Annotated in this window: 57 protein-coding genes and 2 pseudogenes (1 of these 59 running past the window's edge); 5 read left to right on the forward strand and 54 right to left on the reverse strand. The window is 39.9% G+C overall.

The window, feature by feature from the left end:
- The 6 genes and pseudogenes from L656_RS01000000122180 to ccmA form a co-directional block, all read right to left on the reverse strand.
- A pseudogene (locus L656_RS01000000122180) lies at nt 1–300 on the reverse strand (heme lyase NrfEFG subunit NrfE); the annotation flags it as partial.
- 2 nt (nt 301–302) lie between these two features.
- Nucleotides 303–782, reverse strand: coding sequence for a cytochrome c maturation protein CcmE (gene ccmE, locus L656_RS0110605; RefSeq protein WP_024599192.1), 480 nt, complete (start codon nt 780–782; stop codon nt 303–305).
- Complete coding sequence (gene ccmD, locus L656_RS0110610) at nt 779–982, reverse strand: heme exporter protein CcmD (protein WP_024599193.1); 204 nt, start codon at nt 980–982, stop codon at nt 779–781. The genes ccmE and ccmD overlap by 4 nt, the downstream gene beginning before the upstream one ends.
- Nucleotides 983–984: 2 nt before the next feature.
- Nucleotides 985–1,722 carry a heme ABC transporter permease gene (locus L656_RS0110615; protein ID WP_024599194.1) on the reverse strand — a complete coding sequence of 246 codons (738 nt, stop codon included), beginning with the start codon at nt 1,720–1,722 and terminating at the stop codon, nt 985–987.
- Complete coding sequence (gene ccmB, locus L656_RS0110620) at nt 1,722–2,408, reverse strand: heme exporter protein CcmB (protein ID WP_024599195.1); 687 nt, start codon at nt 2,406–2,408, stop codon at nt 1,722–1,724. Before ccmB ends, L656_RS0110615 begins: the two co-directional genes overlap by 1 nt.
- A complete protein-coding gene (ccmA, locus tag L656_RS0110625) occupies nt 2,408–3,028 on the reverse strand; it encodes a cytochrome c biogenesis heme-transporting ATPase CcmA (RefSeq protein WP_076915766.1) in 621 nt (206 codons plus the stop codon). The genes ccmB and ccmA overlap by 1 nt, the downstream gene beginning before the upstream one ends.
- Nucleotides 3,029–3,141: 113 nt before the next feature.
- On the opposite strand from ccmA, the gene fliK reads away from it, so the two are divergent.
- Together fliK and L656_RS0110635 are read left to right on the forward strand one after the other, a co-directional pair.
- Nucleotides 3,142–5,595, forward strand: coding sequence for a flagellar hook-length control protein FliK (gene fliK, locus L656_RS0110630; protein ID WP_024599197.1), 2,454 nt, complete (start codon nt 3,142–3,144; stop codon nt 5,593–5,595).
- 2 nt (nt 5,596–5,597) lie between these two features.
- Nucleotides 5,598–5,906, forward strand: coding sequence for an EscU/YscU/HrcU family type III secretion system export apparatus switch protein (locus L656_RS0110635; RefSeq protein WP_024599198.1), 309 nt, complete (start codon nt 5,598–5,600; stop codon nt 5,904–5,906).
- 31 nt (nt 5,907–5,937) lie between these two features.
- On the opposite strand, the gene L656_RS0110640 is transcribed toward L656_RS0110635, so the two are convergent.
- From L656_RS0110640 to L656_RS0110790, 31 genes are all read right to left on the reverse strand, one after another.
- Nucleotides 5,938–6,339, reverse strand: a complete 402-nt coding sequence (locus tag L656_RS0110640; RefSeq protein ID WP_024599199.1) for a DUF2802 domain-containing protein — start codon at nt 6,337–6,339, stop codon at nt 5,938–5,940.
- 17 nt (nt 6,340–6,356) lie between these two features.
- A complete protein-coding gene (locus L656_RS0110645; RefSeq protein WP_002959294.1) occupies nt 6,357–6,854 on the reverse strand; it encodes a chemotaxis protein CheW in 498 nt (165 codons plus the stop codon).
- Between the two features lie 24 nt (nt 6,855–6,878).
- Nucleotides 6,879–7,673 carry a chemotaxis protein CheW gene (locus tag L656_RS0110650; RefSeq protein ID WP_024599200.1) on the reverse strand — a complete coding sequence of 265 codons (795 nt, stop codon included), beginning with the start codon at nt 7,671–7,673 and terminating at the stop codon, nt 6,879–6,881.
- Nucleotides 7,674–7,676: 3 nt separating this feature from the next.
- Entirely contained in the window at nt 7,677–8,447 is a 771-nt protein-coding gene (locus L656_RS0110655) for a ParA family protein (RefSeq protein ID WP_024599201.1), read from the reverse strand.
- 12 nt (nt 8,448–8,459) lie between these two features.
- Nucleotides 8,460–9,419, reverse strand: coding sequence for a flagellar motor protein MotB (locus L656_RS0110660; protein ID WP_024599202.1), 960 nt, complete (start codon nt 9,417–9,419; stop codon nt 8,460–8,462).
- Nucleotide 9,420: 1 nt separating this feature from the next.
- A complete protein-coding gene (locus L656_RS0110665; RefSeq protein WP_024599203.1) occupies nt 9,421–10,185 on the reverse strand; it encodes a flagellar motor protein in 765 nt (254 codons plus the stop codon).
- Nucleotides 10,178–11,344: a protein-glutamate methylesterase/protein-glutamine glutaminase gene (locus L656_RS0110670; protein WP_024599204.1), complete on the reverse strand. Its 1,167-nt coding sequence runs from the start codon at nt 11,342–11,344 to the stop codon at nt 10,178–10,180. The genes L656_RS0110665 and L656_RS0110670 overlap by 8 nt, the downstream gene beginning before the upstream one ends.
- A gap of 58 nt (nt 11,345–11,402) precedes the next feature.
- Nucleotides 11,403–13,610 carry a chemotaxis protein CheA gene (locus L656_RS0110675; protein ID WP_024599205.1) on the reverse strand — a complete coding sequence of 736 codons (2,208 nt, stop codon included), beginning with the start codon at nt 13,608–13,610 and terminating at the stop codon, nt 11,403–11,405.
- Nucleotides 13,611–13,625: 15 nt separating this feature from the next.
- Complete coding sequence (locus L656_RS0110680; protein WP_024599206.1) at nt 13,626–14,399, reverse strand: protein phosphatase CheZ; 774 nt, start codon at nt 14,397–14,399, stop codon at nt 13,626–13,628.
- A gap of 17 nt (nt 14,400–14,416) precedes the next feature.
- Nucleotides 14,417–14,800, reverse strand: a complete 384-nt coding sequence (gene cheY, locus L656_RS0110685) for a chemotaxis response regulator CheY (protein ID WP_008132609.1) — start codon at nt 14,798–14,800, stop codon at nt 14,417–14,419.
- A 40-nt stretch (nt 14,801–14,840) separates the two neighbouring features.
- Complete coding sequence (locus L656_RS0110690; RefSeq protein WP_024599207.1) at nt 14,841–15,551, reverse strand: RNA polymerase sigma factor FliA; 711 nt, start codon at nt 15,549–15,551, stop codon at nt 14,841–14,843.
- Between the two features lie 26 nt (nt 15,552–15,577).
- A complete protein-coding gene (locus L656_RS0110695) occupies nt 15,578–16,438 on the reverse strand; it encodes a MinD/ParA family ATP-binding protein (protein WP_002959312.1) in 861 nt (286 codons plus the stop codon).
- The gene (flhF, locus tag L656_RS0110700) at nt 16,431–17,915 is read right to left on the reverse strand and encodes a flagellar biosynthesis protein FlhF (RefSeq protein WP_024599208.1); all 1,485 of its coding nucleotides are present in this window, start codon (nt 17,913–17,915) and stop codon (nt 16,431–16,433) included. The genes L656_RS0110695 and flhF overlap by 8 nt, the downstream gene beginning before the upstream one ends.
- A 21-nt stretch (nt 17,916–17,936) precedes the next feature.
- A complete protein-coding gene (gene flhA, locus L656_RS0110705) occupies nt 17,937–20,048 on the reverse strand; it encodes a flagellar biosynthesis protein FlhA (protein ID WP_024599209.1) in 2,112 nt (703 codons plus the stop codon).
- 72 nt (nt 20,049–20,120) lie between these two features.
- Entirely contained in the window at nt 20,121–21,251 is a 1,131-nt protein-coding gene (gene flhB / locus L656_RS0110710) for a flagellar biosynthesis protein FlhB (protein ID WP_010553902.1), read from the reverse strand.
- Between the two features lie 9 nt (nt 21,252–21,260).
- Nucleotides 21,261–22,040 carry a flagellar biosynthetic protein FliR gene (gene fliR / locus L656_RS0110715; protein WP_007585805.1) on the reverse strand — a complete coding sequence of 260 codons (780 nt, stop codon included), beginning with the start codon at nt 22,038–22,040 and terminating at the stop codon, nt 21,261–21,263.
- Between the two features lie 2 nt (nt 22,041–22,042).
- The gene (gene fliQ, locus L656_RS0110720) at nt 22,043–22,312 is read right to left on the reverse strand and encodes a flagellar biosynthesis protein FliQ (protein WP_002959325.1); all 270 of its coding nucleotides are present in this window, start codon (nt 22,310–22,312) and stop codon (nt 22,043–22,045) included.
- A 40-nt stretch (nt 22,313–22,352) separates the two neighbouring features.
- Nucleotides 22,353–23,093, reverse strand: coding sequence for a flagellar type III secretion system pore protein FliP (fliP, locus tag L656_RS0110725; protein WP_024599210.1), 741 nt, complete (start codon nt 23,091–23,093; stop codon nt 22,353–22,355).
- Between the two features lie 4 nt (nt 23,094–23,097).
- Nucleotides 23,098–23,481: a flagellar biosynthetic protein FliO gene (gene fliO, locus L656_RS0110730; protein WP_007377952.1), complete on the reverse strand. Its 384-nt coding sequence runs from the start codon at nt 23,479–23,481 to the stop codon at nt 23,098–23,100.
- Nucleotides 23,478–23,876, reverse strand: coding sequence for a flagellar motor switch protein FliN (gene fliN / locus L656_RS0110735; RefSeq protein ID WP_024599211.1), 399 nt, complete (start codon nt 23,874–23,876; stop codon nt 23,478–23,480). The genes fliO and fliN overlap by 4 nt, the downstream gene beginning before the upstream one ends.
- A gap of 20 nt (nt 23,877–23,896) precedes the next feature.
- A complete protein-coding gene (fliM, locus tag L656_RS0110740) occupies nt 23,897–24,988 on the reverse strand; it encodes a flagellar motor switch protein FliM (RefSeq protein ID WP_024599212.1) in 1,092 nt (363 codons plus the stop codon).
- A 9-nt stretch (nt 24,989–24,997) separates the two neighbouring features.
- Nucleotides 24,998–25,528, reverse strand: coding sequence for a flagellar basal body-associated protein FliL (gene fliL, locus L656_RS0110745; RefSeq protein WP_024599213.1), 531 nt, complete (start codon nt 25,526–25,528; stop codon nt 24,998–25,000).
- Between the two features lie 57 nt (nt 25,529–25,585).
- The gene (locus L656_RS0110750; RefSeq protein ID WP_029750751.1) at nt 25,586–27,700 is read right to left on the reverse strand and encodes a flagellar hook-length control protein FliK; all 2,115 of its coding nucleotides are present in this window, start codon (nt 27,698–27,700) and stop codon (nt 25,586–25,588) included.
- A gap of 89 nt (nt 27,701–27,789) precedes the next feature.
- Nucleotides 27,790–28,236, reverse strand: coding sequence for a flagellar export protein FliJ (fliJ, locus tag L656_RS0110755; protein ID WP_024589948.1), 447 nt, complete (start codon nt 28,234–28,236; stop codon nt 27,790–27,792).
- Nucleotides 28,236–29,570, reverse strand: coding sequence for a flagellar protein export ATPase FliI (gene fliI / locus L656_RS0110760; protein ID WP_024599215.1), 1,335 nt, complete (start codon nt 29,568–29,570; stop codon nt 28,236–28,238). Before fliI ends, fliJ begins: the two co-directional genes overlap by 1 nt.
- A gap of 18 nt (nt 29,571–29,588) precedes the next feature.
- Nucleotides 29,589–30,395, reverse strand: coding sequence for a flagellar assembly protein FliH (gene fliH / locus L656_RS0110765; RefSeq protein ID WP_024599216.1), 807 nt, complete (start codon nt 30,393–30,395; stop codon nt 29,589–29,591).
- Nucleotides 30,396–30,398: 3 nt separating this feature from the next.
- Complete coding sequence (gene fliG, locus L656_RS0110770; RefSeq protein ID WP_007581881.1) at nt 30,399–31,439, reverse strand: flagellar motor switch protein FliG; 1,041 nt, start codon at nt 31,437–31,439, stop codon at nt 30,399–30,401.
- Nucleotides 31,432–33,147, reverse strand: coding sequence for a flagellar basal-body MS-ring/collar protein FliF (gene fliF / locus L656_RS0110775; protein WP_024594884.1), 1,716 nt, complete (start codon nt 33,145–33,147; stop codon nt 31,432–31,434). The genes fliG and fliF overlap by 8 nt, the downstream gene beginning before the upstream one ends.
- A 20-nt stretch (nt 33,148–33,167) precedes the next feature.
- A complete protein-coding gene (gene fliE, locus L656_RS0110780) occupies nt 33,168–33,500 on the reverse strand; it encodes a flagellar hook-basal body complex protein FliE (RefSeq protein WP_008168784.1) in 333 nt (110 codons plus the stop codon).
- Nucleotides 33,501–33,656: 156 nt separating this feature from the next.
- Nucleotides 33,657–35,111 carry a sigma-54-dependent transcriptional regulator gene (locus L656_RS0110785; RefSeq protein ID WP_024599217.1) on the reverse strand — a complete coding sequence of 485 codons (1,455 nt, stop codon included), beginning with the start codon at nt 35,109–35,111 and terminating at the stop codon, nt 33,657–33,659.
- Nucleotides 35,108–36,220, reverse strand: a complete 1,113-nt coding sequence (locus L656_RS0110790; protein ID WP_024599218.1) for a sensor histidine kinase — start codon at nt 36,218–36,220, stop codon at nt 35,108–35,110. Before L656_RS0110790 ends, L656_RS0110785 begins: the two co-directional genes overlap by 4 nt.
- Nucleotides 36,221–36,352: 132 nt before the next feature.
- On the opposite strand from L656_RS0110790, the gene L656_RS0110795 reads away from it, so the two are divergent.
- Nucleotides 36,353–36,946 carry a DNA-3-methyladenine glycosylase I gene (locus L656_RS0110795; RefSeq protein WP_024599219.1) on the forward strand — a complete coding sequence of 198 codons (594 nt, stop codon included), beginning with the start codon at nt 36,353–36,355 and terminating at the stop codon, nt 36,944–36,946.
- Between the two features lie 350 nt (nt 36,947–37,296).
- Here L656_RS0110795 and L656_RS0110800 read toward each other — a convergent pair whose 3' ends face one another.
- Entirely contained in the window at nt 37,297–38,733 is a 1,437-nt protein-coding gene (locus L656_RS0110800; protein ID WP_024599220.1) for a sigma-54 dependent transcriptional regulator, read from the reverse strand.
- Between the two features lie 423 nt (nt 38,734–39,156).
- Here L656_RS0110800 and fliS point away from each other — a divergent pair, with 423 nt between their 5' ends.
- Complete coding sequence (gene fliS, locus L656_RS0110805) at nt 39,157–39,558, forward strand: flagellar export chaperone FliS (RefSeq protein ID WP_024599221.1); 402 nt, start codon at nt 39,157–39,159, stop codon at nt 39,556–39,558.
- Nucleotides 39,559–39,566: 8 nt separating this feature from the next.
- The gene (locus tag L656_RS0110810; RefSeq protein WP_024599222.1) at nt 39,567–39,881 is read left to right on the forward strand and encodes a hypothetical protein; all 315 of its coding nucleotides are present in this window, start codon (nt 39,567–39,569) and stop codon (nt 39,879–39,881) included.
- Between the two features lie 96 nt (nt 39,882–39,977).
- Here the strand turns inward: L656_RS0110810 and fliD are convergent, their stop codons facing one another.
- The 16 genes and pseudogenes from fliD to flgB all read right to left on the reverse strand — a co-directional run.
- Nucleotides 39,978–41,417, reverse strand: coding sequence for a flagellar filament capping protein FliD (gene fliD / locus L656_RS0110815; RefSeq protein WP_024599223.1), 1,440 nt, complete (start codon nt 41,415–41,417; stop codon nt 39,978–39,980).
- 67 nt (nt 41,418–41,484) lie between these two features.
- A complete protein-coding gene (locus L656_RS0110820) occupies nt 41,485–41,910 on the reverse strand; it encodes a flagellar protein FlaG (RefSeq protein WP_024599224.1) in 426 nt (141 codons plus the stop codon).
- A 155-nt stretch (nt 41,911–42,065) separates the two neighbouring features.
- Entirely contained in the window at nt 42,066–43,508 is a 1,443-nt protein-coding gene (locus tag L656_RS0110825) for a flagellin (protein WP_231616788.1), read from the reverse strand.
- 134 nt (nt 43,509–43,642) lie between these two features.
- Nucleotides 43,643–45,091 carry a tetratricopeptide repeat protein gene (locus tag L656_RS0110830; RefSeq protein ID WP_024599226.1) on the reverse strand — a complete coding sequence of 483 codons (1,449 nt, stop codon included), beginning with the start codon at nt 45,089–45,091 and terminating at the stop codon, nt 43,643–43,645.
- Nucleotides 45,092–45,160: 69 nt separating this feature from the next.
- On the reverse strand, nt 45,161–46,606 hold the full coding sequence (locus tag L656_RS1000000123615) for a flagellin (protein WP_024599227.1): 1,446 nt from the start codon (nt 46,604–46,606) through the stop codon (nt 45,161–45,163).
- Between the two features lie 277 nt (nt 46,607–46,883).
- Nucleotides 46,884–48,137 carry a flagellar hook-associated protein FlgL gene (gene flgL, locus L656_RS0110840; protein ID WP_024599228.1) on the reverse strand — a complete coding sequence of 418 codons (1,254 nt, stop codon included), beginning with the start codon at nt 48,135–48,137 and terminating at the stop codon, nt 46,884–46,886.
- A gap of 2 nt (nt 48,138–48,139) precedes the next feature.
- Complete coding sequence (flgK, locus tag L656_RS0110845) at nt 48,140–50,143, reverse strand: flagellar hook-associated protein FlgK (RefSeq protein ID WP_024599229.1); 2,004 nt, start codon at nt 50,141–50,143, stop codon at nt 48,140–48,142.
- 1 nt (nt 50,144) lies between these two features.
- On the reverse strand, nt 50,145–51,161 hold the full coding sequence (flgJ, locus tag L656_RS0110850; RefSeq protein ID WP_024599230.1) for a flagellar assembly peptidoglycan hydrolase FlgJ: 1,017 nt from the start codon (nt 51,159–51,161) through the stop codon (nt 50,145–50,147).
- Between the two features lie 172 nt (nt 51,162–51,333).
- Nucleotides 51,334–52,428 carry a flagellar basal body P-ring protein FlgI gene (locus tag L656_RS0110855; protein ID WP_024599231.1) on the reverse strand — a complete coding sequence of 365 codons (1,095 nt, stop codon included), beginning with the start codon at nt 52,426–52,428 and terminating at the stop codon, nt 51,334–51,336.
- Nucleotides 52,429–52,439: 11 nt separating this feature from the next.
- Nucleotides 52,440–53,123 carry a flagellar basal body L-ring protein FlgH gene (gene flgH, locus L656_RS0110860; protein ID WP_024599232.1) on the reverse strand — a complete coding sequence of 228 codons (684 nt, stop codon included), beginning with the start codon at nt 53,121–53,123 and terminating at the stop codon, nt 52,440–52,442.
- Between the two features lie 16 nt (nt 53,124–53,139).
- Complete coding sequence (gene flgG, locus L656_RS0110865; protein ID WP_002959420.1) at nt 53,140–53,928, reverse strand: flagellar basal-body rod protein FlgG; 789 nt, start codon at nt 53,926–53,928, stop codon at nt 53,140–53,142.
- Nucleotides 53,929–53,949: 21 nt separating this feature from the next.
- Nucleotides 53,950–54,693, reverse strand: a complete 744-nt coding sequence (locus L656_RS0110870; RefSeq protein WP_007581863.1) for a flagellar basal body rod protein FlgF — start codon at nt 54,691–54,693, stop codon at nt 53,950–53,952.
- Nucleotides 54,694–54,850: 157 nt separating this feature from the next.
- Complete coding sequence (flgE, locus tag L656_RS0110875; RefSeq protein WP_024599233.1) at nt 54,851–56,221, reverse strand: flagellar hook protein FlgE; 1,371 nt, start codon at nt 56,219–56,221, stop codon at nt 54,851–54,853.
- Between the two features lie 59 nt (nt 56,222–56,280).
- Nucleotides 56,281–56,954, reverse strand: a pseudogene (locus L656_RS01000000122185) (flagellar hook assembly protein FlgD).
- A gap of 13 nt (nt 56,955–56,967) precedes the next feature.
- A complete protein-coding gene (gene flgC / locus L656_RS0110885) occupies nt 56,968–57,399 on the reverse strand; it encodes a flagellar basal body rod protein FlgC (RefSeq protein WP_010553247.1) in 432 nt (143 codons plus the stop codon).
- A gap of 5 nt (nt 57,400–57,404) precedes the next feature.
- On the reverse strand, nt 57,405–57,671 hold the 3' portion of the coding sequence (gene flgB / locus L656_RS0110890) for a flagellar basal body rod protein FlgB (RefSeq protein ID WP_010553246.1). The gene runs 141 nt beyond the window's last position; 267 of the gene's 408 nt are visible here — the last part of the coding sequence; the start codon falls outside the window, past its right edge; it ends in the stop codon at nt 57,405–57,407.

The following is a 57,671-nucleotide window of genomic DNA, read 5'->3' on the forward strand; positions in this document are numbered from 1 at the left end:
TAGCCATAATAAAATAGCACCTTCATGACCGCCCCACGTAGAGGTGATTTTATAGTACCAAGGCAGCGTACTACTTGAATGATACGCTACGTAAGATACGGTAAAATCGTCAGTTAAACTCGCATAAATAAGTGCAGCAAAAGAGATTAGTACAAAGGCAAACTGTCCTATTGCTAAAGATGGAGCCGCACGCATTAATCGAAGATTACCGGTATGCGCGCCCCAAAGAGGAAAAATACACAGTAAAACGCTTAGCACCATGGCAAGCGTTAAAGAAAAATAACCAATTTCTGGGATCATAGCTAATTACCACTATCTAAGTTGTATTTTGGTTTTTCGTGTTTGATACCTTTAACTGCCTCTGCAACTTCTGCTGGCATGTATTCTTCGTCATGCTTTGCAAGTACTTCAAATGCTTCTATAACATTAGGTTCTATTAACACACCTTGCGCTACAATGCCTTGCCCCTCACGAAACAAGTCTGGCAATATGCCTTGATAACGCACGGTCACTAATGGACCTGTATCAATTAACTTAAAGCTTACTTGCAAGCTTTGTTCATTTCGCTCAACTGTACCAGGTACAACCATACCGCCAATACGTAACTTTTGGCCTATGTGTGGTTTTTCTTTGTTAGGACCTTTACCATCAATAAGCTCGCTTGGCGTATAAAATAAGTTTATATTTTCTTGAAGTGCATAAAGCACTAAACCAATCGATCCACCAATACCAAACAGTACGGCAATAATTACCAATAGGCGCTTTTTACGTCTTGGATTCATGATACTTGTTCCTGTTTAGCTTTTTTAATTCGCGCTTCACGTACTATTTGTTGCTCTACTGAAGCCATAATACGTTTAGTATCTCTCAAAGAGTTCACTAAAATACCAAGTAAAATAAGTGCGCATGTACCAAAAGAAAGCCATACATAAAACCCATAGCCTCCCATTGCAATAAAATCAGAAAAAGAGTCAAACTGCATAATTACCTCTTATTTAACAACGAGCGCACCCACGGTCGGTGCTTTTCGCGTTGCAATATTTCATTTTTAAGACGAATTAAAGTCACTGTGCCTACAAAAGCAGCAAAGGCTAAAATATTAACCATAAGAGGCCAAAACATACTTGGGTCTATTGCTTTGGTGTCTAGTTTTGTAATGCTTGCACCTTGGTGTAACGTATTCCACCACTCAACAGAGTAATGAATAATAGGTAAATTAATTACGCCAACAATCGCTAAAATAGAAGCCGCACGCCCTGCTGACTTTTTATCTTCAAACGCATGGTAAAGCGAAAGCACCCCAAGATATAAAAATAATAAAATAAGTTCAGACGTTAAACGTGCATCCCACACCCACCAAGCACCCCACATAGGTTTACCCCATGCAGCGCCAGTAATAAGAGCAATAGCAGTAATGCATGCACCAACAGGGGCTATAGCAATAACAGCAAGTTCAGCATTTCGTAGTTGCCATACAAGTGCAACAATGGCGGCAATTGCCATTGAGGAGTAAGCGCCCATAGATAAAATGGCAGAAGGAACATGAATAAAAATGATACGGTAGCTGTCTTTTTGTTGGTAATCGGCAGGTGCAAAACCAAGCCCCCATACCCATCCAACAATCATACTAACTACGGTAACTACGGCAAAATAAGGCAGTAACGTATTGCATAACTGATATGCACGCTCTGCTTTAGCATAGGGATGTAACCACTTCCACATTAACTTACACTCACTTTTAAAGCTGACGATATGGCAATTGGTGCACTAATAATAGCAATAAGCAACATTGCACCAAGGATGGCAAGCTGCCCACTATAATCCAGCGACATTGTGCTGGTATCGATAGCTGACGTTGCAAAAATCAAAACAGGAATATACAAAGGCAGTACGAGTAAACTCATCAAAATACCCCCTTTTTGTAGCCCCACAGTAAGCCCAGCGCCAATTGCGCCAATAAAGCTCAATAGTGGTGTGCCTAATAATAATGTTAAAACGGTCGCAGTTAGCGCCGTACTTTCTAGGTTTAATAGCAATGCAAACAGCGGCGTCATTAATACAAGCGGAAGGCCTGTTACTACCCAATGTGCAGTAACCTTTGCGAGTACGGTTAACGATAACGGATAAGACGATGCAATTAACTGCTCCAATGAGCCATCATTAAAATCATCTCTAAACAGCTTATCCAATCCCAACATGGTAGAAAGTAATGCGGCGACCCAAATAATACCTGGCGCCATTCTTGCCAATAGACCGGGCTCAGGCCCTATTGCTAACGGGAATAATGAAATTACAATTAAGAAAAACAAAATAGGATTTACAATTTCGGCGCGCTGGCGAAACGCAAGTTTTACATCTTTGGTAAATACCGCACTAAATAGCAACCAATAAGAATGTTGACGGGTCATTAGTGGCGATACTCCAATGTAACCGTTTGCAAGTTACTAAAATGGGTCGTTAAATCTTGGTGGGTCGTTAATAAAATAGCACCACCGCTTTGTAAGTGTTCAGTAAATCGCTGCTGTAAAAAAGCAACGCCGCTTTTATCAAGCGCGGTAAATGGCTCGTCAAGTACCCATAACTTAGCATCACTTAACCAAAGCCTTACCAAAGCTACACGTCGTTGTTGCCCAGCAGATAGCATCCTAACCGGTACATCTTCAAGCCCAACAAGGCCAAGTTGCGCTAGAATGGCATATAAGTCAGGCTCGTTTATGTAGCCATTAATTTGTAACCAATGGCGAACATTTTCAACTGCACTAAGCTGAGTATTTACACCTGTTTTATGGCCTATAAAGAGTAGTTCTCTGGCATACTCTTCGTAGTACTTAGATATAGGCTGTTCTTGAAATAAAACAGCCCCTTCATCAGGCACAGAGAAGCCTGCGATAATACGCAATAGCGATGTTTTACCAGCCCCATTAGGACCCGCTAATTGCATGATTTGACCGCTATTAAGGCTAAAATTAAGATCCGCAAACAAACAACGATCTTGCTTGATGCAGGTGACGGACTTAATGTGTAACAAGATGACGATTCTCTCTGCCAAAAATTAGGCGTTAGTCTACCATAATGATAGGGTAATACGAATATTGCTTTAAAATCGATTCACTTAAAATAGAGAAAACTTGATTTAAAATAATGAATACGCCAACGCAAATAACATTATCTAATTCATTGGTTATCAATCAGTCAACGACTCCCCAACCCAATGAGTTATCACAATTACCTAATGAGGTACTTGCGGCTAAAAACATTCAATTTTCGAAAGACTCGATTACGCTTGATGTATTGATTGATAAGCATTGGCAAACATTAAGGCTTGGCACTGCAAGCACACCTCAAAATTTACAAAAAATAGCCAGTGCTAACATACAGCTCAACCCCGATGGCAAACAGCTCAACATCACGCCAAACACTACTACCCTGACTTTAAATCAACCAGTACAATTACAGCGTTTATTAAATTATGTAAGCACGGGCACTGAGGTACAAAGCAAACCACTGGATGTACAAGTCGTTGTATCCCCAACTCCCAAATTAGTAATTGATAAACTCAACGCCAGTATTGCCATAAATAAAGACGTAGCGCAGTTACTTATAACCGAACAGCCTTTAAAAGTAGTTGTTAGCACCACCAATAAAGGCACACAGCTTAATGTTATTAATCGCTTTGCAGATACAGTTCATACGCAACCACTTAGCCAAACTAAACTTACTAAATTACTCGTGGCTTTATTACCTAGTGCGCAACTGCAAGCAACACCTAAGCTCGCTATTTTAACTCATCCTCAAAAGCCAGGTTCGTTTACAACGCCTATTACTAATCAACAAGTTAGTGAACTACCCAACACGCCTATTAAAGTAAATTTAATAAATCAGGCAGATAAATTACTTATTCAAACCGATGCTAACAATATAAAAGTGACGCTTAATAACTCATTTTCTAAACCATTTAACGAGTTACTTTTAGCGCAAAAAAGCAACGCACCGGCAGTGCCATCGTCTGTTTCTAATGTAAAAGTAAACCCATTATTGACCCCAGATAGTCCAATAAAATCGTGGCTACAAAATAGCTTTAGTGATTTAAAAACGCGAATTAATGATGCGGTTAAATACTTTGAAAATAAGCCCTTTGCAGCAGCAAATAAACCTGAGCTAACACCACCATTTGTATTGTCTGCAATACAAAGGCCAGGCTTAATTGTACAAGTAACAGAATCACCGCTAACTAGAGTTAACATTACCCAACATGTAAGTACTGCGTTGAATAGCAATACGAGTAATATTTTACCAGAGCACTTTTCAAGACTCCCACCACTTGTACAATTAACTCAGCAAATAAAAGGAAGTGTTAGTGTTTGGCAATCACCTTCAAACACAGCAACAACCAACACGCCAAAAACAAATAATATTACGCAAAGTGAAGTGGCGAGCGCTAAGCCAAGTAATCCAAACGCGAGTCAATTGAGTACTCTGAGTATTAGTACCAACAGTAAAGTTGATACGTTAATTAAGCCTACAAGTGAAATTGTTACTAAAGGGCAAACAACTTCTTCAGTGCAACAAGTAATAAATGGCAACAATCAAAACAGTGTAAACTCTGCCGCTATTAAAAACACGATCCCATTAGCAGAGCCGTTATCTAATATTGCCTCTCGTAGTCAAATGCTACAACCAATAGAAGCAAAGCTATTAAGCACATTATTAAAGCTTCCTGATACCACAATCCCTACGGATAGAGTGGCTGGTAACAAACAGCTTTTAAGTAGTCAAATTACTGACATTACAAATAGAACAACAAAAGATACGCCCGATTTAACTCGCTTAATTAACCAAGCATTTAATCGCATGGTCTCAAGTAATAATATTAACCCTGCGACCATACAGCGTGAAGTATTAGCCACCTTACAACCATCTCAATTAACGGGGGACATACTACAAAGTAGCTTCACTAAAGGACTTGAACAAGTTGCAGTGAGTATTTTAGCAGCCCCTATAATTAGCCAATCAGTAACACCAATAAGCTTTAATAACCAAACTGGCTTAGATGCACTTTTACAAGTTCTCATACCTACTTTTAAGACCGGTAACGCGGGAGCAAAAATACTTGAGCAACTGCAGCAAGCTCAAGTTCAAGCATTAGCTAGCGAAATCGTACACGTTAAAAACACACTTACCCAAGTAAGTGTTTCAACACCAAATCAGCAACCTGACACAAACCCGCTTGCACAATTTTTATTACCAATGAAATTGCCGCCGGAGACCGCCCAAACAGAAATAACACTGGGGCAATATAAAAAGCCAAGCACAGATAAATTAGAAGATAAAAATGTATGGTTTGTCAGGTTAAACTTTGATTATGCACAGATTGGGCAGTTACAAATTACCGCTGAGTTAATGGATAAAGCACTTGATTGCCAGCTATTAGCCTCGAGCCAAGAAATAAGCGCAATTGCTCACCCTCACTTAGATAATTTAAGATCCAAACTAGCTAAACATGGTTTACAAGTTGGAGAGCTCAACTTAAAGCGAGGCGATGCAAATAATCAGGCATTTTATAAATCTCATGCAATTATTAATATTAAGGTTTAGCTATGAGTGATACACCAATTAATAAGTCAGCCATTGGGCTTTTATATGAAGCTGGCAATACACCCACTGTAAGTGTAAAAGGGTTTGGTGATTTAGCTGACGAAATAATTGCGGCGGCAAAACTCAAAGGAATTATGATTCACGAAGATGCTGAGCTTGCTAAAACGTTGTCTCATTTGAGCTTAGGGGAGGAAATTCCTAAAGAACTTTATTATGTAATTGCAGAACTCATTGCGTTTTCATATGTATTAAGAGGTCAGTTTCCGCCAGGCTGGCAAGACTTTCAAGGTAAGTTAAATATTAAAGCATGAGCTTATTTATGCACTTGTAAACACAAAGGCGCTAAGCGCCTTTTTGCTTATGTAATGAAAATAGTAATTCAGCTTCTGCTCGCGGTAATTCGCATTCGCGTATCACCTCATTAAGATCGGCACCTAATTCAACCATTTTTACTGCACGAGAGTAAATTTTAGCATCAGGGTCATCGTATTTTTGCGCAGCTTGTTGTTGAACCAAATCTTGATTTTGTTGTTCAACCTCAAGCACTCGCTTACCAATACTTAAGAGCCCTGTTCTAAGCTCTGAAATCTCACTTCGCAAAATATGAGTTTGCTCTGAGCTATCTTTGAGCTGTTGCGACACTGCATTAACTTCATTCGCTTGTTTATTTTTTAATGCAATAACTAACGCCAGCGATATAAGTCCTATCGCTAACGCTGATATAGCTATACTAAGTAACAGCATAATTTATTTGGTAAAGCTTATATATCGCTTAACTCATCCCATTCGTCATCACTGAGTAACTTATTTAAATCAACCAAAATCAGTAATTCATTATCACGATTACAAACGCCTTGAATAAACTTAGCACTTTCTTCAGTACCAACATTTGGTGCACTATCGATTTCAGAGCTGCGTAAATAAACCACTTCAGATACGCTGTCAGCTAAGATGCCGATAACTTGCTCTTCAGCTTCAATAATTAAGATACGAGAATTATCGGTTGCATCAGCAGCTAACAAACCAAAACGTGCACGAGTATCTATAACCGTTACAACGTTACCGCGTAAGTTAATAATACCAATAACGTAAGAAGGTGCACCTGGTACAGGGGCTATCTCAGTGTAACGAAGTATTTCTTGTACTTGCATTACATTTACGCCGTAGGTTTCTTCTTCTAGCTTAAACGTAACCCACTGTAAAATTTCATCATTATTATCTGCGTTTTTATTTGCTGACAGTAATTTATCTTGATTCATGCTATTACCCCGTAATGGTCATTACTACTGACGGCTATCTAAGCCTTTCTCTAATAATATATTTAAATTATCTACGTCTATTAAAGCACACATTTTTTCTTTTATAACACCAGCAAGCCATGGGCGCTTACTTTTATTTGTACGCCATTTTACATCTTCTTTACTCAATGTAATGTTATTTATCAACTTTTCAGCTAATAAGCCCCACTGGCTATCACCTAAGGTAATTAAATACTGATAATCTAAAGACGCTTCTAATTTATCATCATACTTTTCTGGCATTACCCACCGAGCAGTATCAACAACATTAAGCTTTTCTTCTCTATTGAGCATAACGCCTTTAAACCACTTTGGCTTACCAAACAAATGATTAACTTCACCTAATTGATGTATACCGCCTAATGCTTTTAAGGGTACAGCCAATGTTAAACCAGCAACTTCAAAAAATAATGCCTGAAATTCACCATCAAAATAGTCAGATTGGCTAGTGGTTACAATCTGTGGCTCTGGTTCTTCAATAGTCGTACTTATTGGCTCTATTACTTCATCGTCAATGGCTTTATTAACTTTTTCGGCTTCAATAATCGGTTCAACTATTGGCTTAATTTCGGCATTAAGTAAATCTTGATCAAATATTTTTTCTGCCGCTTTTATCTGTTCTTTAGGTTTTAAATGAATATGTTCTTGCTGCGAGTCGTGCGGCATTTGCTCGAGTAATTTTGCAACTGGCTCAAGGTTATCTACAGGCTCGTCTTCACATAACAAAGCCCCTAGGTATTGTTTCATTACTTTTTCATTAGCAAATAATTGCTTACTCATTCATTAACCTTGTTCAATTAAATATTCTAGCAGTGCTTTATATGCGTATACACCACGCGAACGAGGGCAATACTCTACAGGCACTTTTTGCGCAAAGCTTGCATCTCTAAATTTAGTATCCACCGGTATTACACCTGGCCAGACTTTATCACCATACGTACTTTGTAATGCTTTATATGCTTCTAACGATGCTTTAGTACGTTTATCATACATAGTAGGGATTATAGTATATTGATAATCTTTCGCTTGAGAGGTTTGCATTAATTCCATAGTGCGCATCATTCTATCAAGCCCTTTAAGTGCTAAAAACTCCGTTTGCACTGGCACTAAAATTCGCTCACTTGCTGCAAGCGCATTAACCATTAACACCCCTAAAACGGGAGGGCAATCTAAAATTGCATAATCGTAATGTTCACTGATTTTTGCAAGTGCTTTTTTTAGTATTAATCCCATTCCTGTTTTATTACCCATACTTCTATCAAGCGTGGCTATTGCCATTGTTGCGGGTAAAATATCCAGGTTTTCAAGCGTTGATGGACATAGAGCTTGAAGTATCTCTTCACTTTGCATGCTTGTGCCACGAGCAAAAATATCGTACACACTCACTTCTAAATCTTCTGAGTCAATGCCAAAGTAATAAGTGAGTGATGCATGAGGGTCTGTATCTATAAGCAACACACGCTTACCCTGCAAAGCTAAAATACCGGCAAGGCTCACTGCAGTTGTTGTTTTCCCAACACCACCTTTTTGATTTGCGACAGTCCAAATCTTCACATTACATCCTAATTACTGTTCATTGCGCGTTGTTATGCGAATACCACCATGAGGCAAACGAATTATTTTTATTGTATCGTCATCTGAAGGGAGCTCAATTTCAGGCTTTGCCACTACTGGTTTATTAACTTGTTCATCACCTTTACTGTATTGTATTGGTGGTAAACCATACTTAGAAAGTGCAATAACAACTTTACGATTTTCTGCTCGCCCTTGTTCTGTATCGTTACTTACAAAAGGTGAATATTGACCATAACCTTCTATCGCCATTCTGGCAGAATTAATACCTAATGCTTCTAGTTCTACTAGGATAGACGTTGCTCTAGCAACCGAGAGTTCCCAATTTGAGCGAAATATCTCGTTGCGAATACTTTCATCATCAGTATAGCCACGCACCCTAATATAGTTATCTACTGGAGCAATAATATCTTTAACAATTTTGACGACTTGCTTTGCTCTCGAGTGTGCAACTGAGCTACCACTTGAAAATAACATACCTGAGCTGAGCTCTATAATCAGCCAATCTTGATTCAGCTCTAAGCTGGCTTCTCCGTCACGAATTTCATCAATAAGCGCTGACTGCAGCTTAGCAAGTAAGCTATCGAGTGGTTTTCCTAAATATTTCTGTTGTATGTTACTTGTATCACTTTGACCGTCGAGTAACTCTGGACCTTGTTCTTCTTTTAAAATACTTTCACCATAAAGAACTTCTTGTTCTGGGCTAACTCTATCAGTCAATATTCCATTACCATTGACGCCCTCACCTTGCTCGGAGTGCTGGCGGGCAGATTTATCAAAAACGTGTTCAAGGGAGTCTGACAATATTTGAAATTGTTCTTCTTTGTTAATCGCTATTGCATACAGCACCACAAAAAAAGCAAACATAATCGTCATGTAGTCGGCATACGATACAAGCCAACGTTCTGTATGCTGACTTTTAGGATCAGAGTGACGAAGTCGTCGGCGTAACATGTTATTCGTCCACTAAATTAGGACGCTCTACACGGTAGGCTTCAAGCTTTAATTCAATATTTACTGGGCTTTCGCCAACACTTATTGCAATCACGCCTTCGGCAAGCATTTCATGATAAAGCATTTTTTGCTCTACACGCTGTTTTAACTTATTTGCCATAGGTAAAAACAATAAATTAGCTAAACCAACACCATAAATTGTCGCAATAAATGCAGTAGCAACACCCGCACCAAGCATTTGCGGGTCGGTAATAAACGACATAGCCTGTATTAAACCAAGTACCGCACCTAAAATACCAATGGTAGGGCTGTAGCCTCCCATTGCTTCATAAACACGTGCGGCTTCAAGTAAACGATCACGCTCTAACAGTAAGTCAATTTCAAGAGTGTCACGTAGCTTTTGCTCTGAGCAACCATCTACAAGTAGACTTAAACCTTTTGCAGCATACGCATCTGGATGAGCTAGCGCCTCATTTTCAAGCGCTAAGTAACCTTCTTGACGCGCCTTATAAGACCATCGTTTAACTTGCTCTATTGCGTCTTCAATATCGTATTGTGGCGCAACAAAAACCCAAGAGCTCATATTTAGCATTTTTTTGAATGTGCTGGCCGATGTTTGTAACATAACAGCGCCAAGCGTGCCGCCTAATACAATAATAAGCGCAGGGCCATTAAATAGTGCAGAAACAACGCCGCCTTCTAAAGAGTAACCTAGACCTATTGCACCTAGTGCTACAAATAGTCCAAATATTGAGAGCTTATCCACAACCCACCTCTCTCTTTATGCGCGCTGCAACATCATTCAGTGCTAAGCTTTCACTCGAAAGTCCCGCATTAGCGATAGCTTGAGGCATTCCATAAACAACACAGCTTTTCTCATCTTGCGCCCAAATAGTTGCACCTGTTTGTTTTAACATTCTTGCACCGTCACGTCCATCAGCGCCCATACCTGTTAAAACAATAGCAAGCACATCGCCTTGATACGTTTTTGCTGCACTGGCAAAAGTTACATCCACACTCGGTTTATAGCTTATTCTCTCACTATGATCTTCAAATACCCGCAGTGTTCTATTTGCGCCACGCCCTTCTACCATCATCTGCTGTCCGCCGGGTGCTAAATAAGCTGTCCCAGGCTGTAAACGATCACCTTGTTGCGCTTCTTTCACTTTTATTTGGCACAGGCCATTTAAGCGTGCCGCAAATGCGGGTGTAAAAGCCGCAGGCATATGCTGAATAAGCAAAATAGGATGAGGAAAATTAGCTGGTAATTGAGTTAATATAGTTTGTAGTGCAACAGGACCACCTGTAGAAGTACCTATAGCCACAAGCTGGTATTGCTTTCCACTTGCTCGCATTGAGGCAATACTTGTACCTGACGGTGCTTTAGGTGCTGCTCTTTGAAAGCTTCTATCGGGTTGTTTTATCGAAGGAGTTAGTGTGCTTGTTCTTTGAGAAAGTGTACTTGTTGTTGGTTTGGCTGGAATTACTGACTTAGGTGGCGTTGCAGCTTTAAACGTTCGCGGTAAGCGTCTTCGCCCTATATCTTTCACTTTATTTTGCAAAAGCTTTATAGCGTCTTCATTATTGCGAGCGATGTCTTCAAATTTTTTCGGTAAGAAATCCATTGCTCCCGCATCTAGCGCATCAAACGTTGCTGTCGCGCCATCACGTGTTAAAGATGAAAACATTAAGATCGGCGTTGGATTACTCGCCATTATCTCTTTAACTGCGCTAATACCATCAAGCACAGGCATTTCTACATCCATAGTGATCATATCTGGACGTAGCTGAGCTGCCTTTTCAACAGCCTCTCTGCCATTAACAGCAAAGCCTATAACTTGTATGTCGCTGTCTTGCTCAAGAATTTCGCTTACTCTACGGCGAAAAAAGCTTGAATCATCAACAACTAAAACTTTAACGGCCATTTAGCTCTCTTATTAAATTTATGCGTAGGTATATATTAAATATATACCTACTTTATTATTAGCCTGCGTAATGTTTTAACATGTTTGGAACGTCTAAAATTAGTGCAATGCCACCATCTGAAGTAATTGTAGCACCTGCCATGCCTGGGGTACCTTGTAGTAACGCATCAAGTGGTTTAATGACAACTTCTTCTTGACCTATTAATGAGTCAACAACAAAACCAATTTGCTGAGTACCAATTTGCACGATAACGACGTGACCTTGTGATTTTCGCTTCGAACGATCTGACCCTTTAACTAACCAATGCTCGAGGTAAAATAACGGTATTGCCTTTTTACGCACAATAATTGTTAATTGCCCATCTACCACATTTGTTTTCGTTAAATCTAAGTTGAATATCTCACTAACACCAGCAAGTGGTAACGCAAATGTTTGTGCGCCAACAATGACCATTAAGGTTGGTAATATAGCTAAGGTAAGTGGTACTTTAATCTCTAAAATAGTACCGACGCCTAACTCAGATTGAATACTTACAGAACCGTTTAATTGGGTGATTTTAGTTTTCACCACATCCATTCCAACACCACGGCCTGAAATATCAGATATTTCTTCTTTTGTAGAAAAGCCGGGTGCAAAAATCAAGTTATATGCTTCAGTGTCAGAAAGTCGACTTGCTTGGTCGTGATCAAGCACACCTTTACTAATTGCTATTTTTTTCAGTTTTTCAGCATCCATACCTGCGCCATCATCTTTAATGGTAAGCAAGATATGGTCACCTTCTTGAGACGCTGATAAAGTAACATTACCTGTTCTCGGCTTTCCTGCAGCCTCACGAACAGCTGGCATTTCGATGCCATGGTCAACTGAGTTTCGAACTAAATGCACAAGAGGATCGGCAAGGGCTTCAACCAAATTTTTATCTAAATCAGTTTCTTCACCTACAAGTTTTAGGTCAATATCTTTGTTTAAGCTGCGAGCTAAATCGCGAACCACGCGAGGGAAACGACCAAATACCTTTTTAATTGGTTGCATTCGCGTTTGCATAACCGCACCTTGAATATCAGCAGTCACCACATCTAAGTTAGAGATTGCTTTACCCATGGCTTCACTGTCTGAGTTAGTAGCTAAACTAACCAAACGGTTTCGTACCAGTACTAACTCACCAACCATATTCATAATTTGGTCAAGTCGTTTTGTGTCTACACGAACTGTCGTCTCTGCTGCTGGCGGTGCTGATTTTTTAGGCGTTACTGGCGCTGCTTTAGCTACCGGTTTTTCTGCCGGTTTAGAAACGGGTACTTTTGCAGGTTCAGGTTTGCTTGCAGGCACACTCGCTTTTTCAGCTGGTTTAGCAGGAATATTTGGCTGTTTTACCGCAGGAACGCTTTCTGTTGATTTAGGTGCAGTACCTTTGCCATGAAGTTCATCAAGGAGTGCTTCAAACTCATCATCACTAATTTCATCACCTGATGAATTAGAAGTGTTTGAGGCTGGTTTAGCTGCATCTACAGGCGCTTTAACTGCGTTATCTTGTTCAGGTGCTTCACTCGCAACCTCACCAAAACTGCCAACACCGTGTAACTCGTCTAATAAGCTGTCAAATTCATCATCAGTAATATCACCATTAAAATCACTACTACTTACTGCTGGCTTTTCAACTACAGGACTTTGACCTTTACCATGTAGTTCATCAAGCAAGTTTTCAAATTCGTCCTCAGTGATTTCATCTATCTCAGCGTCACTAACCGAAGGAGTTCCACTAAATAGTTCATCAAATGCAAAAGGATCTTCATCATCAGCTATTGGCGTATCAGCTACTTCATTATGAGGCTGTTCAACTTCAGTTTGTGAAGAGACTCCATTAAGCTCATCTTCTGTTGGGGGTAAGCCCAAAATATGGAGGGTGTGAAGTAATTCAGGATCTGCAGGTTCTGGCTTATCCCTATTTTGAATAGTCGCGAACATTTCATTAATGGTGTCGAGCGCTTGTAAAATAACATCCATTAACTCTGAATTGACAGTTCGCACGCCTTGACGTAATAAATCAAATACGTTTTCAGCACCATGGCAAGCATCAACAAGTTCTGTCATCGCTAAAAAGCCTGCTCCACCTTTTACAGTGTGAAAGCCTCTAAATATAGCGTTTAGTAACTCTGTATCTTCTGGATTATTTTCCAGTTCAACTAACTGTTCAGATAAAAGCTCTAGGATTTCTCCTGCCTCTACAAGAAAGTCTTGTAAAATATCTTCATCGACTTCAAACATGCAGTTACTCTCCTCTTAGAAGCCCAAACTTGATAAAAGATCATCGACTTCATCTTGATCAGATACAACATCATTACGCGATTCTTTATCAATAATAGGGCCTTCAGGACCTGCTAAAGTTTGTGTGGCAACTGGTTCTTTTATTTTTTGTTGTTCTACTTTATTCGCTGTGTTGTCACTATCATCTTGTTCAGCAAACGCTGTTAAAAGATGAAGTAAGCTTTCTTCTACTTCTCTAACAAGTTCTATAACACGACGAATAACTTGACCCGTTAAGTCTTGATAATCTTGAGCCATTAGTACATTTGTCATTAAGCTTTGAAGCTCATCAGTTTTGTGATGAGAATTATTCATAAACTTATCGATACTATGGCAAAGTTGTTTAAACTCACCAAGCTCAATCTCGCGACTCATTAAACGATCCCATGTCGGTTTGATATGAGATATTTCATCTGCCAGTTGTTGAGCTATAGGTAAACTAGCCTCAACAGCATCCATTGTTTTATTAGCCGCATTCTCTGTCATTTCTATGACATAATTAAGCCGCTTTTTAGCATCTGGAATAGCATCAGTCGTTATATTAGTTAAGCGAGTATCAAGCTCAAAGCTTTTAAGTGCTTCGTGCAGTTGACGAGTCAACTTTCCAACTTCAGCAAATAATTTAGACTGCTCTTGTGAAGCGGTCTCTAAAATCAACTCATTTGCTTTATCTTGCTCATCGTTTTCTAAAAAAATGACGAGTTGACGAGCTTGTTCTAACGTTATTTGAGGCGCAGCTGGTGCTGACATAAGCCTCTCCCCCATCATTAGCCTAAGCGTTCAAATACTTTTTCTAATTTAGTTTTTAATGTTCCAGCCGTAAACGGCTTAACAATATAACCATTAACGCCAGCTTGCGCTGCAGCTATTATTTGTTCTTTTTTAGCTTCTGCCGTTACCATCAATACAGGGATATGTTTTAACTTATCATCTGCACGAATTGCTCTTAAAAGGTCAATGCCTTGCATTCCAGGCATATTCCAATCTGTAACCACAAAATCAAATACTTGATTTTGTAACATAGGCAAAGCTGTAGACCCGTCATCAGCTTCTTGAACGTTAGTGAAACCTAAGTCACGTAATAGGTTTTTTATAATTCGTCTCATCGTTGAAAAATCATCAACTACAAGAATTTTCATGTTTTTATCCAAAACATCCCCCAGTGAGGTATTAACCTTAGTTTACTTACTACTAGTTTATCCAGTCATTGATTTTAGCTTTAAGCTTAATCATCGCCTGACCATGTATCTGACTTACACGCGATTCGCTTACATCGAGTATATGTCCTATTTCTTTTAAATTCATTTCATCGTTATAGTACAAAGAAAGCACCATCGCATCACGCTCTGGTAATGACTTTATCGCGCTTAGTAAAGACTCATTAAACCGGTCATTTTTAACATTATTAAAAGGTTTGTCTAGCGCTAAATCTTGGCCTACGGGAGTAATAACATCCTCATCGACACCAAGGTCTTCTATGCCTAATACTTTACTGGTATTAACATCATTTAAAATATGATGGTACTCATTGAGCGAAATTTCAAGTTTTTCAGCAACTTCTGTATCTGTTGGTTCGCGGTTCAGACTGCTTTCGAGCCCAGTAATTGCTTCTGCAACTTGTCGGCTTTTGCGGTGTACTGAACGAGGAGCCCAATCACCACGGCGCATTTCATCAAGCATAGCACCGCGAATACGAATACCAGCAAAGGTCTCAAAGCTTGCACCTTTTGTCGCATCAAAGTTTTTTGAAGCTTCTATTAAACCTATCATTCCTGATTGAATTAAATCATCAAGCTGAACGCTAGGTGGTAATCGAGCAATTAGATGACATGCCACTTTTTTTACAAGTGATGCATGTTTCTCAACAATCACATTTAAGTTTTGTGTTGATTGATATCCCATAGCTCTATTCACCAGTGTTGTCATAATTAGCCGTTTACTAGTTTCTCAATGAAAAACTCTAAATGCCCAGATGGTTGATTTGGTATTGGCCATTTAACTGCTTTTGTTGCCAGTGTTTTAAACGCAAGAGCGGCTGGCGAATTTGGAAAGAGTTCTACGATTACTTTTTGACGACGTGTTGCTTTGCGCATATTTTCGTCATAAGGAACCGTTGCGACTAGCTCCATTGATACATCTAAAAAGCGATCTGTTACTTTAGAAAGCTTTGCAAATAATTCGGTGCCTTCACGCATACTGCGGACCATATTGGCGACAATTTTAAACTTATAAACACCGTGCTCACGGCTTAATACTTTAATAAGTGCGTAAGCATCCGTTATTGATGTTGGTTCATCGCACACGACAACCATTACATCTTGTGCCGCGCGAGAAAAGCTCAGTACCATGTCTGAAATACCAGCGGCGGTATCTACAATTAAAATATCAAATTCGGTATTTAATTCGCTAAACGCACGAATTAGTCCAGCATGCTCAGATGGCGATAGCTCCACCATACTTTGCGAACCAGACGTAGCCGGTACAATTTTAATACCGGCAGGGCCTTCAACTAAAATTTCGTCAAGCTCACATTCACCAGACAAAACGTGTGATAAATTACGCTCTACACGTAAACCAAGCATTACATCACAGTTTGCTAAACCTAAGTCAGCATCCAGCACTAATACTCTGTTACCTTGTTGCCCTAGTGCAATAGCTGTATTTAGAGAAACATTTGTTTTCCCTACTCCACCCTTACCACCGGTTACAGCGATAACTTTTACGCCGTTGTTATTGTTTTGACTCATCTTGCGCAGGCCGCTTGCTTGATCTAATACTGTGTTAATCATACATCCCTACTGTACTTGGCGCCACTGCTTGGTGCCTTGAATGTTGTGCTTTTATTCTTTTTAAATATAATTGCTCAGCCTTTTTCACTAGTTTTTCAGCATTTGCAACACGAATATCTTCTGGTACTCGTTGACCGTTAGTAAGATACCCTATTGGAAGACGATTTTGAATCGCAATACTAATAATCTCACCCAAACTCAAAGATTCATCTAACTTAGTGAAAATACAACCACTTAACTGTACTTTTTTAAAGTGACGTACTGTTTCTTGTAATACATTAATTTGTGCTGTCGCGCTTAGTACTAGGTAGCTGCGAATATCCACACGTTGGTTGCGCATTAACGTGTTTAACTGCTCAGTTAAACGTAAATCTCGTTGGCTCATACCTGCTGTATCAATTAATACTAGACGTTTATTTCGTAAATGATATAAAACTTCAGCTAATTCATTAGCATCTTTAACTTGTTTTACACCACAACCAATAATACGGCCATATGTTGCAAGTTGCTCATAGGCTCCAATTCTGTACGTATCAGTGGTTATTAACGCCACTTTATCAGCGCCATATTTTTGTGCGCCTAACGCTGCAAGCTTAGCCACAGTTGTTGTTTTACCTACGCCTGTAGGGCCAACTAATGCATATACACCACCTTGGCGAAGTATTTCATTATTGGTTGTTTGCATTTGATCTTCGACCATCGTTAACAATGCTTTCCAGCCTTGTTGACGAGACACATCATCAGGTACAAAACATGCCATTTGTTGTGCTACTTCTTTATCAATGCCCATACCGACTAAACGATCAACCATGCAAGCACGTGTTGGATCGCGACGCGCCATATCTTGCTGCATTAAACCCGATACTTGATGCTCTAATAACTGACGAATTGCGTTCATTTCTTCACGCATTGTTGTCATTTCTTCGCTTTCATTATTAGGTTTTTGCTGGCGAGCAGTTACTGGGCTGTCTAAATCATCAAAGTCGCTGTCTAAATCGTCAAAACCTAAGCTATCGGCTTGCGTATGAGGACGTGCAGGGGCTACATCATCACGTGCAAACATATTATTAGTAGGGCGCGCTTTAGCTACAGGTTCCTGGTAGTTATCTGTAGTATCAATACCTGATTGAGAAAACATTGACGCAAGCTCTGGGGAGCGAGGACGCGGTGATTGACGCTCTAATAAGGCTTGTAAGCTATCTGCTACTTTTGCTTGAGGTTCAGGTTTGGCACGCTGAGGTTCTGATTTTACAAAGTTATGCATACTTTGCTGCGGCGCTTGAGCACGCAGCTCTGCATTGCCTTGTGGTTGCGCTGTTGCTTTAGGGGCTGCTTTGTCATAATCAACTGCCGCTACAATTTCTACACCGTTAGCCAGCTTTTTATTTGACATAATAACCGCATCAACACCTAACTCATCTTTAACTTCTTTAAGTGCTGTGCGCATATCTTTAGCAAAAAAACGTTTAATTTTCATGATTCAACCCCTTTTAAAATCTTATTGTTGGCCTACTGAGCTAACAATCTTGATCTGTCTTTCGTCTGGTACCTCTTGATAAGACATCACTCTCAATCCTGGAATGGTGTACTTAACAAAACGAGATAACACAGTGCGTAACATTCCTGACGTTAGCAATATAGAAGGTTCACCGGCCATTTCTTGATTTTGATGAGCTTGTGTCAATGACACTTGAAGTCGCTCTGCAAGTCCTGGCTCAATACCGGCACCTTCATCGCCTGCATTTTGTAATGACTGATGCAACATCTGTTCCAACTCAGGTGCCAAGGTTATGACAGGGATTTCTGATGACATACCAACCGCATCTTGAACAATTAATCTACGCAGAGAAATACGCACTGCAGCCGTTAATACATCAGGGTCTTGGCTACGCGGGCCATACTCAACTAGGGTTTGAACAATTGAGCGCATATCGCGAATAGCAACGCCTTCATTCAATAAATTTTGCAGTACTTTTACAATTGCAGTTAATGGCAACACATCTGGTACTAGGCCTTCAACTAAGCGAGGGTGGCTTTTAGCAAGCATATCAAGCAGGTTCTGAACTTCTTCGTGCCCTAGTAGTAACGCCGCACTGTTAGTTAATAACTGGCTGATATGAGTGGCAACTACCGTGGCTGAATCTACAACGGTGTAACCTAGTGATTGAGCTTCATCTTTTTGATCTGGTTTGATCCATACTGCATCAAGGCCAAATGCAGGGTCTTTAGTTTCAACACCTTTAATTGGACCAAATACTTGCCCTGGATTAATCGCCAGCTCGTCGCCATGTTTAAGTTCGCTTTCACCTGTTGAAACACCCATTAGCGTTATTCTGTAAGCATTAGGGTCAAGCTCTAAATTGTCGCGAATGTGCACAGGTGGTACTAAAAAGCCAAGCTCTTGAGAAAGCTTTTTACGTACACCTTTAATACGATTAAGTAGCTCACCACCTTGAGATTGATCTACCAACGGAATTAATCTGTAACCTACTTCTAGGCCAATTACATCAACTTGTTGAACGTCATCCCAGCCAAGTTCTTTTTGCTCTTGTTTATTAGCAATACCCGTTGCAGCGCTTCCACCACTGGCGGCTTCTTCAGCTTCTGCTGCAGCGGCTTTTAATTTACTTTGCTGCGTGTAGTAAGCTAAATAACCAAGTAACGCACCTAAACTTAAAAAAGCAAAATGTGGCATACCAGGCACTAAGCCCATGATGATCAAAATACCTGAAGCAATGAAGAGAGATTTTTCGTTACCAAGTTGCTTCTTAAATTGGTCACCCATATTGAGCGACTCATTTTGGCGTGTTACAACAATCGCAGTACCAATTGAAAGTAGTAAAGAAGGGAGCTGAGCAACTAAGCCATCACCAATGGTAAGTAATGTATATACTTCCATTGCATCGCCAAAACTCAAATTGTGCTGAATCATACCGACAAATAAACCACCAACAATGTTGATGATTAATATAACAATACCTGCAATAGCATCGCCTTTTACAAATTTACTCGCACCATCCATTGAACCGTAAAAATCGGCTTCTCGGGTTACTTCCTCTCGGCGGTCACGCGCTTGTTCAGCACTGATAAAACCAGCGTTTAAATCAGCGTCAATTGCCATTTGTTTACCCGGCATTGCATCAAGGGTAAAACGTGCAGATACCTCAGATATACGCCCTGCACCTTTAGTAATTACCACAAAGTTAATAATGATCAGGATTAAAAACACGACCAAACCAACAGCGTAGTTACCACCAATAACAACTGAGCCAAACGCTTCAATCACTTTACCTGCAGAATCTCCTCCGTTATGACCTTCAAGTAGTACAACTCGAGTACTGGCAACGTTAAGCGCTAAGCGCATAATCGTAGCGATTAATAATACAGAGGGGAATATACCAAACTCAACCGGCTTCATCGTGTAAACGGTCACGAGTAAAACCACTAATGCGAGAGCAATATTAAACGAAAAAAGGATATCGAGTAAAAATGGCGGTAACGGTAGAATCACCATTCCCAAGGCAGCAAGCACAAGCAAAGGAGTACCTACCCCTTTGGCATAGTCTTTTTTATCTCTGTTAAGTTGTTGTAATACCGCTTTAAAACTCATAATTCTACAATTTCAAAAAATTGACACTACATAGAATTTGCAATAACTATTCCAAGTTATTAAGTTAGCGATTTAATACTTATAGGCATCGGGGATTGGGAGCTTATTATTAAGCTTAGTTGGGCGTTTACCGCGCCCTTTATTAAAGCGCTTAAGCTGAAATACATACGCTAAAACTTGCGCAACAGCAGTAAATAGCTGATCGGGTATTTGCTCTCCTACTTCAGCCGTATGGTAAAGCGCTCGGGTCAACATAGGGGATTCTAAAATAGGTACTTCATTCCCTATTGCTACTTTTCGAATTTGCATCGCCATTTCATCAATACCTTTAGCAAGCACAATAGGCGCTCCTGCACGCTCTGTATCGTATTTTAATGCTACTGAGTAGTGAGTTGGGTTGGTAACAATAACGTCAGCGTCAGGGACATCTTGCATCATGCGGTTTTGCGACATTTGCCTTTGTGTTTGCCTAATACGCGCTTTTATTTGTGGGTCACCTTCAGAGTTTTTATACTCATCTTTAATTTCTTGCATGGTCATTTTAAGTTGTTTGTTATGGTTATAACTTTGAAATGGCGCATCGATGGCGGCAATAATAATTAAAGTGCATGAAAGGCCTAAAAACATCCACCCTAAAATCTCTAAGGCATGAATAATATTACCTGGTGCACTTTCTAAACTTAAATGCAGTATTTCATCGAAATAAGTATTAATTAAAAACACAGCAAAACTTGCAACCAAACCAAATTTTAAAAGTGACTTTACAAGCTCAATAGCCGCTTGCGGGCCAAACATACGTTTAAAGCCTTTCATTGGCGACATTTTACTTGCTTTAGGTGCAGCGGCTTCCCAGCTAAAATTAAAACCACCTAGTAACGTATTCCCAATAAATGCAGCCAAAACTATAATTAATACAAACATAGCCATAGGAAACATTAAAGCGTCTGCAACCTCTCCCCATACAGCAAACATTTTAGTGGTATCAAAGGCTTCGTTACGGTTTAAGCTAAGGGTTCGGCCCATTACATTGTATAAACCTTTGCCAATTTCAGGACCATACATCAAAAGCGATATAGCCGAAAAAATAAGTACAAACATGGTACCTAGCTCTTTTGAGCGTGCTATTTGGCCTTTCTTTTTAGATTCTTCAAGCTTTTTGGATGTGGGTTCTTCTGTTTTTTCTTGCCCTGAGTCTTCAGACATGACTTTCTCCTAAGGTGAGCAACCAACTAAAGTACACATTAGCTCAACCATTTTTAACCATTGAAACTCAAACTGAGTAACAAAGTTACCTAGTGTCGCCCAAATAATAATAAGTCCCGCTACCAAGGTAAACGGAAAACCAATAGAGAAAATATTTAATTGCGGTGCTGCGCGCGTCATAATACCAAACGACATATTAATAACGAGCATAGCCGTAAGCGGTGCAAGCGAGAGTACTAGTGCTGTAGTAAACATCCAGCCGCCCCAGGTCACTATGTCCCAGTAATGATCTACAGACCACCATGTGCCATCAATGGGTAGCACTTGAAAACTATGCACCACCATTTGAATCATCATTAAATGACCGTTAAAAGCAAAAAATAACAGAGTGGCCAAAATAAGGAAAAACTGACCCACAGCAGGCACACTCGCGCCATTAGAAGGGTCAATAACCGAAGCAAAACCTAAACCCGTTTGCATCGCAAGTATTTGCCCTGCTAACACAAAAGTATTTAGTAAAAGTATAGATGCAAAACCAATAGCAACACCAATCAACATTTGTTGAATAACCACTAAAATCATCTCAAACGAAAATAAATTAGTGAATGTAGCTGGCGGCAGAACAGGAACCACAACAAAAGTTACAACAACTGATAAACCCATTTTTATACGCGTAGGAACATTTTTAGCCCCTAAGCCCGCCATAATCATAATCATTGAGCTAATGCGTACCAGCGGCAACAAAAAATCGCTCAACCATTGAATAACGACAGCAAATGGATATTCCACATTTAACCTGCAATTTCAGGAATAAGTAATACTAGGCGAGTAAAAAAGTCCATTAGTTCTTGAGTAAGCCAGTGCCCACCAACAATTAGCGCACTAATAGTAATTAATAAACGAGGTAAAAAGCTCAGTGTTTGTTCATTGATTGACGTTGCGGCCTGAAACACAGCCACAACTAAACCAATAATTAAGCCTGGGACTACAATTGCAGACACCAATTTAATAACTAAAAACAGCGCGTCACTTAGAATATCAACAAAAATTTCCGGTTCCATGTTGTACTCCTATTGTTGAGTCATGTTAATGCTTTGCATACTAAGTCCCTAAACCAAAGCTTTTGGCTAGAGTCCCCATCACTAAGCTCCAGCCGTCTACAAGTACAAATAACATAATTTTAAACGGCAAGGACACAATCATGGGTGAAAGCATCATCATACCCATCGCCATTAATACCGAGGCGACCACTAAATCAACAATTAAAAATGGGATAAAAAACATAAAACCGATTATAAATGCGGTTTGCAGTTCACTGGTTACAAATGCAGGTATCAATACTATTAATGGCGTGTCTTTTGGTGAATCAAGCTGATCGTAACCGGCAATTTTAGCAAATGTTTCTAAATCTTTTAGACGCACTTGAGAAAGCATAAAGGCTTTCATTGGCTCTTTAGCAAGCTCTAAAGCCTCTACTGATGTAACCTGCTCATTTAAGTAAGGTTCTATAGCTCGCTCATTTACCTGCTGATAAATAGGCGACATAATAAAAATACTTAAAAAAAGCGACATGCCTAATAACACTTGGTTTGACGGTGTTTGCTGTAAACCAATTGCTTGGCGCAAAATAGCGAGTACAACAATAATTCGTGTAAATGAGGTCATCATAATTATGGCAGCCGGTATAAAACTCAGCGCCGTCATAATTGCTAAAACTTGTAACGTTACTGAGTAATCTTGTGTGCCATCAGTGTTTGTTGTAATAGTAAGCGCATCAATTCCCTCTGCGCTTACACTTGGTACAAACACCATGGCAAAAATAATAAGCAGCCACTTAGTCATAGGTTTAATTCTTTTTATTTTGGTTTGATTGCGGGTTTAAAAGTTTACCAAATCGTTTAGCGAGTTCAGGCAGTTCTTTTTCACTTAATGGGGTTTCTAACTTGTGTAAATAATTAATACTGTGGGGAGTTACACCAAGCAAATGCTGAGCATTATCTATCTCAACAACCATTAAACGCTCACGAGAACCCAAAGGCAGGCTCCTGACTACTTTAAATTCATCGCTGTTTGCTAAATTTGGATTAAGCTTTTTAACAAAAAATGCCAGCACAATAATTAGTACTAGCACCATTACAAGCGACAGCACCATAGAGAGTATATCTCCAGTTGGTGTTGCCACATCTGCTTTTGAAAAAACGGAACTAGTTAAAGCAACTAATAAGCTCATCGTAGTTTTTTGATCCGCTCTACTTGGCTTATCACGTCAGTTAAGCGAATACCAAACTTGTCGTTTACTACAACTACTTCGCCATGAGCTATCAAAGTACCGTTAACTAGTACGTCTAGCGGCTCGCCCGCGACACGGTCAAGCTCAACAACAGAGCCTTGGTTGAGTTGCAGTAAGTTACGAATATTAATTTTAGAGCGCCCTACTTCCATTGAAATAGTAACGGGGATATCTAAAATAGTGTCGAGTTTTCGTTTTTCATCGCCACTCATTTCGTGTTTTGAATCACTTAACTCATCAAGCTCTGCAACATGTGCTTCGCTACTATCATCTGGACCTTCGGCTTCTGCTAATGCTGCTGCCCATTCGTCCATTGTATCTTGATCATCGCTCATACTTTTAACCTTTTAATCAATTACCAGTCTAAGTCTACACCGTCAGAGAGGTGTAAATCATCTTCTAGTTCTGCTAATTCTGCATCTGAGTCAATTTTCTTGCCGCCTTTGGTAAATACATGCAGCTCAGATTTAACTGAATCAGGTCGTTTAATTTTTTCACTAATTTGAAGCGCAACATTATCGCGAGAGCGGCCCATCTTGGCTCTAAATGTAGGTAATTCCTCAACAAATACGGTTATATGCTCAGGCATTTCAACCGGAATAATATCGCCAGTTTTGAGTTCCATAATCTGCCTTAAGGTTAAATCGACTTCAAGTAACTGAGTCGACATATCAACCTCTACATCCATTATTTCGTCGCGAAGTGCTTTGCTCCAACGTAAATCAGTATCTTCAGTATCAGATTGAACACCCGCGTCTAACAGCTCTCGAATTGGCTCAAGCATTGAATATGGAAGTGCAATATGAAAATCGCCACCGCCACCATCGAGTTCAATATGAAAAGAACTAATAACCACAACCTCGGTTGGGCTTACAATATTAGCCATAGCTGGGTTTACTTCAGAATCGAGATATTCAAACGATACATCCATAACCGGTGCCCATGCTTCTTTATAATCTTCAAAAATGATCTTAAGGAGCATTTGCACAATACGACGTTCTGTAGGCGTAAATTCTCGGCCTTCAATTTTTGCATGATAACGCCCGTCACCACCAAAAAAGTTATCTACCAAAATAAACACAAGTCGTGCTTCCATGGTAATAAGGCCGGTACCTTTCAGCGGTCTAAAACGCACCATATTTAAGCTGGTTGGAACAAACAGAGTATGGATATACTCACCAAATTTAATCATTTGCACGCCGTTAATAGACACCTCTGCGGTGCGGCGCATCATGTTAAATAGGCTAATTCGCATATGACGAGCAAAGCGTTCATTAACAATTTCCAGTGTCGGCATACGACCACGCACGATCCGATCTTGCGAAGAAAAATCGTACTGAAGCGTACTTCCCCCGCCGTCTTCACCTTCGTGTATATCTTCCTCTTCAACGTCATCAACGCCGTGTAATAGCGCATCAATTTCGTCTTGGGATAATAAATCGCTCACGCTAACCCCTTATTGCATCACAAAGCCGGTAAACAATACCCGCTCAATTACTTTGCTGCCTTCAACATCCATCAAGGCTTTTTGTACCTTTTCAAGTGCAGAAAAACGAAGTGTTTCTTTACCAGAACTCGTACTTAACTCATCGGCTGTTGTAGTAGAAAACACACTTAGTAGCGTCCCTTCTATTAGCGGAATATGCTTTTTAGCGGTTTCTTCGTTTACTTCACCACGTACTAATAACTGTACTTTAATTTGCACAATTCTGTCGCGACTTGAGCCAGGCACATTAAATACAAATGGGCGTGGCATCGCAACATATAAAGCACTGCCTATTTCAGCTGAATCACTAGGCTCAGCTGAGGGGGTATCTGCTGATATTGCAGTTTCTTCATCCAAGGTTTCAACTGACGCATCCGAACCTGACATAAAAAAGTAACCCGCAGCACCACCTATTATAAGTAGTACAGCCACTATAATTATTATGAGTTTCTTTTTGCTTTTACCGGTTTCTTCAATTTCTAAACTTGCTTCTTCAGCCATCATGATTCCTTTAATCGCAAAGGTACTTGCTTGTTTTAACTATTATAATAGCAGTACTTAGGCATAGTAATCTATTGATGATGAAGTTTGTTGTCGAGAACTTTGTGCAGTGTTATTTGCTTGCTCGTCGTTTTCATCATTAACTGACTTATTATTAGCCATATTACCTTGGGGTCCACTCTCACTTTGCTCGGCAGTTTCACCACCTGATTGCCCATAAGAAATAGTGCTTTCACCAAGCTCTAACCCTTGTTGCGCTAACATTTCACGTAAGCGCGGCATTGATTGTTCAAGTGCTTCTTTGGCTTGCTGATTTTGTACTACAAAGTTTATATGTGCTTGTTCTGCATCGCTACGAATACGTATTTGCATACTGCCCATTTCGGGAGGATCTAGGCGAATTTCTGCTTCTTTGTTATTAATGCTCAGCATTGAGCTAACGCGCTCTTGCAGTAATTTAGCTGCATCACTTTTAACAATATTAATTGCCTGCATTACACCAGGATCAATACTTACTTGCTTAACTTGCGATGTACTTTGTAATTGTTGAGTTTGTATTATTTGGGTATCAAGTAAGCTCTGCTCGTAACTTAATGAGTCGTATTGGCTTAATGTGCTCGTTTGCTGAGTATTTAAAGCAGCTGTAATTTGCGTAAATACTTGTGCTACGCGTGCAGGTGTTTGTTCTGCAGTTATTTTTTTAAGGCCATCTTTTTGTAATTCTTCAAGTGATTTTAATAAATCATCACCCTCAGTTGAGGTTGTTACGGCTTTATTTAAATCAGCCCCTTCGTTTGTCGATGTCTTTAAGCTTAACTTTTGTGGATTATATACTGTATTAGGAGTCTCTGACGCTACAAACGTTTTTGAGTCTGATTTAGCTGTGTCGGCAAGTCCTATTTCAATTGAAGCTTTTAACTCATTAACTGTTTGCTTAAGCGCTGACAACTGTTCGCCTTTAGGCTGCTCTGTTTTCATATAAGCGTTTAATTGCGTTAATAAGCTTTGTTTTTCAGCTGTATTAAGTGAATTTATTTCTGTGCTAAAAGATTGTTTAGTTACTGTGCTCTGTGCTTTTTCGTTATCAGTAATAAATTGCGCAAGCATTTGCTTGAGATCAGCAGTACTGCTAGTCGCGCCGTTCATTGAATCAGTATTTTCTAACATCTTAACTTGCGCATTAAGTTGTGAGCGCTGCTCTGGCGTTAAACTAGCAATAACATTATTAGCTTTAATTAAGCTCGCATCTTTAGCTATTAAGGCGTCAATTGCTGCGCCTTTTTCGCTCTCAGATGTCTGTGAACTTGTTTGCATTGTTTCTGATTCAGTTAAAGAAGGTGTCGCTACAGATGGAGCCACTGGCGTAGGCACTGGTGTTGGCAACACTATATTTTTTGCACTTTTATCAACGGATTTATCTTGAGCTAATTGTCCCTTAATATCCATTGAAACTAATTCAGTGTCATCAACTATAGAGCCAAAACTGTCATCGGGTTTTTTACTTATAGGGTTTAATGGCCCTTCAATTGCCTCAGCAACAGCACTTTTACGATGCTTTCCTTCATTTAATGGTAATGAATTTAAAGATGGTGAGCTAAAGTTATCGCTTTTTGAATCAGTTAATTTAGCCACTTTAGAGTCTACACTAGTGGCAATCGGGTTTTGCACTACACTCGCTGCATTCGCTTCTTCGCCACTTGCATTAGCTGATGCAATTCCTGATGTGCTTTTTAATTCTGTATTTTCTGATTCTGTGTTTTGTATTTCGGTATTCTCTACCTGTGTAGCTTCTAGCTCTGCATTTTCTGATTCTAAACTGTTAGTTGCATCAAAAGGCTTATTGACCGAAGTGCTCATTGCTTGTGCTGAATTAATCTGATCAAGCATCTCAACAGACACAAAAGTAACTTCGCCCGTTGCTACTTCATCTAGCTTTACGCTCAGATTTTCATTTTCTTCTGGCTGTTTATGCTTAGGTATAGCAATCGAGTTTTCGGCATCGGGATTTTTATTGCCCTTAAGCAAAGGCCCCATAGAGTTATGCGCTTCGTTTAGCTGGCTTAAAAATTCCTCGCCTAAATTTCCTTCGCCATTAGCTAAGCTATTGTCTTTAAAAGCTAACAGTGAATCTTTTTCAGAAGAAACTAAAAACGAAATGTTATTCATCGCCATAAATCACCTAATACCATTACGGCAATATGCCACCGCATACCGCCAAAAGTTAAATACCACTAAGTAACAAAGCAATTAACGTGCCTGAATTACAAAGCTTTACGACGTTGAAAAAACTGATTAGCTGAAAATTCATCTAACATTTTTTGCTCATTTTTTGCCATTAACGCATTTGCTTTGAGTTTTTGATTTTCGATTAATTTGGCAACTGCTTTAGCTTTAATTTGCTGCTTAAGCCATAGAGTTTTACGTTGAGTAACAACTTGCTTAGCGGTATTTACGGTACTTGCTTGTTGGCGAATTGCCTCTTCAATTTTAGCTATAAAAGCATGGTACTGACCAAACCCTGCACTAGATAAACCCGACTTACCTTTTAGGTGTAACTGCTGAGAGTATTCCAGTCTAAAATTGTTTAAACCTTGTAGCTTTTGTTGATTCGATTGCAAGTTTTGATTAGCTTGTAAGTAACTCATGCGCAAATTTTCTTCTTTATCATTTTCAATTTTGAGCAATAAATCGAGTTTGTTTTTAGCCATTATGCTTGTCCTAGTAACTGAGCAAGACCTTGCAGACCATCATCGTAACTAATGACATCTCGCATACCTTGTTGTAAAAATGCATTTACTCTTGGCATCATATTTATGGCTTGGTCGAGCATTTGATCGGTCCCTTTTTGATAAGCACCTAAAGTAATCATATCTTTGTTTTGTTGATACATTGAATAAACTTGCTTAAGTACACGGGCTTGTTGCATGTGTGGTTCAGAAACGACTTGAGGCATAACACGCGAAATCGATTTTTCTATATCTATAGCGGGATAGTGCCCGCTGTCGGCTAAATCACGCGATAATACAATGTGGCCATCTAAAATAGCTCGCGCTGCATCAGCAATAGGGTCTTGCATATCATCGCCTTCACTCAACACCGTAAAAAAGGCGGTAATTGAACCTTGCCCTTCACCGCCATTACCAGCACGTTCCACCAGCGCAGGTAATTTAGCAAACACCGAAGGCGGATAACCCTTTGTAGCAGGCGGCTCGCCTACAGCAAGTGCAATTTCACGTTGCGCCATTGCATAACGCGTTACCGAATCGAGTAACAATAATACGTTTAAACCCTGATCTCTAAAATACTCTGCAATAGTTACGGCGCTCTCACAGCCTTTTAAACGCATAAGCGGTGATGAATCAGCGGGCGCTGCGACAACAACTGAACGTTTGCGCCCCTCTACACCGAGTATTTCTTCAATAAATTCTTTTACTTCGCGACCACGCTCCCCCACTAAGCCAACAACAATTACATCAGCTTCGCTACCTCGGGTCATCATACCCAGTAGTACTGATTTACCCACACCAGAGCCTGCAAACAAGCCCATACGCTGGCCTTGCCCTACTGTGATAACCGAGTTAATAGCACGCACACCTACATCCATAGGCTTAGTGATTGGTCTTCTTGAAAGCGGGTTTATAGTATTTTGAGCAAACTTTAAATGATGCTCAGCATTAATTTTACCAAGGCCATCTAGCGGTCGCCCTAAACCATCCACCACGCGGCCTAATAAACTCATCCCTACAGGTAAACCTAAATTATTTACTTGAGGAATAACACGCGCACCAGGTAATACACCAGAGATGTGGTCGTTAGGCATTAAGTACAAAGTTTGATCGTTAAAACCGACTATTTCGGCGTCTACAAAGCCGTTCATAGTTTCTATTTTGCATTGGCTACCAACGGGTGCACGTAAACCTCTAGCCTCAAGGGTAAGGCCAACAACACGCGTTAAAATACCTGCCACAGCAGGCGCTGGAGTTTTAATATGTTGTTGATATTGAGATAAGCGTTCGCTTAAATGAGCACGTTGAGTTGACATAACACGCCAATAAAATAGTTAGATACCACTATTATGCAAAAAACTATCCAACGTTTCTTTGACACGTGTTTTAAGGGTCATGTCGAGTGACGATTGCGCTGTTTTAACTTCACAGCCACCGCGTTCAAGAGTGGGTTCTGCCATTAATTGCCAGTTATTATCAATAATGGTTTGTTCGCCATAGCTCTCTTTTATGAGTTCTAAGTCTTCGGGGTTTAAATGGATTCGTACTTTTTCTTGCTCCGCATTAAGTGAATCAATACTTTGCTTTAACGTATGTAAAATCGCATCTGGCGATGTTTTTACTTCTTGATAAATAACAGCTTCCGCTAACATGCTAGCAAGTTGTACTAATTGCTTTTCAGCTTGTTCGTCCACTTTATCTAGCGGTGCAGTTAGCCCCTCTAAAATGGCTTTTAAACTTGTTAACTGCTCTTCAATTAATGGTTTTACATCTTCAAGGCCTTGTGTTTTACCTTGCTCTAAGCCTTCTTTGTAACCTGCTTCTTTACCTTCGCCAACGCCTTTTTCAAAGCCGTCTATGTAGCCTTGCTCATGACCTTGTTTAAGGCCCTCTTCGTAGGCGTCTTGCCTAATGCGTTCAAGCTCAACCATGGTAAGCGCAGGGAGTTCTGGTTCTTGTGGCTCATCAACTGGCATTTCTTCAGCTAATTCTTTTTTGTACAACTCACTAAGCGGTGTGCCGTAAGCCGTAGAGCGATTGCCAAAGCTGCTCTCATCTGGTGCTACATCTGGAATAGCCCAGTTTTTTAATAATTCATCTGCTTCATCAGCGTGAAGTGTGCGCCCTTTGAGTTTGCTCATGGTTTACAGGAACTCCTCGCCACCGCCGCCGCCCAGCTGAATTTCACCTGAGTCAGATAAACGACGCGCTGTTGATAAAATCTCTTTTTGCGCCGCTTCTACTTCACTTATACGAACAGGTGCCATTGCTTCTAAATCATCAGCAAGCATTTCGGCTGCACGTTTAGACATATTGCCCAGTATTTTATCTTTAAGGGCATCGTCGGTGCCCTTGATTGCTTTCATTAATACGTCTTGTTGTACTTCTCGTAGGATTGCTTGAATACCACGGTCTTCAACATCCATTAAGTTTTCAAACACAAACATTAAGTCTTGAATTTGCTGCGACATCTCTTCGTCATGCTCACGAATAGAATCCATTAACTGCCCTTCTACGTTAGTATCTAGGTAGTTCATAATATCTGCAGCAGCTTTTAAGCCACCCATTTTAGCGGCTTGCGCACCAGCTTGACCGGCAAATTGTTTTTCCATGATTTCGTTTAGCTCTTGCAGTGCTGCTGGCTGAACTTCTTCGAGGTTTGCAATACGCATGGTTAAATCTAAGCGTACTTTTTCAGGGAACTGAGCAATAATCTCAGCTGACTGTTCTGGCTCTAAATACGATAATACAATAGTTTGAATTTGCGGATGCTCATTACGAATAATGTTTGCTACCTGCTTAGAGTCCATCCATTTTAATGAATCCAAGCCTTTAGCACCTGAGCCCATAACAATTTGGTCAATAAGGCTAGCGGCTTTGTCTTCACCAAGTGCTGCTGTAAGCGCTTTTTTAATAAAGTCTTCTGACTGAAAACCAATGGTACTAAAGCTTTGAATTTGTTCTATAAACAAGTTGTGTACAGCGCTAATTTTAGCTTGAGATAAATCCTGTAGCCCAGCCATTGCCATACCCACTTTTTGCACCTGTTTAGGTTCTAAGTGTTTAAGGATTTGCGCGGCATCTTCTTCTGATAAACTCAAAAGTAATATAGCGGCTTTATCTACCCCATCGAGCTTATCAACATCAAAGGCTGGCGGGAGTTGTTTTTGTTCTTGATCAGTCATCTTCTGTTAACCACGCTTTCACTACTTGTGATGATAGTTCTGGTTCGTTAGCTACAAGGGCACGAATTGCTTTAAGTAAATCTTCGTCGCCATGTAAATCCGGTAACTGCAGTGTACCATCACTTGAGAAACCAACCGAAGCAGAATCAAAGTCTTTATTTAGCATATCAAGTGTATTGTCGCCAATATCTACGCCTGAACTTAATGCATCTTCGTCGTATTCTTCTAGTGTATCGTCTGGGTAAATTAAGCGTTTAAGCATTGGTTTTACTACTGCCATTATCAATACAATGATAACTAAGGCGCCTAGTACAAGGCGGGCTATTTTCATAAACCAGTCTTGTTCCCACAGTGGCACTTCTATTGCTAAATTTGTTGCTTCACGTACAAACGGCACTGTTACTACTTCAAGTGCATCACCACGTTGCATATCAAAGCCCACACCGCCTTGTAGTAAGCGACGAATATTTGACAATGCTTCAACCGAGCGTGGAGCCATGGTTGTTTCGCCGTTTTCTCCCACTTTAGGAATATAGTCAACAGCAACTGATACGCTTATTCTGCGTATAACACCACTTTGCTGGCGCTTGTGCGAAATGGTTGTATCGAGTTCATAATTACGTGTAGCTTCTTTGTGGCTGCGTGTTGGAGAAGTAGCAGTGCCTGCACCACCTTGCCCCGCAACCTCAGGGATATTTGAATTTAGCGGTGGCTGATTTGTAAGCGCACCTGGAATACCAACAGCTAGGCCGCCAATGTTATTTTCTTCAAATGTGGTTTCGCTTCTAACCGCTGGTAAGTCTGGGTTATAACGCTTTTGAGTTTCCTCAATCGAGCTAAAGTCCATACTCAAATCAACTTGAGCTGTATAGTTTGCAAGCCCAACAACCGGTATTAAAATACTGTCTATTTTTTCAAGGTACTCTTGTTCGCGCTTACGCTCTAAATCGTATTCTTTACGAGAGCGTGCTGCTAGTGAGCTTTGCGAACCTGAATTTAATAATCGACCATTTTGATCGGTAACTGTAACACGTGCAGGTTCTAAGCCTTGTACTGCTGAGGCAATCATATCAACAACAGAGTCTACTTCTTCACGGTCAAGTGAACGCCCACGTTTAAGTGTTAATACAACGGTAGCTGATGGTTTTTTCTCTCTGCGGGCAAATACGTTTTCTTTAGGAATAGCTAACAATACTTTGGCGCGAGTAATGTTGTTAAGCTCTTCAATTGTGCGTGCTAATTGCTGTTCACGACCATGTTTTAGGCGCTCACGCTCCAAACGTTGGCTTACACCAAAGCCCATATCTTGCATAATAATGTCAGAGCCTGATGCTGGACCTTGCTCTAACCCTTCACGGGTCATTAGTAGCTTAATGTTTTGGTATTCACTTTCATCAACCGATACAACATTGCCATCGAGTTGATATTCAATTTTTTGTGCATCTAAAAAGTCTAATGTTTGAATAAGCTCTTCAGTTTGCATTTTGCCTAACGGGCGCATATCTGGCTGACGAGCCCAGATAATAATGAAAATCGCGATAGCCAAACAAATCGCTAATGCTATTACCAGTGTTACTTGGCGCAATACATCAACACCACTTAAAGCACTTAAGTAGCCTGACTTTTGTTCTTGTTGATCATCACCACCACTTTGGTCGATACCGCCGCCAGCAAGTGCTAGGTCTGTAGATTGGTTAGATTGCGCCACAATAATTCTCCACTACCTAATTAAACAGGCATGTTCATGATTTCTTTATAAGCTTCAACAAGTTTATTACGAACCTGTACTGTAGCCTCAAAAGCAACTGACGATTTTTGAGAAGCAATCATCGCCTCAGCAAGCGATACACTTCGATCACCCATTTCAACCGCTTTTACTTTTTGACCTGCATCTTGCTGTAGACCGTGCACTGTATTTAGTGCATCACTTAGCATGTCGCCAAACTGGGAAGTAGAAGTAGGCTGAACTTGAGTCGGCAATTTATTTATTTGATTATTACGGCCGGCTTCTAAAGCCATTGATTGCATTTCTTGAAATACAGCACTGTTTTGAATTTTCATAATTTATCTCTGACACGCAGTGAACTCTTACAAGTAATAAAGCACAAAACATGCCAAATAATTAATTGTTAAAATACATGCAGTTAGCTTTAAATTATGTGAGTCAGAGTTTTGACAACCCTAAGTTCGCAGCGCAAACTTAGGGTTTATAGGAGGTTATGCAGGAAGTGAAATACCTAAATCGCGCATTTGCGCTAGTTTATAACGTAAAGTTCGTGGGCTTATGCCCAACGTTTCGGCAACGTCTTTACGCTTACCTTGGCAACGTGCAAGGGTTTCTAAAATAATGCGATGCTCTTTATCTTTAAGCTCATCTTTATAGCTACCGGTATCTGCTGCTAGTAAACCTTGTTTAGGCTCATCCTCGGCATGCAATTTTTCATCGTAGTATGCCGAGCTTAGCGTGCTTTTATCAACGCCTTTATTTACGTGAGCCACTTCTGTTGGCGCCGGTGCCAATGAAGGCTCCATAACAAAGTTATTAGCTACTAAGTTTTCAATAAAAATAGCATGCTCGTTTATTGTATCGCCACTTCGCAGTATAAGCGCACGCTGTATAACGTTATCAAGCTCGCGCACATTTCCAGGCCACGCGTGGGCCAGTAACTTTTGCTCGGCAGCTTTATCTAAATACGCCATGGGCTCTTTACTTTTACTGATATGGCGCTCAATTAAATGCTTAGCCAATACAATAATATCGCCAGGGCGTTGGCACAATGGTCGCCACATAAGTGGAAAAACATTAAGCCTGTAATATAAATCTTCTCTAAATTGGTTTTCAGACACGGCTTCTTTTAAATCACGATTACTGGTTGCCAAAATACGTACATCGAGCTGAATTGTTTTACGACCCCCTAAGCGCTCTACTTCACGCTCTTGCAGTACGCGTAACAGCTTTGCTTGTAGCCCTAAGTCCATCTCTGTAATTTCATCAAGTAAAATAGTGCCGCCTTGTGCTTGCTCAAACTTACCCGGACATGCTTGAATCGCGCCTGTAAAAGCCCCTTTTTCGTAACCAAATAAAGTGGCTTCGAGCATATTTTCAGGAATAGCCGCGCAGTTAATCGCCACAAATGGCTCATTACAACGACTCGACTTATCATGAATATAACGAGCGAGTACTTCCTTACCTGAACCACTTGGGCCAAGTACCATTACACTTGCATCAGAGCGTGCTACTTTACTCGCAAGCTCCAATAATTGAATACTAGTTGGGTCGGCAACAATAGGTCCGTCGGTTTCTTTTGCTTTTTCAGGCAAATAACGGCTCACCATATTTAACAGCACTTCAGGTGCAAATGGTTTAGCCATGTAGTCAATTGCACCTAGGCGCATGGCTTCTACTGCATCGTCAATTGTGGCGTACGCCGTCATCATTAATACAGGTAAATCAGGGTGGTTTAATTTAATACTGCGTAGTAAATCAAGTCCACTCATTGCGCCCATTTGCACGTCGCTTACAACAAGCGAAAATTGATCTTTTTTAAGCAATATCATTGCTTGCTCAGCACTGTTCGCTGCAACACATTCAATACCCGACATTTCAAGGGTATCTATTAAGGCTTCACGAAGCCCAGCGTCATCTTCGACAACTAAAATAGTGTTACTCATAATGAACCCTCTAATTTAGATGTTGCCTTAATAGGCAGTAACAAGCTAAAGCAGGCACCACCATGCGTATTATTAGTCACATCAACACGGCCTTGGTGTGCACTAGCCACCGAACTCACTACAGCAAGCCCTAAGCCTGTGCCCTGACTTTTTGTAGTAAAAAATGGTTCAAAGATTTTATCGCTTTGGCTTAAATCAACACCTGGGCCATTGTCGCTCACACTAATACGAACCATATCTAAATCTTTTAAATCTCTTTGTGCGCTAATTTTTACTTTTGCACCGCCGCCAATAACTTGAATACTATTGTGCACAAGATTTTGAATAGCACTGGCCAATGCCGTTTTATTACCGACTATTTGTATATCTGGCTCTGGTAAACTTACATCCAGTTCACTTTCATTAAGTGCGACCATCGCATCAGCGCCTGCTTTAACTTCTGTTAAAAGCTGCTGCATTGAAACTTGCTCAACAACTTGCTGATCGCCACTTTTAGCAAATAAAAGCATGTCGTTTACTTGAGTTTCTAAATCTTTTAAGCGCGACATTAACTTTGTTTGAAAACTATCGCGAGATGCTTCGGGTAAGCGCTTAGACCCTAAATTAGCAGCATAAAGCATAGCGGCTGAGAGCGGCGTACGGACTTGATGCGCTAATGACGCAACCATTTTACCCAGCGCGCTTAATCGCTGCATATGTGCAACACGCTTTTGTAAGCGGCGAGTTTCGGTTAAATCCGTCATTAAAATAAGTTGTCCAGGCTCTGGTGCTAAAGCGGTAATATCAAGTTTTATTAGGCGCCCGTCTTTTAAAGACACTTCGTGACCATCATCTTGATGCGGCCTAAAAGAGCGCTGAATAACATTAAACCAGCGTTCGCCTTCAAGTGGCTCGCCAAGCATATCAATCGCTATTTGATTCGCTTTTGCAATCAACCCTTTGCCATCAAGTACAACCACGCCTGCTGGCATTGTATCAACCAAATGCGAAAGCCAACTTGCTTGCTTGCGCAGATCGCTTAATTCACCAATGTACTCCTCTTGAAGTAAACATGGGTTATACTGATTTGCAGAAAAAAACTGTGGTTTTAGCACGCTAGCAAGGGCCATAATCAAATCTCGAATTGATGTAGATATATGTCTAAATGCACGATTTATACCAAAATTTATTTGCATACTTATCATTAAGTTACATCAACAATTTGAGCGACATAAAAATGACGCACGCAAAAAGGAATAATAATGAGTGAGCAAATAAAGTGCCGTTGCCCGTGGCTCGACACCGCTAAACCCGACTACGTTATTTACCATGATGAAGAATGGGGCGTCCCCCTTTATGATGATACAAAGCTGTTTGAATTTATCACGCTTGAATCCGCGCAAGCCGGCTTAAGCTGGTACACAATTTTAAAAAAGCGCAGCGGTTATAAAAAAGCATTTGCTAATTTTGATGTAAAAAAAGTAGCCCAATTCACACAAGATGACATTGAGAGATTAATGCTTGATGAGGGTATTGTGCGCAATCGCTTAAAAATTTCGGCAACTGTTAACAACGCAAAGCGCTTTATAGAAATACAAAATGAATTTGGAAGTTTTAGTAACTACCAATGGCAGTTTGTGGGTAATAAGCCGATTATAAGTAATTTAAATAACATTGAAGACTACCCAGCAATTACAGAGGCATCAACCGCATTTGCTAAAGATTTAAAAAAACGGGGTTTTAAGTTTTTAGGCCCTACAACGGTTTACGCTCATATGCAGGCCTGCGGTATGGTTAACGATCACAGTAATGATTGTTTTAGAAAAGAAGAAATTATTAAAGCTTTTAGTGGGTAAGTGATTTATAACCACAAAAGTAATTTGTTCACAAAGAGGTTAAGAGACGCTGCGCTCTAGATAAGTAAAGCGTAAGTTGACTATGGCTTCTCATTTACCCTCGTTTTTTCTCTTTGTAAAATAACGTTTTAATTAAGTGATTAAAAGAAGTGATTAAAAGTCTTGTTTTTCACGCGTGCAAGTCTAGCGTAACAACAAAAGTAAAAACCGTGTAGGTGCGAATTTACTTCGCGCTCTTGCTAATATTTTTAAGTAAAGTGCGGTATAAAACCGCACCTACAAAACGAGGGGTTATTTATCTACTGTGTTTGGCCAATTTATAACTAAACACTGACAGCTGCTTTTAAACCTTAATCCCGTGATAGATTATACTTTTTCATTTTCTCAACGAGTGTGGTTCTGCGTACACCTAATATTTCTGCAGCGCGAGCTACAACATAATCATAGCGCTCTAGAGCTTGGGTTATTAAGCTAATCTCAAGCTCTGCTAAATAATCTTTAAGTTCAATACCATCATCAGGCAATAGCCCACTACCCGTTTGGCTAAACTCAGCGTCTGGCTCAGTTTCGTAATCACTAAAGCCTGTACTAAATATGTCGTTAAAGGCGTCTTTTTCCATTAACTCTTCGGGGTATTCAGGCTCGTAGGCTTCAACTTCAATGTAACGATATTTATTAGGTAAATCGGGAATATCGACCACTTTTTCAGGAAACATAATAACCATACGCTCCACTAAGTTAGCAAGCTCACGAATATTACCAGGCCAAGTATGTTCTTTTAAGCTCTCAACTGCTCGCTCTGTAAACTTAGCGGTAGAACCTGTTTGGTCGTTAACACGGCGCATTAGCTCTTTTAAAAGCAGCGGAATATCATCAGCTCGCTCACTTAGCGATGGGTTTTCGATAGGAAATACATTTAAGCGGTAATATAAATCTTCCCTAAAACTGCCCTCTTCAATCATTGTTTCTAGGTTACGATGCGTGGCCGCAATAACGCGTACATCAGCCTGAATAGCCTTTGTACCACCAACACGCTCGTAGCTGCGTTCTTGCAATACTCGCAGCAATTTAACTTGCATTTGCAGTGGCATATCGCCTATTTCATCTAAAAATAGCGTCCCACCTTGAGCTAGTTCAAACCGCCCTTTACGAGCCGATATAGCACCAGTAAACGCGCCTTTTTCGTGGCCAAATAGTTCACTTTCGAGCAGTTCTGCCGGAATAGCACCACAGTTAACTGGTACAAACGGTCCATTAATACGCTTTGAAAGCAAGTGTACATTACGGGCAACCACTTCTTTACCTGTGCCTGATTCGCCTAAAATTAAAACATTGGCGTCGGTTTTTGCCACTTGTTCAATTAAAAAGCGAACATCTTTTACGGCCTCTGTTTCACCAACTAGCCCGTCAAAGGTTTTGTGTGGTTTAGTATGCTTATGCTCATTAGGCAGCATACGCTGATACTGCTGACAATCGTGAAGTAACTGCGTTGTCACTTCGTGATTAAATGGCTCGCAAATAAGCCCCACCACATTAGCTATACTCAATAATGGTTTTAGCGTTTCACCAATTAATAAAAACGGTAATGTTGGATAGCGTTTAATTAAGCTTTCGTGGTCAAGTGATTGCAACGCTCCTAAAATAATCATGCATTCTTGCTGCTGATATTTTTTGCATTCTTGTTCAAAGCAGTCTTCGCTTAATAGTTGTACAGCTTCACCAATAAAGCCAAGTGAAGCATTTAATCCTATTGCGCGGTTGTTATTATTATCTAAAATCAAGATCATATTTAGCGAGCCGNATTTGTATAATTAGTTAAATTGTAAGCCAGTTCAGCATGGATGCAAGTGATAGCGGCAGTTTTTTGACATAAACGCCAAAAAACAGGCGGGCTAGTTAAGTCAATCATACTTAATAGTTAATCATTAAGTATGAGTTATAGTTTTAACTTAGCCGTTACTTAACTATTACCTAACTATAACTTAGTCCTAAAAATTAATTTACTCGGCAATAAAAATGCTATTGTTAGTAAATAAACTCAATTATAAATTTAAGTTGAAGTTACAAATGCCGATACATAGATAAGTGAAAATGCTTGGCATTAATATTGCTTTGTTCTTATAAAAGTATAAAAGCTTTATTGATTTTTTATATAAATTTTTATAATAGCTTTCACATAATTTTATCGTTTTAAATTTTAGGATTTTCCCATGGCTCATGTCTCAGTAAAAAAATACGGTCAAGTTCGTGCTAGTAGCATTGCCGAAATGGCCCCTTACGAACAAATAAACCTTATATTCAGTAATATCATCGGTCGCTTAGCAGCAACAAAAGGGTTTATTGAGCGCAAAGAAATACAAAAAAAAGGTGAAAATATTTCAGCCTGTGTTTTATTATTTGGCGCACTGCAAGACGCACTTAATTTAGAAGTAGAGCAAGACCCTAGTATTTCTAACAATTTATTGGCACTTTACGATTACTGCCAACGCCGTTTAACGCAAGCGAACATAAATAACGATATTGAAGCTATTATTGAAGTATCAAGTATTGTTAAAGAAATTAAAGAAGGCTGGGATAACATCCCGCTAGATCAACGCAGCCCTGCGGTTTAATTTCAATTATGGACTCGCCAACATCTTCAGAGCAACTAACAAACAGCTCTGAGCTCATACAAACGTTGCTTAGTAAAATTGAAGTCTTAGTAAATGATGATAATGCAGATGAAGCTCAGCCTCTTTTAGACACTTTAAATACTGAACTAAAGCAATGGTGCGAAAGCAGCGACGGCCCAAGTGCGGAGGAATTAGAATTAATTCAGCTTCGTATCAATACTATTTTAGTAAAAGCGAATGGTGCAAAAAACGAATCATCTAAAGCTATTATTAAACATAAAAAATCAGATAAGGCGATTAAAGCTTATAAAGCAAGTCGCTAAAATCTACTCAAATAGAAAACACAAAAAAACCGTTTTAAATAACGGTTTTTTTGTGTTTTCTTAATTTAGCTATTAATTTAATATTACATTTATCTACTAAGAGTTATCTCTTACTACGCCTGGCATATTCTCTAATTGAGCTTGAACATAACTGCTGGTGTTATTAAGGCTCGCCACTAATAAATCCATCGCATTATATTGAGCATATAATCGAGAAGATAGCGACTCCATTTTACTGGCAAGATCCAAGCGATCATCATCTAAATCATCAAGTTGGTTCGTTTTACTGTCTATTCGGTTTTGGATAATACCGTCAGAATCTGTATAAAAGCTCATTAGCTCATCGAAGGACTGAGCAAAACCACCTTCATCTTCATCTGTGCCAATAAAAAACTGTTGCACCAGATCTACATTAGAGTCTATTTGCTCATCCAATGTTTCTGTATTTAGGGTTAAAACACCGTAGCGATCTGTTTCAACACCTAATTGCGAAAGTGATAACGAATTACCATCACCTAAGTCAATTGACTCGGTGATTTCACTACGGAGCTTTGACATAACACCACGAAGCAGCGAATCACCAGCCATGACACCTACACCATCAGTACTAGACGCACCTAAATTTTTACTAAGTTCAAGCAGATCATTGTAACTTTCAATGAAATTCTCTAGCCCAGATTTTATATTATTGTTATTTTCGGTAACCGATATATCACTAATGTCGTCGTCAACATCATGTAATTTTTTAGCTGTTATATCCACGCCATCAATTACATTACTAAATTCATTAGTATTGCTTGATACAGTTAACGTGCCATCAATCGTTATTTGTGCGTTTTGCGCAGCGTTTACTTCAGTAAGATTAGTAGTGTGATTAGCTGGGTCTGCGTCTGATACATCATAAGCTAACCGAGATAGGCCACCTGTATCAGTATTATTACCGTCATCGTCTTGTACAGTTATTGTAATTGCGTTGTCTTCGCCGGTTTCTTTACTTGTAAGCACTAAATGCTGACCGGTATCGCTGGTTATTATAGTTGCAACAACAGAATCATTGCTATCACTGCCAGTAAAAGGGCCGTTATTAATTTGGTCTCGTAAATCTTCTAACGTGTTTGTAGCCGATAAAACCGTAGAAAAACTATTTGTGCCAGAACCTATCGTAATTACGCCAGCACCAATTGCTTCGTCTGCTGCAAATGCAGGGGATGATAACTTATGAGCTTGCGCTAATGCATCCACTTTTACGTTGTAGCTACCTGGTTGAGCGTCTTGATCTGCACTAATTGATATAAAATCATCATTGCCAGATGCTGTTCGCTTTTGATAGTTATCACTATCGCCCAATGCTTCCATTGACGTTTGCACTTTTTCGAGCGCAGACTTAAGTGCGCCTACAGCTGAAATATCAGTTGTTAACTTGCCTTCTCTTGTATTTAATCGAGCTTCAGCAGGTGCTTGTTCTGCATTTACTAGTGCATCAACAATATCTGATACTGCTAATCCAGAACCTAAACCAGTAAACGAAATAGCCATACTTCACCTCTTCAATACTTAAAAATAAACCAGCTAACTTTTATAAGTTAACACTTATAGGTGCTTACTAAACTGTTTGATCAATTAAAATACCTGCAGATTCAGACAATTTAGAAACCAAACTCAAAACTTCCTCAGAAGGATATTGCTTAATAACTTCGCCACTGTTTTTATCAAGCACTTTGATTACATCGCGACCTGAATCTTCATCAACTTTAAATTGTAAACTTCGGTTCATTTCACCCATAAAATCCTGCAATTGTTGCGCCATTTGTTCTAGTTGTTCGCGCTCTAACGGCTGAGCTTTTTCATCTTGATTGTTATTTTTGTATTGGTTTTGCTGTAATTTTTGTTGATTTTGCGCTTCCGTCTGCTTTACATCATCAATCGCTCGCTCAGTTAAAGAGTGAGCAGCTTGCCCTACTTGCTTATCATCACCAGCAACGGGGGTCGGTAATGTTGTAATTTCTGCGTTTGAAGTAATTGTATTCATAACAGATTCCTATTTTTCACTTAATTAAACCAACAATAGCTTAGTTTATATTCTTAAACCACAAAAGGAGGTAGCTAAAGCCACCTCCTTTTTTAAATACTAATACTGACTTTATGTATTAGTTAGCTAACCATTAAGCTATTACTTTTAGCTTATTAACCTAATAAGCTAAGTGCTGCCTGTGGTAACTGGTTCGCTTGCGACAAGATTGACGTACCCGCTTGTTGCAATATTTGGTTTTTCGTCATCTCTGCGGTTTCAGTTGCAAAGTCTGTATCTTGAATACGACTACGCGAAGCCGACACATTTTCTTCAATGTTTGCTAAATTACTTATGGTGTAATCAAAGCGATTCTGAAGCGCACCTAAACTAGCTCTTTGAGAGTCTATTTCAGCTAATGCACCGTCAATGATATCTAAAGCATCTTGCGCTCCAGATGTTGTTCCTAAATTAACCTCTCCAACGTTAACGCTATTAGAAACTGCGGCAGTGGTTGACTCAATAGAAGCATCGGCGCCTAAGACAGCAAATGACTCAGTTGAGTTTAATTTAATCGAACCAGATACAACACCTTCAGTTGAAGTAGCAGCTAAGGCCACACCAGCTAAAGTTTTTCCATCAGCTTCATAACCGCTAATAGCAGCTGTCATACCAGTCATAGCAGTTATTTTAATATCTTTACCGCTCTCATCAGTTAAAACTAAACCTTTAGTATCATCCACTGTAGCTGTAACACCATGTGAACCCGACTTTTCATTTACAGCTTCAGCAATTGAGCTATAGTCAGTTGTACTTGATGTGGTAGCTGATATAGTTGAACCGTTTAACGAAAATGACACTGCACCAGAGCCAATTATACCATTTATACCTGCAATTGTTCTTGCGTCAGCAACAATTCCTGTATCTGATGTTTTAGCATTAATATCATTAGCAAGCGATTCTGCAGTTTGTGCTAGCCCAGTAGCAAATGCTGTTGCTTTACCATCCTTACCTGTCAGTGTAACTGCTGGAGAAATTGCTGTAACTCCATTAGCTGTACCACTAGCATTGGCAGCTCCTAATGCAGTACCTGCAAGTATAGACTGATTAGTGCCAATGTCAGAAGCAGCTATACTACCTAAACTCATAGAGATTGTTTCGTTAGCATTAGCGCCTACTTGGAAACTTTTTGTTCCAAAACTACCGTCTAACAGATTTTGTGAACCAAAAGATGTTGTGTCTGAGATACGTGTTAATTCAGTTTGCAATGCACTAACTTCTTTTTGTAAAGCTTCTCTATCTGAGTCTGAGTTTGAACCGTTAGCTGACTGGAGTGCAAGCTCTCTCATGCGTTGCAATATATCCGTTGATGCTGACATTGCACCTTCAGCAGTCTGTGCCATTGAGATGCCATCGTTCGCATTTCGTTGTGCTACACCCAAACCATTTACTTGTGATGTTAAACGGTTTGAAATTTGAAGGCCTGCCGCATCATCTTTCGCGCTATTAATACGCATACCTGATGATAGACGTTCCATTGAAGTCGCTAAGTCTGAACCTGATTGAGAAAGGTTACGTTGAGCGTTTAATGAAGATACATTTGTGTTTACTGAAATCATAATAAAACTCCTGATTACTTTCGTAATATTGCTGTTTTGATTTAACCAAGAGCTGTCACAATTATATGTTCAAGCTCCGTACTGATTAAGTTAACGGCAGTCTGAAGAATTACTTTAATATTTTTTTTATTTTTTTATACTTCGCTCAACAATTCAAAAAGTTTTGGTAAAGTTTCAGGCTTAACATGCACATAATCGTTGTGGTACTTTAAATTACTAACACCATTGTTATTCGTAAGCTTGTATACATCTAAGAATGGAATTTCACTTTTCTTACACTGTAAATAAAGCTGATGATTAAAGTGAAAAACTAAATTTTTGAACTCCTCTGCTTGCTCTTTTGTTAGCCCTTCGACAACTAAGGGATGCGGTGAAGGCACACCATATATAATGAGTGAATATTCTCTAAGGCTTGCTGCATTATTAAGTATAGCTATATATTTTTCCAACATATCATCAATAATAGAAAGCGGGTTTTTATTATATTTAACGCTGTATTTTAAAACTCCTTCATTTATTCTGCAGTCAATCTCACCAAACCCAAGTGCTAAGGTACTTCCTTTGGGCAAATTGCTCAACAGAACATTTAGGCTAGCCTTGCATTTATGTTCATCATTTTTAGTAAAGTGGAATATTTTAGCGCCAGTAATAAAAAGAGACTTTATTTTGTGCTTTTCATTTTCGTGTTCAACTGTAATACCATTTGCTGAAAAACCATGGCTTTCAGAAATAAAATAAATAGTGGGTAATTCATTAGCCTCATAGACTTGTCGGTTTGTTTGCCTATATCGATATAAATACTTGAGTAAGTTATGAAACACTCGATGGTTTTTCAAATTTATGTTCTCTGAATTTATCCGATGGATCATTTCACTCAAAGCGAGCGCTTCTAGCCCTTCATCATCATTACCGGAAAGCCAAAATAAAATAGCTTTCCCTATCAATAGCTCACATAACTGAAAGTCATTTAACTGATGATTTATCAAGCCTAAATCGGCGAACTCCAGAGCATCTTGATAACGGTGTAAAAACATAAAGTTATTAAATATATGAAAGTATACGATTGACTGGCTTGGATCTAATTCTAAAACTTTTAATTGTACATTAAGGGCTAATTCAAATAGCCCTCGTTCGCTGAATAGCACTCCTAAATTTAAATAGTACTCTGCTTTACTTGGCTCACATAAGACTGCCTTGTTGTAATTCTTTTCCGCGCCAATATAGTCGCCTAATTTACGTTGTACGTTTGCTAGATTATTTAACGCGTCGCCATAAGCATTATTAATATTAATTGCTTTTAAATAAGTACTTTCAGCTAATTTCAATTGACCCATATCACTATAGACATTAGCTAAATTGTTAACACTTTCAACATGCTGTGGATTCTTAGTTATAACTTTATTAAATAACTCGATAGCTTCATCAAACCTTTTCATTCCATGAAGTGTAAGTGCCATTAATTGTAAAGCATCAAATAGTTTAGGATTTTTTTTTAATAATTTTTTTAAAATTTCATTCGCCGAATCAAATTTTTTTTGCTTATAAAGTACAGAAGCCTTATTTAGCTTTTCTTTAATTCCCATAACGTCTCCATATAAAAAAGAAGGCTCTATATTGGAGCCTTCTTATTACGTCAAATAATAAACTAAACTCTAACCGCCTAATAAACTAATTGCAGCTTGTGGTATTTGGTTAGCTTGAGAAAGAATTGAAGTACCGGCCTGTTGTAATATCTGATTTTTTGTCATTTGTGCTGTTTCAGTAGCAAAATCAGTATCTTGAATTCTACTACGCGACGCTGATACATTTTCTTGAATATTTGCAAGATTACTAATTGTATGGCCAAATCTGTTTTGAATTGCACCTAAGCTAGCCCGTTGAGAGTCTATTTGTGAAAGAGCTCCGTCAATAATATCCAGCGCATCTTGCGCTCCTTTTGTTGTTCCTAAATTAATAGTACCAACATCAACGCTCGCGGACACTTGTGCCCCTGTAGGCTCGATTACAACATTAGCACTAGCAACTGCAAATGATTCAGTAGAATTCAATTTAATAGAACCTGCAACTGTTGCTGAGGTTGCTGTGGCCAACACAGTGGTACTCGCTGTTTTTCCGTCGTGCTCAACGGCGCGAATAGATGCTGTAGCACCAGTTAATGCTCCAATTGTAATGTCTTTTCCACTTTCATCGGTCAATACAAGACCTAACGTTTCATCAACAGTAGCTGTAACGCCATGCGCACCTGATTTTTCATTTACAGCTTCTGCAATAGAAATATAATCAGTCTGACTAGATGTTGTTGCTGTAATTGATGATCCATTCAATGTAAACGAAGTAGCTCCAGATGCACTTAATGTATCTATTGCGACTACGGTTCTTGCATCTGCTGTTACGCCTGTATCCGTAGTCTTTGAGTTAATTAAGGTAGCGAGAGTATCTGCTCCATCGTTTGCTGTAGTGGCAAATGCTTTAGCTTGCCCGTCTTTACCTGTTATAGTTACAGCTGGGCTTAATGTAGTTACTCCATTATTACCAGTACCAGTAACAGCAGCACCTAAACCGGTCCCTGCTAGAGTTAATTGATTTGTTCCTATATCAGTGGATGCAATACTACTTAAGCTCATTGAAATAGTCTCATTTGCATTAGCACCAACTTGAAAGCTTTTAGTCCCAAACGAGCCATCTAATAGCTTTTGAGAACCAAATGATGTTGTATCTGAGATACGAGTTAACTCGGTTTGTAAAGCGCTTACCTCTTTCTGCAACGCTTCTCTATCAGAATCTGAATTAGAACCATTCGCAGACTGCAATGCCAGTTCTCGCATACGTTGTAATATATCAGTCGAAGCTTGCATTGCACCTTCAGCCGTTTGCGCCATTGAAATACCATCATTAGCATTTCTCTGAGCAACTGCTAGTCCATTTACCTGTGAGGTTAAGCGGTTTGAAATTTGTAGGCCGGCGGCATCATCTTTTGCGCTATTAATACGCATGCCCGATGATAAGCGTTCCATTGAAGTAGCTAAGCCTTCGCCAGATTTAGTTAAGTTACGTTGTGCGTTTAGTGACGACACATTAGTATTTACTGTTAATGCCATTTTACCATCTCCTAGGTTTAAACAGAGTGTGGTTCAACACGATTTAACAGGAACCACTGTTCGATAATTTCTTACAATAAGAAAAGCATTTACTGTGCCAACTTTAATTTATTTTTAAGTTGTTGTTTTTAATTGGAAATATATAATTTATTGAATTGTAAATAAATAGTGAAGTTATTTTAGAAGGGAGTGACATTTTTTTGCCGCGGTTTTGTAGCCGATTTTTGCCGCAAAGTATTGCCGCTTTAAAGTGGGTAAAGCGGCAAGGTATTTCTGCTTATAAGTAATCAAATAACGAGAGGTTAGTTAAACGGCCAAAAGTGGCTTGCGATGCTTGCAGTGCCGTTTCTTGTTTGGTTAGTTCGCTAATAGCTTCTGCCATATCAACTTCAACTAAGTTAGAGCGATTACTTTTATTTTGAATATCGAGTGCTAAGTTTGAATCGCTTACTCTTTCAAGTGCGTTCATACGTCCACCTAAACTTGCTTGGGTAAACACAACTTGCTCGCTGGCGTTTTGTAATTGCACTAAGCCATCAGCAAGTACTTGCTGAAAGTCATCACCCTCAAGTGTGCCGTCATTTAAACCTGTAATAAGCGATTGCAACGTATTAAGTACGTTTTCTTTGCCTGGTTTTTCAAGTCTAAAATCGAGTTGGCCTGGTGCTGTGCCTTCAAATTCAATTTTCATACCTGCAAAATCGATAGACTCATCAGTAACTTCGCCTGTTACTGCAGGGATTAGTGCTGCGCCGTCTCGGTATATTTCGTATGTTTGTGGATCTGTTGCCGTAGCACCTGCGCTTACTAATACACTATATGTATTTGCAGTTGCTAGAGCTGTTGGGTCTGCGTTGTAATTTGCTTGATGAAACTTATCAAACTCAGCTTGGCCGTCAACATATACACTTGCCGCTGTAATAGAGCCTGAAACACTTGCCGTGTTAGATTCTACATTTAATCGCGCGTTAGTTTTTTCAAACGTATCAAAGCCGTTATCACTCGCTTTAATTGATACCCCTTCAGCTATAGTTATTTGGTGCTGGCCTTGGTCGCCATTATAGGTGTACTCACCCGCCGCAGAATCAAACTGATAAGGCTGCGTGCTGTCTTGATATCCTGAAAATATGAATTTTCCGTCTTCTGATCGAGTGTTCATTAAGTTAGCTAGCGTTTGTTGAATACCACTAAGCTCTGATGCAATCGATTTTAAATCGTCTTTAGTGTACGCACCATTACCTGCTTGAATAGTGAGTTCTTGCGCTTGTTGAATATTACTATTTATACTTTGTAATACGCTTTCTTCAGTTTCTAGGCGGCCATTTAGCTGATCGATATTTTTAGTGTATTGCTCATTAGTTTGTATTTTATTTGAATACAGCATAGCTTGCGAAATAGCAGCTGGCGCTTCTGAGGTGGTTAAATACTTTTCACCTGTTGTTACTCGCTCTTGAGCATTTGCAACACCTTGTTGGTTGTCGAGTATTTTATTTATGTTGTTTTGGTACATTAAATTATTTGATAAACGCATAATTACCTCGCCGCATTTAATAAGGTGTCAAAAATTTCTTGAGCTGCTGCTAAAACTTGTGCTGATGCTGAATATGATTGTTGAAAACGCAGTAAATTTGCGGCCTCTTCATCAAGGTTTACACCAGATAGTGATTCATACCATGCCTCAGATTGCTGTGCTAAAGCGTCAAATGCAGCCCCACTTGTGATTGCTTGGCCAGTTATAACACCTATATCACTCACTAATCCTGAATAAGCTTGGTTGAACGTTTTATGGTTATCGGCCGTTGCTGTTGTTTCTACGTTTAAGCGTACTAACTCACCATTTTGTAAATCAGCTAATTTTAAACCATTACGGTTATCGTCAAAACCGCCTTCGTTAAACTCAAGTGTAAAGGTGTCGCCTGTTGCGGGTGTGCCTTCTATATCAAAATCGAATCCGTAGGTATCAAATGGAGCACCCGCTTGCGATAACATTCCTTTTGCAGGAGGCGTAATAGTAAAAGTATTCGTTCCGCTATTATCAGTAATTTGATATTCGTTAGCATTACCTGTTTTAACAAGCGTTATTTCACCGTTCGTTAAGCTTGGTGTTGAAGTAAAACCACCGGAGGTAACACTTGTTACTTCTCCGGCTGAAATAGTAGCGGTACCTATATTATCTATACTGTTTGCTGTACGAATAGGTGATGCTAATGCTAAATCTTCTGCGCGCCCTGTTGCAAGTGTAATACTTGAAGCGGCATCTGAATTAAGTTTTATTTGAAACTGATCGCCTTCAACACCTGCCCCAGATACATTTACTTGAAGACCAAATGATTCGCCTGAGGTTATAGTCGATGAATCAATAACACCTGACGATATATCAGCAAGTGAAGGCTGCCCTAACGGATCGCCTTTGTTATCTATAGGCTGAATACTTACTTCGTTGGCATTGCCTGTATAGGTAATAATAAAGTCACTGGCAGGAAGTTCACTGCCTTTACCTGGCTCTACCGTTGCAGTCATACCTGCAGTGCCCGTGTTAGCTTGATACGCATAAGCGCCAACGGTAGGTATATTAAAAATATTACCCCCTAGCTGACCTGTTGCATCCATACCGAGTTTGTTTTGTTCGTTAAATGCATCAGCTATCGCTAAGCCCATTTGACCAATTTGGTTTTGCGCAGGGACTAATATGTCATCTCTAAAAGCAAGTAAGCCGCCAATTTTTCCTTTAAGCTTACTTACATCAACTTCAAGCGGCACTGCTTTGCCACCATTAACGTCAAGCGTGAATTCTTTAAAGTTAGGATCAGGATCCCCTGTCATCGAAAATAAGTTAAATGCGCCATTTTGCATAACAACCGCTTCGCCTGTGCCCATAAAAACGAGTTTTTCGCCATTTGGACCATCAAGCGTTTCTATGTCTATTAGCTCTGATAAGTCGCGTATTGCTTTATCTCGTTCGTTATAGGTAGAGCTCGCATCTGCGGCATTATTAGTGCCATTAACTGCTGCAATATTTTGATTTAGCGTACTAATACTTTGAATGAGTGAGTTTGCTTCATCTGAAAATATTTCGAGCTGCTCGTTTACTATACTTTTTTGATCAAGCACGATGCCCGAAAGCCTATCCATTTGCTCAATTAAGCTTTGCGCATCTGTCATTACTAATGAGCGAGCAACGGTAGACGACGGCTGATTTAGCGCTTCTTGTACATTATTAAATAAAGAGTTAATACCAGTCGAAAGGTTATTCGACTCTTCAGAAAAAATAGTATCAACTCGATTAGCCTCAGTAATAAACTGATCGAAAAACGATTTATTAGAGGTGTCACGATTTAGCTGTGACTGAGCAAACTCGTTTAATAATCGGTATGTTTCGCCTCGCCCTACTTGGTTATCAACCATAGTAGTAAACTCTGTACGCTCGCGCACATAGCCTTCGGTATTAACATTGGCGATATTTTTACTTGTCGTTTGCAGTAGCTCCGAACTTGCTCTAACCCCAGAACTGGCAATGTTTAATAAATTAAACGACATGTTACTCTACTCCTTGGCGGATCACGTTTGCCGCAATGTCTTTTAGCTGGCTGCTATTGAGCACTTTTTTTATTTTGCTGGCATAATTTGGATCGGTTGCATAACCTGCTTTTTGTAATGAATCTAAAAAGTCATTTGGTTTTGCAGTATTTTGTAATGCTTCTTTGTAGCGTGGGTTTTGCGTTAAAAAATCAACGAAGTCGTTCACGCTATCTTTAATTGAATCGTAGGCTCTAAAGCTGGCTTGTTTTTTAACGGGTGTACCTTGCTCAAACTCAAGCGTTACTTTGCTTGCTTTGTCGCCTTCCCAGCTTTTATCTGACTTAATATTAAATAAGTTGTTTGAGCTGCCACCGTCACTTTTATTAATAATGTGTTTACCCCAACCGGTTTCAAGTGCCGCTTGTGCAACCATTACAGCTGGGTTTAAACCAATTTTTTGCGCTGCAGTTTTAGCGTGTTCCCACACTGAACTTACAAACTCTTCTGCATTTTTAAATGTTGGGCTATCGGTTTTAGACCCTGCAGTATCGACTTTAGGCTCAGCAATATCGGCTTTAGTGTTATTAACGATAAGATCGGATTGCTTATTTTTTTGCTCATGAGGAAGAGCAGATCCCACTTGTGTATCGCTAAAAATATCGTTGGTTGTTCTAAGCACCGAGCCTGGCATAAAGTTTTTAGACTCAGGCGATAACTGCTGAACAATTAAATCGGCAAGGCCTAATGAGCCATTTGAAGAAAGCTCTGTTGAAAGTTGCTGGTCGTGCATTTCTTCAAAAAACTTTACGCCACTTGAATTAAATGGGCTGTCTTTGTCTTCAAATGCTTCGTTAGCTTTGCGCATTCCTTTGAGCAGCATTTGCGTAAAAATAGCTTCAAATTGTGCGGCCGCTTTTTTGAGCGCAGCTTTAGATGCATCAGTTGATGCATCGCCACTGGTTAAGGCTTCTTTACGAAGTGAATCTAAGTTGCCTAAATCAAAAAAGTTTTGTTTATCGAGGTGATTAGTTTCCATCGGCTTTTTGACACAAAATGAATAATGCAGTTAAAAATGCAAAAATTGAGCCACTACCGATAAAACGAGGGAGATAAAAATAATAAACTTAAGTTGCTGTAAATAAAAAGCCCTATATCTTGTTTCAAAAATATAGGGCTTAAGTAATACGTTATTTATTGGCTTGAGTTATTTATATAACAACTAACTGTCCGTTAATTGCGCCGGCTTCTTTTAGTGCTTCTAAAATAGCCATTAGATCACCAGGCGCTGCGCCTACTTCGTTAATTGCGCGAACTAAATCGTCAAGGCTTACACCTGGATTAAATACAAAGGCGCGCGAGTCATCTTGATTTACATCAATAATGCTCTGCTGCGTGACAACAGTATCACCGTTTGCTAGCGGGTTTGGTTGTGACACGTTTTGTTGTTCTGCAATTGTTACTGTTAAGCCACCGTGAGTTATAGCGGCAGGCTGAAGCTTAACGTTTTTACCAATGACAATTGTACCAGTGCGCGAGTTAACTATAATTTTAGCGGCCATATCAGCTGGCTTAAACTCTAAGTTTTCGAGTGTCGATAAGTACGATACACGTTGGGATGCATCGCGTGGAGCTATAACACGAATAGAAACAGAATCAATTGCCTGTGCGCTATTTGGGCCAACTAAGTCATTAATTGTTTTTTCTAGGCGTTTTGCCGTTGTAAAGTCTGGGCGGTTTAAATTAAAAGTAATGTAATCGCCTTGCATAAATGGGCTTTCCACGGCGCGCTCAACTGTAGCGCCATTTGGTATACGACCAACTGTAGGGGTGTTAATTACAACTCTACTACCATCAAGGCCTTGTGCGCCTAAGCCACCGACAATTAAACTACCTTGTGCAATTGCGTACACGTTACCGTCTACACCTTTTAAAAAAGTTTGTAGTAAAGTACCGCCACGTAAGCTGCCTGCACTACCAATAGAAGAAACCGTAATATCGATTGCTTGCCCAGGCTTTCTAAATGCAGGTAGTTCTGCATGCACCGCCACAGCGGCAACATTTTTAATTTTAGGACTTTGAGTTGAAGGTAGCGTAATACCAAAGCTGTTCAACATGCCTCTAAAACTTTGTTGTGTATATGAGTTTTGCTCGCCAGTGCCCGGTAAACCAACCACTAAGCCATAACCAACTAGCTGGTTAGAGCGTACGCCTTCAACCATAGACACATCTTTTATGCGCTCAGCACTGGCAGTAAAATGCCAACCTAATAACACAACTAAACATAAAGCTTTAAGGCTATTCATGTTGTTACCCTCTAAAATGGAAACAGCGAACTGCTAAAGAAACGTGTAAGCCAACCAGGACTTTGCGCTTCTTGCGTTTGCCCTTTACCTGAGTATTGAATACGTGCATTAGCAATACGGTTTGATTCCACCGTATTATCGGCACTTACGTCTTGAGGGCGTACGAGCCCTTCTAAACGAATAAACTCTTCGCCGGTATTAAGCGTTAGCCATTTTTCACCGCGTATAACTAAATTACCGTTAGGTAAAACGCGCATTACATTAACCGAAATATCGCCCACTAAGCTGTTTGACTGGTTTGACTTTGAATCGCCTGTAAACGACGAATCGCTGCCAATACCAAACTGAATGCTATCGCCACCTATATTGACAGGTAGGCCACCTAATCCAATAACGGGGTCTAAGCTTGCCTCAGTTTCTTTGTCTGTTTCTGTTTTGGCGGCTTTTGTTGCTTGAGTAGACTCTTGCAACTTAACCGTGATTATATCGCCAGTACGTAGCGCTTTTTTATCAGAATATAAGTCGTTTGATGTATGAGTATTAAACAATGAACCTGTGGCTACCAGCGGCTCTAAAATAGGCTCGGGGTACATAGGAGCGTAGTAAGGGTCGTCCTGCACTACTTCACTATTTTGCGTAGACATACAGCCACTTAAAAATAATGTGCCCGCTGCAAATAAAATAATATTACGCATAATTCCCCCTACTCTATTAAAGCTGTTGATTGATGTAACTCATCATTTCGTCAACGGCCGAAATTACTTTTGAGTTCATTTCGTAAATACGCTGAGTTTCAATTAGGTTTACGAGCTCTTCAGTTACATTTACGTTTGAAGTTTCAAGTGAGCCTTGAATAATGCTCCCTAACCCTTCAACACCCGGGTTACCTTGTACCGGTGCACCACTTACAGCGGTTTCGGTATAAAGGTTTTGACCAATTGGCTCAAGGCCTGATGGATTAATAAAGTCACTAATTGTTAGCTGACCAATTACAACGTTATCGGCTTGCCCTGCAACACGTACAGATACTTCGCCGTCTTGCGAAACCGTAATTGATTGCGCGTCATCAGGTACATTCATTTCTGGCTGAATAACGTAACCAGCGCCCGATGTAACAATTCGTCCATCGCCATCGGTAGTAAACTGACCATTGCGCGAGTAAGCAATATTGCCATCTGGTTGCAGTACTTCAAAAAAGCCTTCACCAGAAATCATCCAATCTAGTGAGTTTTCGGTGGTCAACATGTTGCCTTGCGTAAACTCTTTTTGGTTAGCTACAACTTTAGCACCCGCACCTAACATTAAACCCGACGGCATTTCGGTATCTTGCGATGAACGACCACCTGGTTGATTAATATTTTGATAAAGTAAATCTTCAAATATAGCGCGGCTTTTTTTGTAACCTACGGTACTCGCATTCGCTAAGTTATTTGAAATAACCGATATATCGGTTTGTTGAGCGTCTAGCCCAGTTTTACTGATCCACAATGCTGGATTCATAATCGTGTCCTCACTTTAAAGTTAAACTATGCGTAATAACTGATCTTGACGCTCGTCAATTTCTTCAGCTGTTTTCATTAATTTCACTTGTAATTCGAATTGGCGCTGGTGGCTTATCATGTCGACCATTTCATGAACAGGGTTCACATTCGACATTTCAAGCGAACCACTTAAAACTTTTACATTGGCAGAGGTATCTACTGTTACATTTGCTTTTGGTCTAAATAAACCATCGTTACCTTTTTCGAGCTGTGAGCTATTTGCTTCTACCACTCTAAGCGTATCTATTTCTTCTAAAAAGTTAGCGGGAGCGCCCTGTGGTCGAACTTGAATAGCGCCATCTTGGCTAAACCCTATTTTTTCGACTGGGACGGGTAAAATAACAGGTCCACCTTCGCCAATAACTTGACGACCGTGGCTGGTTACGAGCATGCCTTGAGCAGTAACGTTTAACGTACCCACTTTTGTGTAAGCTTCATTACCGGAGGCATCTTGCACAGCAAGCCATGCGTTATCGCTCATCGCGATATCTAAGTCGCGCCCGGTTTGAACAATGCCACCCGATACCATGTTAGAACCCGGACGCTCTTGCATTGAAAATACACGGGTAGGCAAACCTTCGCCAAACGCTTGCATAGAACGCGCCTGCGCAAAGTCGGCTTTAAATCCTGTTGTATTTGCATTCGCCAAATTATTGGCTTTAAGCGCAAGCCCTTGCAGGCTTTGCTTAGCGCCAGAGGCTGCAATGTAGACCATTTTGTCCATAGTATCGACTCACATAAAAAATCTCTGAACTTATAAATGCAAAATAGGTGCCAGATTAAATTTGACGCAACATTGAGAGGTATTTAGAAAGGCTTACAAAGAGGACTTATAAAAAAGGCTGCAAAAATGCAGCCTAATATATTCAATGGGGTTTAACTTATCGAATCTGCAAAATACTTTGCTGAATTGTTGAGTTAACTTCAAGCGCACGTGAGTTTGCTTGGTAATTACGCTGCGCAGTAATTAAGTCTACAAGCTCATTAGTAAGGTTAGTATTTGATTGCTCAAGTGCTGATGAGTTAATTCCACCAAACGTACCCGAACCAGCTTCACCCGCTACAGGTTCACCTGAATCAATACTTTGCTTCCAACTTGTATCACCCACTTGTGATAACCCTTGTGAGTTTGGAAAACGTACCATAGCCACTTGGCCTAAAAATGTTGAGTCGCCATTACTGTAAGAAGCAACAATTTTACCGTCTGTGCCAATATCAATTCCGGCTAAACGACCAACTGTTGAGCCATCTTGATCGAGTGCTTTTACTTCAAAACCACTTGAATACTGAGTTGGGATACGTCCTGCCGTGTTATTTTCATCGCGCCAGTTAAGCTCAATACCAGTACCTGGGAAAGTTGCACCATTGTCTAGTAATGTTGATAAACCAGCACCAGAACCCGCTGGCAGTAGTATTTCATCAAAAGTAGTTGTATTTGTATTTGTCACACCACCTGTTGTTGATGGCAAACCACTTGAGTTAAAACCTAGGGTAGTCAGTGGTGTATAAGGTGTCGTTGTTTGTTCTCCACCAGTTGTGCCATCAACTACTTTGCCATCGAGTGTTGCGTATACTTCCCAACTGTTATCTGTACCACCTGCTGCGGCATCATCTTCTTTAGCAAAAAAGTATTGTAAGATGTGCGGCTCACCTAAAGAGTCATATACTGTTGTTGACGTAGATGAGTTATAAGTACCACTAGACGTAGGGTCAAAATCTAGACCTGATGGATCCGCCGTTGCATCTAAGTTAAACGACAAAAATACATTTTCTGTTGCGCGAGGAGAACCAGACGAATCAGGGATTTGAATTGGATCAGTTGTGCTCAAACTTACCGACGTTGTATCACCTGTAGATGAATCAACTGGGAATGCTTGTAAAAAGTTACCTTTTGCGTCAACCATAAAGTTATCTTGGTTAAGCTTAAATGCACCCGCACGTGTATATGTTAAATCTTGCGAAGATAAATCGTCGGTCATCGCAAAATAACCTTCACCAGTGATTGCTAAATCAAGTGAGTTATTTGTAAATTGCAGTGAGCCTTGGTGAAACTGCTGCGCAACCATGGTTGTTTGCACACCGTCACCATTTTTAGTCTTACCAGAGCTAAATACTGATGAAGCGTAAACATCGGCAAACTCAGCGCGTGACTCTTTAAAACCTGTGGTATTAACGTTTGCAATATTATTTGCCGTTACGTCTAAATCTTTTTGCGCGGCAGCAAGGCCGGTTAATGCAATATTGAAGCTCATAATTCACCTCTAACCTGTTAGTCTGTGGCCTGCTAGCAGGCGAAAAATACTAAAATTTATTACGCGATTTCTGCTACATCTGTCAGCCTAACCGCACCTTCTTTAGTGTTAATAATTATGCCACTTGAGCCATTAATATTAACGCTTTCAATGTTTTTAAATGTAGCAATGGGCAAGCTTGAAAATTCGCCGTCAGTGCTTCCTTCAGCGGTTACTGAATATTCACCTTCAGGTAAACGCTCACCGGCTTCATTTTTGCCATCCCACGCAAAGCGAACTGCACCTGCTGATTGAGAACCCATATCAATAGTTCTCACTAGCTGACCCGATGCATCTGTCACTTTAATTTTTAAGTTATCAACGGCTTCTTCTNCGAGCCTCTGGCATCACCCGTTTCATTTAAATCTAAGGTGTTTGACTCAAGTAAAGCTTGCTTGCCAACAAGTGTTGATGCTTGCAATGCTGAATTTGATGTCATAGATGACGCTAAGCTATCAAAATTTGAATTTAAATCGCTGATCCCTTGCGCCATTGTAAAGCTCGTCATTTGAGCAATCATTTGATCGTTATCCGCAGGGTTACTGGGATCTTGAAACGATAATTGCTGAGTTAACAAAGAGAAAAAGTCTTCTTGTGTTAACGCATCACTCTCAGTATCACTGGTAGCAACTTGTTGCTCTTGCCAGCGTATAGAGTCTAAATAGGATGAAGATGTACTAATATCGTTACTCATAACCTACCCTCGGTTACCGCTGCCCTAGCAACAGTGTTTTACTTAGCATTTGCTTTGCTGCATCAGCAACTTGCACGTTTGTTTGGTAAGAACGAGAGGCAGAAATCATATTTGCCATCTCCTCTACAACATTAACGTTGGGTTTATAGATATAGCCATTTTCATCCGCACTTGGATGATTTGGGTTATATTCAATTTGTAATGGAGCATCGCTTTCAACAATGCCCAAAACTTTAACACCAACTGCGGAGCCCTGCTGGTTACTTGCTGATGCTGAAGCTTTTGTTAGCTCAGCCGCAAATACAGGTTGGCGCGCTCGGTACGTTTTGTCTTGAGATGAACTAATGGTATTAGCATTAGAAATATTACTAGCGGTGGTATTTAAGCGAACATTTTGTGCGCTCATACCCGAACCTGCAATATCGAAAACATTATATAAACTCATAATTTTTATCCTTGACTACCGAGAGCTTTATTCAGACCTTTGAATCTGCCGCTTAAAAATTGCAAGCTGGCCTGATACTCCATAGCATTCTGTGTATACAAGTTTCGTTCCACTTGTATATCAACCGAGTTACCATCGCCTGTATCTGATTGATTTGGCAAACGAAATGATTCAGAGCTGCCCATACTATGAGTACCTCCACCAATGTGTTTATCATTAGTTCTTACCATAGTATTGCCGCTTTGCTGGGTTGACCTTGCCGCTTTTAAAGC

Source organism: Pseudoalteromonas sp. TAE56 (assembly GCF_000497955.1).
GTDB lineage: Bacteria > Pseudomonadota > Gammaproteobacteria > Enterobacterales > Alteromonadaceae > Pseudoalteromonas.

Coding starts and splice junctions, on each gene's coding strand:
- L656_RS0110785 (WP_024599217.1), bottom strand. CDS start 35,111: ATGAGTAACACTATTTTAGTTGTCGAAGATGACGCTGGGCTTCGTGAA.
- fliS (WP_024599221.1), top strand. CDS start 39,157: ATGGCTCATGTCTCAGTAAAAAAATACGGTCAAGTTCGTGCTAGTAGC.
- L656_RS1000000123615 (WP_024599227.1), bottom strand. CDS start 46,606: ATGGCATTAACAGTAAATACTAATGTGTCGTCACTAAACGCACAACGT.
- fliG (WP_007581881.1), bottom strand. CDS start 31,439: ATGACTGATCAAGAACAAAAACAACTCCCGCCAGCCTTTGATGTTGAT.
- L656_RS0110675 (WP_024599205.1), bottom strand. CDS start 13,610: ATGTTTGAAGTCGATGAAGATATTTTACAAGACTTTCTTGTAGAGGCA.
- fliE (WP_008168784.1), bottom strand. CDS start 33,500: ATGAAAATTCAAAACAGTGCTGTATTTCAAGAAATGCAATCAATGGCT.
- flhF (WP_024599208.1), bottom strand. CDS start 17,915: ATGAAAATTAAACGTTTTTTTGCTAAAGATATGCGCACAGCACTTAAA.
- L656_RS0110825 (WP_231616788.1), bottom strand. CDS start 43,508: ATGATTTCAGTAAACACAAATGTATCTTCATTAAACGCTCAACGTAAC.
- flgG (WP_002959420.1), bottom strand. CDS start 53,928: ATGAATCCAGCATTGTGGATCAGTAAAACTGGGCTAGACGCTCAACAA.
- L656_RS0110750 (WP_029750751.1), bottom strand. CDS start 27,700: ATGGCGATGAATAACATTTCGTTTTTAGTTTCTTCTGAAAAAGATTCA.
- L656_RS0110695 (WP_002959312.1), bottom strand. CDS start 16,438: ATGATTAACACAGTATTAGATCAAGCAAGCGGCCTGCGCAAGATGAGT.
- L656_RS0110790 (WP_024599218.1), bottom strand. CDS start 36,220: ATGGCCCTTGCTAGCGTGCTAAAACCACAGTTTTTTTCTGCAAATCAG.
- L656_RS0110795 (WP_024599219.1), top strand. CDS start 36,353: ATGAGTGAGCAAATAAAGTGCCGTTGCCCGTGGCTCGACACCGCTAAA.
- flgL (WP_024599228.1), bottom strand. CDS start 48,137: ATGCGTTTATCAAATAATTTAATGTACCAAAACAACATAAATAAAATA.
- flgC (WP_010553247.1), bottom strand. CDS start 57,399: ATGAGTTTATATAATGTTTTCGATATTGCAGGTTCGGGTATGAGCGCA.
- L656_RS0110640 (WP_024599199.1), bottom strand. CDS start 6,339: ATGCTGTTACTTAGTATAGCTATATCAGCGTTAGCGATAGGACTTATA.
- L656_RS0110690 (WP_024599207.1), bottom strand. CDS start 15,551: ATGGGATATCAATCAACACAAAACTTAAATGTGATTGTTGAGAAACAT.
- fliD (WP_024599223.1), bottom strand. CDS start 41,417: ATGGCTATTTCGTTTACTGGTTTAGGTTCTGGATTAGCAGTATCAGAT.
- fliL (WP_024599213.1), bottom strand. CDS start 25,528: ATGGCTGAAGAAGCAAGTTTAGAAATTGAAGAAACCGGTAAAAGCAAA.
- flhA (WP_024599209.1), bottom strand. CDS start 20,048: ATGAGTTTTAAAGCGGTATTACAACAACTTAACAGAGATAAAAAAGAC.
- L656_RS0110680 (WP_024599206.1), bottom strand. CDS start 14,399: ATGTCAGCACCAGCTGCGCCTCAAATAACGTTAGAACAAGCTCGTCAA.
- fliO (WP_007377952.1), bottom strand. CDS start 23,481: ATGAGCTTATTAGTTGCTTTAACTAGTTCCGTTTTTTCAAAAGCAGAT.
- flgK (WP_024599229.1), bottom strand. CDS start 50,143: ATGTCGTTTAATTTATTAAACATTGCCAGTTCTGGGGTTAGAGCAAGT.
- L656_RS0110615 (WP_024599194.1), bottom strand. CDS start 1,722: ATGTGGAAGTGGTTACATCCCTATGCTAAAGCAGAGCGTGCATATCAG.
- fliP (WP_024599210.1), bottom strand. CDS start 23,093: ATGACTAAGTGGCTGCTTATTATTTTTGCCATGGTGTTTGTACCAAGT.
- flgJ (WP_024599230.1), bottom strand. CDS start 51,161: ATGGAAACTAATCACCTCGATAAACAAAACTTTTTTGATTTAGGCAAC.
- fliJ (WP_024589948.1), bottom strand. CDS start 28,236: ATGGCTAAAAACAAACTCGATTTATTGCTCAAAATTGAAAATGATAAA.
- flgH (WP_024599232.1), bottom strand. CDS start 53,123: ATGCGTAATATTATTTTATTTGCAGCGGGCACATTATTTTTAAGTGGC.
- L656_RS0110870 (WP_007581863.1), bottom strand. CDS start 54,693: ATGGACAAAATGGTCTACATTGCAGCCTCTGGCGCTAAGCAAAGCCTG.
- ccmE (WP_024599192.1), bottom strand. CDS start 782: ATGAATCCAAGACGTAAAAAGCGCCTATTGGTAATTATTGCCGTACTG.
- fliK (WP_024599197.1), top strand. CDS start 3,142: ATGAATACGCCAACGCAAATAACATTATCTAATTCATTGGTTATCAAT.
- L656_RS0110830 (WP_024599226.1), bottom strand. CDS start 45,091: ATGGGAATTAAAGAAAAGCTAAATAAGGCTTCTGTACTTTATAAGCAA.
- fliN (WP_024599211.1), bottom strand. CDS start 23,876: ATGAGCGATGATCAAGATACAATGGACGAATGGGCAGCAGCATTAGCA.
- ccmD (WP_024599193.1), bottom strand. CDS start 982: ATGCAGTTTGACTCTTTTTCTGATTTTATTGCAATGGGAGGCTATGGG.
- L656_RS0110650 (WP_024599200.1), bottom strand. CDS start 7,673: ATGAGTAAGCAATTATTTGCTAATGAAAAAGTAATGAAACAATACCTA.
- flhB (WP_010553902.1), bottom strand. CDS start 21,251: ATGTCTGAAGACTCAGGGCAAGAAAAAACAGAAGAACCCACATCCAAA.
- L656_RS0110645 (WP_002959294.1), bottom strand. CDS start 6,854: ATGAATCAAGATAAATTACTGTCAGCAAATAAAAACGCAGATAATAAT.
- fliQ (WP_002959325.1), bottom strand. CDS start 22,312: ATGGAACCGGAAATTTTTGTTGATATTCTAAGTGACGCGCTGTTTTTA.
- L656_RS0110800 (WP_024599220.1), bottom strand. CDS start 38,733: ATGATCTTGATTTTAGATAATAATAACAACCGCGCAATAGGATTAAAT.
- fliH (WP_024599216.1), bottom strand. CDS start 30,395: ATGAGCAAACTCAAAGGGCGCACACTTCACGCTGATGAAGCAGATGAA.
- ccmB (WP_024599195.1), bottom strand. CDS start 2,408: ATGACCCGTCAACATTCTTATTGGTTGCTATTTAGTGCGGTATTTACC.
- L656_RS0110810 (WP_024599222.1), top strand. CDS start 39,567: ATGGACTCGCCAACATCTTCAGAGCAACTAACAAACAGCTCTGAGCTC.
- L656_RS0110820 (WP_024599224.1), bottom strand. CDS start 41,910: ATGAATACAATTACTTCAAACGCAGAAATTACAACATTACCGACCCCC.
- L656_RS0110660 (WP_024599202.1), bottom strand. CDS start 9,419: ATGTTACGCCGACGACTTCGTCACTCTGATCCTAAAAGTCAGCATACA.
- fliI (WP_024599215.1), bottom strand. CDS start 29,570: ATGTCAACTCAACGTGCTCATTTAAGCGAACGCTTATCTCAATATCAA.
- flgE (WP_024599233.1), bottom strand. CDS start 56,221: ATGAGCTTCAATATTGCATTAACCGGCCTTGCTGCCGCGCAAAAAGAT.
- L656_RS0110670 (WP_024599204.1), bottom strand. CDS start 11,344: ATGGCCGTTAAAGTTTTAGTTGTTGATGATTCAAGCTTTTTTCGCCGT.
- L656_RS0110635 (WP_024599198.1), top strand. CDS start 5,598: ATGAGTGATACACCAATTAATAAGTCAGCCATTGGGCTTTTATATGAA.
- L656_RS0110855 (WP_024599231.1), bottom strand. CDS start 52,428: ATGAATAGCCTTAAAGCTTTATGTTTAGTTGTGTTATTAGGTTGGCAT.